This window comes from Pseudomonas sp. fls2-241-TYG-175, from assembly GCF_030209155.1.
Taxonomy (GTDB): domain Bacteria; phylum Pseudomonadota; class Gammaproteobacteria; order Pseudomonadales; family Pseudomonadaceae; genus Aquipseudomonas; species Aquipseudomonas viridiflava.
The window spans coordinates 57,672-115,342 of record NZ_JARVSO010000025.1 but is presented as its reverse complement, the minus strand read 5'-3'; the positions used below and the strand labels follow the sequence as shown (position 1 = coordinate 115,342).

The window sequence follows — 57,671 nt, the reverse complement described above, 5'->3', positions numbered from 1 at the left end:
GTGGGCAACGAAGCGCAGGTCAGCGGTGAGATTTCTTACGAGCACAATGGTGAAACCCATCGGTTGAAGGATGGCGCCGTGGTCATCGCCGCCATCACTTCCTGCACCAACACCTCAAACCCGAGCGTCATGATGGCAGCCGGGCTGGTTGCGAAGAAGGCTGTAGAAAAAGGCCTGCAGCGCAAGCCGTGGGTCAAAAGCTCGCTGGCTCCCGGCTCCAAGGTCGTCACCGACTATTACAAAGCGGCAGGCTTGACCGAATATCTGGATAAGTTGGGGTTCGATCTGGTGGGCTACGGTTGCACCACCTGCATCGGTAACTCAGGCCCGCTGCTGGAACCCATCGAAAAGGCCATTCAACAGTCGGACCTGACCGTTGCGTCAGTGCTGTCGGGCAACCGCAACTTTGAAGGTCGTGTTCACCCATTGGTGAAAACCAACTGGCTGGCCTCCCCGCCGCTGGTGGTGGCCTACGCACTGGCAGGTTCGGTGCGCATCGACATCAGCAGCGAGCCGCTGGGCGAAGGCTCGGATGGCAAGCCGGTCTATCTGCGTGATATCTGGCCGACCCAGAAAGAAATCGCCGAAGCTGTGGAAAGCGTCAACACCAGCATGTTCCACAAGGAATACGCCGAAGTGTTTGCCGGTGACGAGCAGTGGCAGTCTATCGAGGTGCCGCAAGCGGCAACCTATGTCTGGCAGGACGACTCAACCTATATCCAGCATCCGCCGTTCTTCGAAGACATCGGCGGTCCGTTGCCGGTCATCAAGGATGTCGAGAATGCGCGCATCCTCGCGCTGCTGGGCGACTCCGTGACCACTGACCATATCTCCCCTGCGGGCAACATCAAGGCCGACAGCCCCGCCGGTCGTTACCTCAAGGAGAAAGGCGTCGACTATCAGGACTTCAACTCCTATGGCTCGCGTCGTGGCAATCATGAAGTGATGATGCGCGGCACTTTCGCCAATATCCGCATTCGCAACGAAATGCTGGGGGGTGAGGAAGGCGGCAATACCGTGCACGTCCCTTCCGGCGATAAGCTGGCGATCTACGACGCAGCCATGCGTTATCAGCAGGAAGGTACGCCGCTGGTGATCATTGCCGGGCAGGAATACGGCACCGGCTCCAGCCGCGACTGGGCAGCCAAAGGCACCAATCTTCTGGGCGTCAAGGCGGTGATTGCCGAGAGCTTCGAACGTATCCACCGCTCCAATCTGGTCGGTATGGGCGTATTGCCGCTGCAGTTCAAGAACGGGCAGACCCGCAAGAGCCTGAACCTGAGCGGCAAGGAGACGTTGAGCATCACCGGGCTGACCGATGCCGACATCCGTCCGGGTATCGGCCTGCAATTGCACATCACCCGTGAAGATGGCAGTCAGGAGACGGTCGACGTGCTGTGCCGCATCGATACGCTGAATGAAGTCGAGTACTTCAAGTCCGGCGGCATTCTGCATTACGTACTGCGGCAGTTGATCGCGTCCTGATAGCCGCGACGGCACCTGGGATATCCCCGGGTGCCTGCGGAAGCGGTTAGGAACAAATTCCCCGCCCAAAGCGCTGTAGACTCCCCGATTTCATTCATCAGAGTTATTGCTATGGCCTCACGGCACTGGCTGGCTTTAAGTCTTCTGAGCCTCGGGTACGGACTGGCGCTTTTACAGGGCAGCCTTACCCCTTCAGCGATACTGGGCCTGAGCCTGCTGATCATCGCTGGCGCGTGCGTCCAGAACACTCGCCCTCGCTACGTTCGCGTGATCGGTCACGCAATGTTCATTCTGACGGGCCTGGCGCTGGCTTTAAGCGTAATGCCCGGTTTCAACAACGCGATCGTCATGGATGCCGTACGGTTTACGCCCGACGCGGCGGCCTACACGATGGACCTGAACCTGGACAAGCCTCTGATCGGCTTCTGGCTGCTGCTGGCCTGCCCCTGGATTCTGGTCGGCGTCGGCATTGCCCATTCACTCAAAGTCGGCGTTCTCGCACTCGTCGTCACCTCTGCGTTCTGCATGACGACGGCCGTTCTGCTGGGCATCACGGGCTGGGCACCCAAATGGCCTGCGCAAAGCACGATCTGGTGGGTGAACAACCTACTCCTGGTAACCCTGACAGAAGAGCTGTTCTTCCGCGCCTATCTTCAAGGCGGTCTGCAACGATGGTTCGGTTCGGCAAGGTTCGCGACGCCGCTGGCGATCACCCTCACAGCCTGTCTTTTCGGACTTTCACATCTTGGCGCCGGATGGGAATGGGTACTGCTCGCGGGCATGGCGGGTATCGGTTACGGCGTGGCTTTCCGTTTCGGTGGCCTGACGGCTGCGGTGATCAGCCACTTCGGGCTGAATCTGGTGCATTTCGCACTGTTTACCTACCCTATGCTGGACCGGTAGCTGCGTCTAACGAATCAGAAACTGCCAGTAATATTCAATTTTCGAGCTGACCGGTCGATAACACGCGAAAGTATTATTGATCGAAGGACCGAAATCCAATGCGCAATAACCAGCCCATCACTCAACGTGAGCGGACTTTTCCTGCCGAACAACGTCTGATTTCCACCACCGACACCCGCGGCACCATCACGTACTGCAACGAAGCCTTCGTGGACATCAGTGGGTACAGCCATGAAGAACTCGTCGGCGCGCCTCACAACACCGTCCGCCATCCTGACGTGCCGCCTGCCGTTTTCGAACACATGTGGACGACGCTCAAATCCGGTCAACCCTGGATGGGCATCGTCAAGAACCGCTGCAAAAACGGCGATCACTACTGGGTCAATGCCTACGTGACGCCGATGCTGGAAAACCGCCAGGTTGTGGGTTTCGAGTCGGTGCGCATCAAGCCGACCGCCGAGCAGATCCGTCGTGCCGAAGGGCTCTACGCGCGCCTGAACCAGGGCAAGAGCGCAGTGCCAGGGCGCGATAAATGGCTGCCGATGCTGCAGGACTGGCTGCCGTTCATCCTCGTCAGCCAGCTCGGTTTTCTGATCGGTGTATGGCTGAACTCGTCATGGGGCTTTGCCCTGGCCGCCGCGCTCTCGGTGCCGCTGGGCCTGCTGGGGCTGTCGTGGCAACAACGTGGCACCAAGCGCCTGCTGCGCCTGGCCGAACAGACCACCTCCGACCCGCTGATCGCGCAGATGTACACCGACAGTCGCGGTCCGCAGGCGCGTCTGGAGATGTCGATACTCAGCCAGGAGGCGCGCATGAAAACCTGCCTGACGCGCCTGCAGGACACCGCTGAACACCTGAACCATCAGGCACGTCAATCCAACTCGCTGGCCAACGCCAGCTCGACCGGGCTCGAGCGTCAGCGCGTGGAAACCGAACAGGTGGCCGCTGCGATCAATGAAATGGCGGCTACCACACAAGAGGTCGCCAGCCACGTGAACCGCGCCGCCGAGGCCACGCAACAGGCCAACGAACTGACCCGTCGCGGTCGCGATATTGCCGGCGAGACCCGCGAAGCCATTCAGCGTTTGTCGACATCGGTCGGCGAAACCGGCCTGACTGTGACGCAACTCGCCAAGGACAGCGATGAAATCGGCGGTGTGGTCGACGTGATCAAAGGCATCGCCGACCAGACCAACCTGCTGGCCCTCAACGCCGCCATCGAAGCCGCCCGCGCTGGAGAAATGGGCCGTGGGTTTGCCGTGGTCGCCGACGAAGTCCGGCAACTGGCGCAACGCACCGCCGAATCCACCGGACAGATCCATGGCCTGATCGCCAAACTGCAACAGACCGCGAACGACGCCGTCCAGACCATGAACACCGGGCATCGCCAGGCCGAAGAAGGCGTAGCCCGCGTACTGGAAGCCGATCAGGCGCTAGTGGGCATCAGCGAAGCGGTGGCCAACATCACCGACATGACCACCCAGATCGCCACAGCCACCGAAGAACAGAGTTCGGTGGCTGAAGAGATCAACCGCAATATCTCGACCATTGCCGGATTGGCCGACAAGACTTCGGATGAAGCGCATCGCTCTGCAGTATTGAGCGCGGAATTGACGGATACGGCGAATTCGCAATATTCGTTGGTGGAGCGGTTTAATCGGTAAGGGATAGTGTTTGGAAGAGCCTCGGCAGATTTGGGTTTGTCGGGGCTTTTTCTTTTCGGTCGGCACCTTATTAGGACACCTTTCTTACAATATAGTCTTTACACAAAGTAGGATTATTCTTTAATACCCTAACCACCTAAAAATCAAGCAATAGGTCATTGACAACAGAAACACACTCCGATTACGTGAAGACTCAATAAATGATCATTGAGCGTTGTCACTACGAGACCGAAAGCATCGTGTGATATCCCTTTTTTTCAGATCAGCAAAATCAATCACGCCCAAACGGAGCAACTCATGAATTCCATTAATATAAACCATGAATTTTCAGCCCCTATAATTCCTGTCTCCAGCCCGATCGACGGGCTAATCCCCACTGCAGGTCTAAATCAACCCGTCGCTGTAGAAATAGTGCTATGGGATGGCGTACGCGCTGGCTACAGCATCCAACTGAAGCTTAATGGTTTCAACGTTGGTGAAGTCAAAACCGTGTCGGATGTGAATCAACCTGGCGATACACTTCTCATGCACTTTGATGAGCATTACTTAATAGAAGCTGGGCTGTATCACGTAGGCTTTGAGGCAACGAATCCTGTCAATCAAGTCAGCGAGGATTCACCTGTTACTCGGCTGATCGTTGATCGCACTGCCCCCGGCGCAACCCTCCTCGCCCCAATCATCTTCCCGCAGATCAACTTCGGCGAAGTCCTGAAAGGCGCGATCCCTGGCTACGCGGACATGCAGTCCGGCGACCGCATCCAGACCTTGTGCAACGGCATCGAAGGCCCGGTTCACGTCGTTACAGCGCATGACCTGACCGACCGGCCCGTACAGATCGGTTTCGAACGTGATTTCCTGACAAGCCTCGACAGCGAGCATATTACGTTCAGTTACCAGATCACCGACCGGGCGGGCAACGTTTCGATCATGGCGCAACTCGTCGAACTGTCGATGCAGCGTTAAGCTTCAAACGTGCACCCATCCGAATGCATGAAACATAATCGTTCACGCGAACGCGTGAACGATTCTATTGAGAATCTTGAACGAAACATCCTACGCAAGAGTGGGATAAGGATGATTACAGAACTTTTTTATGATTTTCAGAAATGACTGTAGTAAACGTCCTACTTAACCTATGAACACCTGACCGCTCCAAAAAAAGCCAGACTTAGATTCAGCCCTTTAAATGCAGGCCCGAAAGCCTTGAATAAACATTTTAAACAGACACAATCTGTAACATCATAATCAAATACCCATTGCACATCTCGCCAGTGGCGAGTGACTTGATATTGACCGCAGATTGCCTTGTAATATTTTCCGCAATGAAAAACCACCGTTGCGAACACAACACCCCATAACAACTAAATAGATTAGGCAAGGGAACGCGATGAGCGAAGATGATTCGAAAACACCACCCCCGGATGAACGACCGAAAGAAGACGCAGCAGACGTGGTCGAAGAGCCGGCTGCTGCCTATGCAGAGAGTAAGCCTGCGGTTGCAGCGATGCCGCCGTCTGATATTTCAGACACCTTGAAACCGCCTCAACTGCCCCATGTCAATCCTGACGCCATCACTCAGGAACAGGTATTTGCGGGCATCGTTATCTACATACCCGGATGCGTGAAACTGTGCGAAGGCGATGTCATCTTCTTTTACTGGGGCAGGAATGTATCTTCGACGCAGGTCTATCACCGTGTCGGAGCGAACAGCATCGTGCGAGAGATGTGCCTGTCCTACCACTTCATGGCGGAGCCGCAGTACGGGCTTGTCGATCTTTATTATGAAATCCATCGGGAGAACCAACTGATCGGCACTTCACCAGCATTGAGGGTGACCGTCAACTACTCGCCCCCGCTGACACCCAAACAACGACAACGAAAGCGCTGGATCAGCCGCCGCTTCCCCGATAACTGACTGAAAAACCCCCGGTGAGCGATCACCGGGGGCTTTGGACTGGATGAAATCTGCTGCGCTCTAAGCGTTAAAACGCCAGGCGTAGACCCACATTGGCTCCCCAGGGTTGCTCGACATGCTTGCCTTTCATGTAATCGAAGTCCGCATGCACCTGCAGGCGCTCGGACAGCGACACCGACACACCGGCACCCAGTTCTGCCCGCGAGCCGAACAGACTGTTGTCGAACTTCGCGTCATTGACGCTCACGTCGTTGCTGCGCGAGAACTCCTGTGCCAACGCGACACGCACATAGGGCTGAAGCACGCCGCCGTCCTTGAGCGCGATGGTACGACCCGCAGAGGTGCCGACCTTGCCCAGCAGCGAGTGGGTACGGTCGTTCTTTGCCTTCAAGCCGTTGTCCATGCGGTAGTCCTTCCCTTCAACGACAACGCTGGACAACTGAGCGAACGGTTCCAGAAAGTAGTCGTCCTCCAGCTTGATGTGGCGACCGAACTCTACCCAACCACCCACTGCGGTGTTGCTGTAATCACCCTTGGCCTGGCTGGAATCGCTCATCGCCACCTTGGCCTTGTTGCGGAAGCGGTTGAGCTTGAGCACGCCATCCAGGTAGTAGCCATCGTCCGCCAGCCAGGTGCCGTAAGCGCCCGCATAGTAGCTGTCGATCTTGCCCGACGTGCCACGACTCAGGTCCAGATCGGACTTGCTGTAACCGCCCAGCACACCGAACAGCAACTGACCGTTGCTGACCTCGACCGGCGCATCCGCGCCGAGCGAAAGTCCGCTGATCTGCTGGCGATAGTCCACGCCGTCACCGGTCGTGGCATTGAGGCGACTGCCATAGGCGCGCATCCAGCTACCGCCCTGACCCGTGCCACGAATTTCTCCCATGCGCGTTCGCAGCGTCGAAAGCTCACCCATCCACACCGTTGGCGCGGCATTGAACAATGCCAATGCACTCTGAGTGGACGGACTGATCACCTTGTCCTCGCCCACGATGAACCAGTCATTGCCTTGCTGCTTCAACTGATAGGAAAAAGCACCCAGGTCCACTCGGCCGCCGAGCAGACTGAACTGCGCGTCGCCGCCCTCGGTGTGGACCACCTTCAGCGGCTCCATGTCGGAAGAAACGACCTCCAATCCGGTATTACGCACCCGCAACCCGAACTGCCCGCTGGCCTGACCGTTGACATCGATCAGGTCGCCGACGCCTTGGTCCAGATCCACCCGCATGCCAAAGCTGCCCTGCCCCGACAGCTCATTCAGCGACAAGGTATGAAATCCCTCTTCAGCGAAATTCACACTACCGTGATCCAAGGACAGCGACCTGATGGCGTTATCCCCCGCCATCTGCCAGTTGCCTCCGGACTTCACAGCCAGGGTGTTGCCATTGATGATATCGCCGGTGAGGCTCGCGTTGTTTTGCAACGTCACGTTCAGGGTACTGGTGTCATCGGCGAAGAGATTGCCAAGAAGGACGCTATCGTCCACGGTGAAATTGGAAGTACTGCGGTGAAGGCTTTCGAGAAGATTTCCATTGCCGGAAAGCATTACCGAATCATTGTTTATTTCTATATCCGCCAGATGAGTGAGCCCTTGTCGTCCCTCGACTTTAATCGTCGCGCCCTCCCGCGACTCAAGCACGGAGTGATCCACTTCCAGGCGACCCTCAAGAAATGTTCCGCCTCCCAGAGTAAAGGTGTGGGTCATGTACGCTGCGTTCATATCGCCTGTCACGTCGCTGTTATGGACATGGGCATCGCCACCAAAAACTCCAATGCCCCAGCCCGATCCCTTACTTTTCGTCCCGGTCAGTGAAGAGTCTTCTACCGAAACCGTACTGACGATGACACTCAGCCCCATCCCTGCGAGAGCCGTTGTATTTTTGATACTGGCGTCTTCAACCCGATCAAGGATGATTATGTTTTCGGTCCTTGTATCCGCCATCTCCAGCTTACCTTGGTAAAGGCGCAAGAAGTTCTTGATCACCGTTCCCGGCTTTAAAATAATTGTTGAGTTTTCCGCGGTGATTTGCCCCAGCGTTGCCCCTTCCGATACAAGCTTCGAATGGTTTGACACTTCATAATAGCGCTGGGGATCTACTCCTTGGACATAGCTCGTCTGACCAGCATCCACACGAATAACGGTAGGGCCCGTATCTGCATGGCGCTGCCCCTCCGAGGAACCGTCAGCAGAAACCCATTGGGTCATGGCCATCCAAACCAAGCTTGCCGAAATACCAATTCTTGCCAGATCACTTTTCACAATAAACAGCTCCAGACATTAGACACGCTGGAAGATTACAAACAAAAAAACGCCACGAACCTAACGTCAAGATCAAAACGCCGTAGTACATCTCTCAATTTTAATTCGAAACTTCCTACAGAGCCATTTCAAAAAATCAATAAAACCTGTCGATAATAATCTTTTTACAAAAACATAAAAAACACTATTGACCCCGACCGAAAAACCCTATTACGTCAGTAACCAGATAGGAAATCAACTCCGTCTATTGGCGGTACGTTTAACCGTCGCTCACTATTCATAACACGTGTAACGATCACTTAATCGGAGAGTTCCCCATGCATCAATCCACATTACGCTACGTTGCTAAAAGACCCATCAAACAGGAACCGATCGATCTGCTGGCACCTGCTGTACCGGTGGCCGACCCCGTCGATGGCCTTATTAAAACAGACGACCTGATCTCAGACATTGCCGTGGAGTTTCCCATTTGGGACGCGCCGGCGTTGGGAGATAAGTATCACTTGAGACTGAACGGAAAATCAGTTGGCATTGAAGAGACGCTATCCACCCTTCCAACACCCGGCACCACATTGACGCTCGCTATACCGGTTGATGGTGAACTTAAAGCGGATGGCACCTATCAGGTCGAATACGGGTTAACAACCTTCCCAGGTTCAGAATATATCGTCTCACCCGCTGTCATGATCATTGTGGACAGGACGCCGGCAGGTACCCATCAGCTGGGTTACATGGATTTCCCTGACGAGGCCAAAGATGGCCTCACCCTTGAAGAATTGAGTCTGATGGGCGATGCCCTTCCAAGCCGCATTTTTGGGTATTCCGGTTTGAAACGGGGTGACCTTATCAAAACATATTGGGGCGCAGCACCAGGACCCGAAGTTGAATTGAAAGGTGATGAAGACGAAGAGCAACCCATTGAAATACAGTTTTCAAAAGATTTTCTCCTAAGTCTGCCAAACCCTGCTGGTGCTACCTATTACACCGTGACTGACCGGGCAGGCAATGTTTCTGCGGATTCCAGAAAAGTCACTATACCTCTGTTTCTAACGGAAGTCGTTCCCGGTCTCCCGGCTCCAGTCATCGAGAATTTTGACGGACTTGTTGATTATCTGGACGCACAAGCGGGCGTCACCGTTCAAATTCCCGGATCCAGCACCGTTGTCGACGGTGATCAGATACTTCTCTACTGGGGCGCAGAAAAACTGGGGCCTGAGCCTGTGGCGGCAGAAGACGTGGGTGAGCCATTCGTCCTCTTCTTCGACGTGCTGTTACCAACCATCGAATCGGCACAAAATGGCACACGTCAACTCAAGTATGAAGTTATCCGAAATGGGCACGTCGCGGGCGTGTCTGAAAACCTGACAATCGATGTCAATATCGAACGGCCTGTCCCAGGCACCCCGAACAAGCCCACGGTTCGAGGCAGCAGCAGCACGCCCAGCAATGAAGATAACTTTATTGATGAAAACGATTTCGAACTGAACGCCACGATCCTTATTGACTGGAACACCGACTTTAAAGCATCGCAAATCATTACTGTATTCTGGGGTGACCAGGAAGTTCTCGACCAGCCTTATACCATTACCAACACCGATGCAGTGACAGGCCGCCCATTGCTACTGACAGCGCTCAGCAGCAAGTTCAAACCCGTCGGCACCGGTGACGATATCAACGTTTATTACACAGTGACCACCACAGGAAATCCGAACATGTCTATTTCTGCAAACCAACGCATTGTTGTTCGTTCAAAAGACGAACTCCCGGGTGGACCTCAAGGTCCGGACGCGCCCGTATTTACCGCACTTAACTCTAACGGTGCGATCAACGCAACCAATGGCGCCAATGGCGCCCCGGTATATATAAAGCCTTATACCAACATCGCACCTGGCCAGACCATCACTTTTGTTTACGAAGGGTATGACCGTCTCGTCGGAGGCACCAAAGTCACTGACTGGACATTCCTTTCAGCTCCCCTCACCCAATCCGAGGTTGATAACGGCTACCACCTGACGGTGCCCCGCGAAAAGTTGGATGAACACTATTACGGTCACGTCGAGGCGAGCTTTCAAGTCAAAGGCGATAAAGGCCAAGGCAACTCCAAGCGTGGCGGCGCCTTGATTGACATGCGTACTGGCCGACCAGGCTCTTATTGAAACATTCAAAGGCGGAGTTCGCTCCGCCTACTTTTAACCGAGGACATAGAATGAATACTTCCAGCGCTTTCAAATCGCTTCCAGGCCCTCTCGTGCTCAGCCACGACGTTCAAGGTGTAGGTAGTGTTGACGTCGCCGACCCGTCCAGGCCACTTGAAGTTATTGTTGGCCCCATCGAGATGAGCCAACGCGATCGCATCGATCTTTTCTGGGGAGCCAATGACGATATCATCGATAGTTACACTCACTCTCCCGACGCGGCCAACACCAATGGTCTGTTTTCACTTTATGTAAACACCCGCTGGATCAAGTCTGGACTCACCGATGTCAGGTACACCTACACGCGCTTTCCTTCGGAAATTCAGGAACACTCCCCCATCCAAAAGGTGATCGTAAAACTGGACCTGCCCGGCGGCCGTGACCCCGATCCCGCTACGCCGTACGAAAACGAAAAGCTGCAACTTCCAGTAATCAGCCCGACAGGCATCATTACTACGCCGGAGAACGTATCGGTCACCGTTCAGCCTTACGAGAACATGACCGCAGGTGATGTGATTGCCGTCTACTGGCACGGTGTTGAAGTTGAATGCCCACCCTTGACCGACGCTCAGCTCGGCAAACCGGTTGTCGTCGACATGGGTGACGAAGTCATTATTGAAGCAGGCGACTCTGAAAACATCGTCGTGCGCTACGAGATTCGGGATGTCGTCAATAACTGGTCGCGCTTCTCACTGCCGACCTACACAGAGGTAGAAATCGGCCTCTCTAGCCTGCCTGCCCCAATTGCTCCGCAAGCTCCCAACATGGAGCTGGATCTGGACAAACTGGGCGGCGGTGATGTGCAGGCACTGGTGCTTTCCAACGCGAACATCGTCATTGGCGACACCATTGAGTTCATCGTGGAGCGCAGTACTGCAGAAGGCATTGCTCTGGAACCGTATTCCGCTTCCAAAGTGGTGCAGGTACCTGGCAGTTTTGTCGAGTTCCTGATTGCCAACGACCAGTTTCAGCCCATCGCACAGGGCCGTGCCCGCCTCAAGTACAACGTCACCAAGGCATCGGGTGATGTGCTGCGCTCCAAAAGCCTGCCTCTGACGATCCTCGGCGAAGCTCAACAGCTTGAGCCGCCGCGTGTGCCTGCGGCAGTCAATGGATTGCTTGACCCCAAGCAGCGCAACGTCATCGCCGAAGTGCCACCCTATCACTTCATGGCGGACGGTAACGACGTCACGCTCGTGCTGATGGGGCGCACGCCAGGTGGCGAAACCGTAATGCATGACGAGGTCAAAAACCTCAATCAGGATGATGTCGAAAAAACGCTCGAATTTCTGATTCCGGACGACAAGGTCAGTGCATTGGCCGGTGGTTCGCTGGAGGTCTATTACACCGTCAAGACCTACACAAAAGCATTCTTCAAATCGCCTGTGCTGCAACTGTTGGTAGACATCGATAACACCACACCATTGCCAGCACCGGTTGTTGATAAGGTCGACGCCGACGGGTTTCTCGATCCGGCCGATATTGTGCTTGAAGCGTTGCTGCGTGTAATGCCCTATCAGGGAATGGCAGAAGGCGACAAAGTCACCGCGCACTGGGACTCGAGTGCTGTCGGCGGAACGTACAGCACCTATACCGTGATCAATAGCGGCATGATCAATCGCGAGGCTGTCTTCCGGGTTCCCAAACGCTACGTGGACGCCAGCATCGGCAGAACAGTAGAGGCATGGTACGAAGTGCAGCGAGGTACCAGGGTCGCCCTGTCGAACAAGCTGTTGATCAACGTTCGAGAGATGATCGTCCCTGCGACGCCCACCCCCACCGTAAAACAAGCCAACGGCGACACCCTCGACCCAACCAACGCCCCGAATGGTGCAACCGTTGTCATCGACGCCAGCGCAAGCTTCAAGGCCGGTGATCGAGTCACGGTTCAGTGGAAAGGTCCGAAAGGCAGCGACACGAAGGAAAAAACCCTCATCGACAGCGAGGCTGGTCAGCCGCTGGAAACCGTCTTCGCCCCTGCGCTGGTGGTCGCCAATGCCGGCCAGAACGTTGAAGTGGTTTATACCGTCAACCGCGCCAATGGCCTGGTGCAGACGTCCGCGACGCTGACCTTGAAGGTTCTCGCCGGCCTGACGAAGCTTCCCGCACCGCGCATGGACACGGTCGGTCACGATGGCGTGGTCAAGCCGTCGTTGATTCCTGAATCCGGGGCGACGGTGCGGGTGAGTTACCCGGGCATGAGCGGCGAGGACAGTGTGGTGCTCAACTGGCGCGGTCTTTCCAGTCATGACACGCCGGCCAAACCTGCGACGGGCAATGAGCTGCTGTTCAACGTACCCAAGGCATGGATCATCGCTTCGCAAGGTAACTCTGTCAGTGTCACCTATACCGTGACACGTGACAGCGTTTCCAAGGGTTCAGTCCCATTGTGGCTCACGGTGGAAAAGGAGCTGGTGTTCGATACCTCGCCCGTCACGCTGGCGGGCAAGGTTTATCTGATTCCGAGCGTGCCGGATCTGCTGCCTTCGCTTCCCGCTGGCACCAGCGTCAGGCGACAGGCTTCGGGTGGTCAGGCTCCTTACCATTACACGTCGAGCAATCCGCTGGTGGCAAAAGTGGACGGTAATGGTCTGACCACCGTGCGCGGCAACGGCACGGCAACCATTTCGGTCACCGATGCGTCAGGGGCCAGCAAGCGTTATCAAGTGACCGTCACCAAGGTCATTCATTGCCTGGGGCTGGGCAGCGGCAGTCTGTCGCAGATGAGCAGCGCAGCCTCGGCCAAGGGCGGCAGAATTCCGTCGATCAACGAGTTGAAGGAAATCTACGCCACCTACGGCAACCGCTGGCCGCTAGGCAAAGGCAACTACTGGTCGTCGACCGTCGCGGCGGTAAACCTTGTGGGCTGGAAATGGTACTACGTGAAAAATCTGGTCACAGGCGCAGACTTCAAATTGCTGCACCACAATGCCAGTCTTGGCGTCGCCATTCGCTAAGCGATTGCTGAAGCGTTAGCCAGGGCGTTACGTGAACAACGTAGCGCCCTCTTTCATGTATGCACATCAGGCGTACAGCCCTCCCGCTTCAAGAGCCCGACCATGCGCCACACTGCCACGCCCACTCGCCGCTTTGTCCGCCCTCCTTCCAGCGAAGGCACTTTTGACGCCCGCGTCAACCAGAAACCTTTCGTCCTGACCTCACTGCTGGGGCGACTGACGCAGCGCCCGGAACTGTCCCACGCGCCTGATCACTGGATCTGGAAAGTGATTGCCGACGGCAAGGTCGGCAACAAACGCACCAGCATCGGACTTTTCTTCGATCATGACCTGCGTCCCGGAACGCACAACCTGATCGGCCACGACCGAATCAAGGTCATCTATAACGAAACGCCCCATTGGCAGAGCGTGATCTACCACTCGGGGCATTTTCAGGCAGGTGTACTGAAACTGATCGAAGCCAACCCGCGCACGATGCGTTTGAGAGGCGAATTCAGTTTCAGCATGTCGGCTGTGGCATTCGAGGTCACCGAGGGTGCCTTCGAAGTGCTGTGCAAATGACTCATTCGCGAAGAAATACGGCAATGTTCTCTGCCGAATCCATCAGGCATTGATCATGAGTGACGCCTGCAGCCTTCAACGGCTTGAGGTCATGATTGGCCGTCGGCAGCCAGTGCAGGCGTATCGTGCCTGACAGCACGTATTGCTCGACCGCCTCGCGATTACCCAGCGCATCACGCTCGCCCTGCACGATCAGCGTCCGCGTACGCAGATCAGCCAGGTGTGCAGTCCGCGGTTTTTCCGGCTTGCCCACCGCATAGAAGGGATAGCCCAGACACACCAGCGCATCGACGCTCAATTCGTCGGCAATCAGGCTCGCCATCCTGCCCCCCATGGATTTGCCCCCAATCGCCAGCCGTCCCGTGACACAGGGTCGCAGCTGTGCATAAACCTCACGCCAACAGTCGAGCAGTTGGCCTTGCTGATTGGGCGGACGCTTGCTCCCACCCTGGCGTCGCTGGGCCATATACGGGAACTCGAAGCGCATGACATCCACACCTTGCCTGCCAAGAAACCCCGCGATGCTGTTCATGAAATCGCTGTCCATCGGCGCACCGGCACCATGCGCCAGCAACAGCGTGACAGGCTCCTGCCCGGCCTCGCGCTGACCTGCCGTCCATAGCCAGCCGTTATCCTGCGCCAGACGCGTGCACTGATGTTCGACCTGTGTCCCGGTACTCATGGGTACTTCTCTTCTATGAGGTATAAGTCAAAAAACGGACTATACCCGTGACCGATCGGCAACCGCACCTCGATGCCACGCCAGATGAGTGCGTCGGCTTCCCACGTGTGCCTTTCAAAGTTAAGCTTGCCGACCAGAGACCTGTCGCAGACACCTTGTGCCAGAGCGCTTTGCCGATCTCCACTTGCCCCGCCTTTTCGGTGTGTTCCGGCGATGTCGCGCCTCGCCAGAGCCCACTTATGCCTCGCAAAAATCTGAATTCTGGAAGTCTGTAAATGAGCGCAGCAATCAGCCCGACGGCTTACAACTACACCGTGGTTCGCCAGTTCGCCATCATGACCGTGGTCTGGGGCATTGTCGGCATGGCACTGGGTGTTTTCATTGCCTCGCAACTGGTCTGGCCCGAGCTGAACTTCGGTCTGGAGTGGACAACGTTCGGTCGCTTGCGTCCGCTGCACACCAATCTGGTGATCTTTGCCTTCGGCGGCTGCGCGCTGTTCGGCACATCCTATTACGTGGTCCAGCGCACCTGCCAAACCCGGCTGATCTCAGATCGGCTTGCGGCCTTTACCTTCTGGGGCTGGCAGGCCGTTATCGTCAGCGCCATCGTCTCGCTACCGATGGGCTACACCACCACCAAGGAGTACGCAGAACTGGAGTGGCCCATCGCAATCCTGCTGGCCATTGTGTGGATCGCCTATGGTGCGGTGTTCTTCGGCACCATCATGCGACGCAAGACCCGGCATATCTACGTCGCCAACTGGTTCTACGGCGCATTCATCGTGGTGACCGGCATGTTGCACGTGGTCAATCACATTGCCCTGCCGGTCAGCCTGTTCAAATCCTATTCGGCCTACGCGGGCGCTACCGATGCGATGATCCAATGGTGGTACGGGCACAACGCTGTGGGCTTTTTCCTGACCACAGGCTTTCTCGGGATGATGTACTACTTCGTGCCCAAGCAGGCCGAACGCCCGATCTACTCGTATCGCCTGTCCATCGTGCATTTCTGGGCATTGATCACGCTGTACATCTGGGCCGGCCCGCACCACCTGCATTACACCGCCTTGCCCGACTGGGCACAGTCGCTAGGCATGGTCATGTCGATCATCCTGCTGGCGCCGAGCTGGGGCGGCATGATCAACGGCATGATGACCCTGTCCGGGGCCTGGCATAAGTTGCGCACCGATCCGATCCTGCGCTTTCTGGTGGTCTCGCTGGCGTTCTACGGCATGTCGACGTTCGAAGGGCCGATGATGGCGATCAAGACGGTCAACTCGCTGTCGCACTACACCGACTGGACCATCGGCCATGTGCACTCCGGCGCACTGGGCTGGGTGGCAATGATCACCATCGGCGCAACCTACCACATGATCCCCAGGGTGTTCGGCCGCCCGCAGATGCACAGCATCGGCCTGATCAATGCACATTTCTGGCTGGCAACCATCGGCACCGTGTTGTACATCACCTCGATGTGGGTCAACGGCATCACGCAAGGCCTGATGTGGCGCGCAATCAACACCGACGGCACGCTCACCTACTCCTTCGTTGAAGCCATGCAGGCCAGCCATCCCGGCTACGTGGTGCGGTTTATCGGCGGTGCGATTTTCACCAGTGGCATGTTGTTGATGGCGTGGAACGTATGGCGCACGGTGCGCGCTTCCAGCCCTGAAGAAGCAGCGGCAGCGGCCCGTATCACCGTCGTGGGGGCGCACTGATGAAGCATGAAGTGCTGGAAAAGAACATCGGTCTGCTGGCCTTGTTCATGGTCATTGCCGTCAGCATCGGTGGCCTGACGCAGATCGTGCCGCTGTTCTTTCAGGACGTGACCAATCAACCCATCGAGGGCATGAAGCCGCGCACGGCGCTGGAGGTGGAAGGCCGCGACGTCTATATCGCCAACGGCTGTGTGGGTTGCCATTCGCAGATGATTCGCCCTTTCCGGGCTGAAACCGAGCGTTACGGTCATTATTCGGTCGCAGGCGAAAGCGTCTGGGATCACCCGTTCCTGTGGGGCTCGAAACGCACCGGGCCGGATCTGGCAAGAGTCGGCGGTCGCTACTCGGACGACTGGCACCGCGCGCACCTGTACAACCCGCGCGACGTGGTACCTGAATCGAAAATGCCTGCCTACCCGTTTCTGGTCGAAAAGGTCCTCGACGGCAAGGACACCACGAAAAAGCTCGAAGTGCTGCGCACGCTGGGCACGCCTTACACCGATGCCGATATCGCCGGTGCTGCGGCGGCCGTGCAAGGCAAGACCGAGATGGACGCGCTGGTCGCGTACCTGCAAGGCCTCGGCACCCTCATCAAGAGCAAACGGTGAACATGATGGACATCGGAATGATTCGAGGCCTTGGCACGCTGGTGGTGATGGTGGCGTTCATCGGCCTGACGCTGTGGGTGTTCAGCCCGAAGCGCAAGGCCGAGTTCGATGACGCAACCCTGCTGCCGTTCGCCGATGATCCTGAAGCCATCAGCAAGGTCACGCGGCCCACAACGTCCCGGAGCGATGCGCCATGAGTACGTTCTGGAGCCTGTATGTCTCGGTCCTGACGCTGGGCACGCTGGTCGCTCTGGTCTGGCTGCTGATGGCGACCCGCAAGGGCGAGCGCAAGGATCAGACCGACGAAACCATGGGTCACTCCTTTGACGGCATCGAGGAATACGACAACCCTCTGCCCAACTGGTGGTTCAAGCTGTTCATCGGCACCATCGTGTTTGCCGTGGGCTATCTGGTGCTGTATCCGGGCCTGGGCAACTGGCAAGGCCTGCTGCCTGGCTACACCTATCTGAACAAGGACAAACAACTGCAATTTGCCGACGGCAAGCAAGGCTGGACTGGCGTTCACGAATGGGAAAAGGAAGTGGCGCGTGCCGAAGCCCAGTACGGCCCGCTGTTTGCAAAATATGCCGCGATGCCCATCGAGGAAGTCGCCAAGGATCAAAAAGCGCTGGGCATGGGCGCGCGGCTGTTTGCGTCCAATTGCTCGGTCTGCCACGGTTCGGACGCCAAGGGGGCCTATGGTTTTCCGAACCTGACGGACGACAACTGGCGCTGGGGCGGCGACCCGCAGTCGATCAAAACCTCAATCCTGAACGGCCGTCGTGCGGTCATGCCCGCCTGGGGCGAAGTGCTGGGTGAGCAAGGCGTGCGTGACGTTTCGGCTTACGTCATGACGCTCATGGACGGTCGAAACCTGCCCGAAGGCGCGAAGGCCGACCCGGTTGCCGGGCAGAAGATCTACGCAACCAGTTGCATCGCCTGCCACGGTGCCGAAGGCAAAGGTCTGGCGATTCTCGGTGCGCCGGATTTGACTCATCCAGCGGGCTTCATTTACGGATCGGGCTTTGCTCAGCTTCAACAGACGATCCGTTATGGTCGTCAGGGACAGATGCCCGCGCAACAGGCGACTCAGGGTGATGACCGGGTGCATATATTGGCGGCGTACGTGTACAGCCTGTCGCGTCGGGAAAAGCCGGCTCAAGCAGAGTGATCCAGCAGCATGGCCACGCAGCGGCCGTCTATAGACAGTATCGCGGCTCATTCTGAAAAGACCCCAGGCTTGTAGTTACATTTCTACATGGCTAGACTTCGTTTCTTTGCACTGTCTGTTCCAAGGAGGTCGCCCATGACAACTACCCTCTCGAGCCGGGAATTCAATCAGGACACCAGCGGCGCCAAAAAGGCTGCCAAAGAAGGTCCGGTCATCATCACCGACCGGGGCCGCCCAGCCCATGTTCTGCTTTCAATCGAAGATTATCTGAAGCTGACAGGCAGCGCGGTCAGCATTGCCGACCTGCTCGCGATGCCTGGAGACATTGAATTCGAACCACAACGGGCTTCTATCACACCCCGTCCGGTGGACCTCTCCTGATGTTTCTGCTCGACACCAACGTCGTCTCCGAACTCAGAAAACGCAGCCCGGACGCCAACGTGCTCAGATGGTCCCGGTCACACATGGCGTCCAGCCTGTTCATTTCATCCATCACCCTTCTTGAGCTGGAAACAGGCGTCCTGCGTGTCGAACGACGTGATCCGATTCAGGGCGCAGCGCTCAGAACCTGGTTGGAACATCACGTTCTGAAAGCTTTCGCCGGGCGCATTCTGGCGGTCGACACTACCGTTGCCAAACGGTGCGCACACCTTCATATTCCCGCCCCACGCAGCGAATGCGATGCCTTGATTGCGGCCACCGCACTGGTTCACGGCATGACCGTGGTCACGCGCAACACGGCGGATTTCCAGCCCTGCAATGTCGCACTGTTGAATCCGTGGATCAGCCAGTTGAACGAGGAGCCTGCAAGCGACTCGACAGCGGCCCGATGAATACCCTCGCCGCAGGACCGCGCCATGAGTGAGCGGATCCCGCTACACAACATCACACCACCGACCGGGAGCGAAGACGCGTTCGTCGACCTGTACGCCTCGCGGAAAAACATCTATACCCGTGCGTTCAAGGGTGTCTATCGCAACCTGCGCATGACCACCGGCGTGGTGTTGCTGCTGATCTACTTCGGCGCGGTCTGGCTCAATCGCGACGGTCATCAGGCCATCTGGTGGGACCTGCCTGAGCGCCGGTTCTACATTTTCGGCGCAACCTTCTGGCCACAGGATTTCATCCTGCTTTCAGGTCTGTTGATCGTTGCGGCGTTCGGCCTGTTCTTCGTGACGGTTTACGCAGGACGCGTGTGGTGCGGTTATACCTGCCCGCAAAGCGTCTGGACCTGGATCTTCATGTGGTGCGAAAAACTCACCGAAGGCGACCGCAACCAGCGCATCAGACTCGACAGCTCACCGATGTCCATTGGAAAACTGGCGCGCAAGCTGGCCAAACACAGCCTGTGGTTGCTGATCAGTTTTGTTACCGGCCTGACCTTCGTCGGCTATTTTTCACCGATCCGCCAACTGATCACGGACCTGTTCACCGGGCAGGCCGATGGCTGGGCGTATTTCTGGGTCGGGTTCTTCACCCTGGCGACCTACGCCAACGCGGGCTGGCTGCGCGAACAGGTGTGCATTTACATGTGCCCCTACGCGCGATTCCAGAGCGTGATGTTCGACAAAGACACCCTGATCGTCTCCTACGACCCGCAACGCGGTGAACCACGTGGGGCAAGGAAAAAAGAGGCTGATCATCAGGCGCAAGGTCTGGGTGATTGCATCGACTGCACGATGTGCGTGCAGGTCTGCCCGACCGGCATCGACATTCGCGACGGCTTGCAGGTCGAGTGTATCGGCTGCGCAGCCTGTATCGATGCCTGCAACACGGTCATGGACAGAATGGCCTACCCGCGCGGGCTGATCAGCTACACCACCGAGAACAGATTGTCAGGGCACACAACGCGTACACTGCGCCCGCGTCTGATCGGCTATGCGCTGGTGTTGCTGCTGATGATCGGGTTGCTGACCAGCGCCTTCCTGACCCGCTCTCTGGTAGGGCTGGATGTCAGCAAGGACCGCATGCTGTACCGGGAAAACGCTGAGGGGCGGATCGAAAACGTCTACAGCCTCAAGGTCATGAACAAGGATCAGGTCGCCCATACCTATGCATTGGAAGCCCATGGGCTGCCTGATCTGGAATGGCAGGGGCGTCGTGAAATAACGGTCGAAGCAGGCGAGATTCTCAGCACGCCTGTGCAGCTGTCCAGCGCTGCAGAGGCTCTGCCAACGAGCACGCAGGACATCACGTTCATCCTCAGGGATGTGCATGACGACGAGATTCGCCTCGAAACCAGAAGCCGGTTCATCGGCCCGTCCATCCGCTAAGAGCATCGCCATGCCCGCCGCAACCGCTGCAAGCCCTTGGTACAGGCACCTCTGGCCCTGGATCATCATTGCCATGCTGGGTGGCTCGGTCGTGCTCAGCCTGACCATGGCGGGCATCGCCATCAATCACCCGGACAATCTGGTCACCGACAACTATTACGAAGCGGGCAAAGGCATCAATCGCTCAATCAATCGCGAGATGCTCGCCCAGACCCTCAAGCTGCGCGCCAGCTTCCATCTGGACGACGTGACCGGCGAAGCCGAACTGCGCCTGAGCGGCAACAGCAATCCCGAACGGCTTGAATTGAACCTGATATCACCCACTCAGCCGGACAGGGATCGCCGTGTATTTCTGACCCGCAGCCCTTCGCAGGCAGGTCGCTATGTCGGGCAACTTCAGGACCGGGTCGAAGGCCGTCGCTTCGTCGAACTGCTGGGCAGCGAAGGCGGCCAGACCTGGCGTCTGTTCGAGGAGGAATGGCTGGGCCATGACCGCACACTGACGCTGGGCGACGAGCCGCTGCAGGCGGCTCAAGGCCGCAAGGACTGACGTGAACGCGCCCCTGCTCTGCTATCACTGCGCCCTGCCCGTTCCGGCAGGCAGCCGCTTCACCGCCGTCGTGCTCGGTGAAACCCGTGAGCTGTGCTGTCCAGGATGTCAGGCAGTGGTCGAGGCTATCGTCGCGGGCGGTCTGGAACACTATTATGCCCATCGCAGCGAAACCTCCGCCAATCCGGAAAGCCTGCCAACACGTGTGCTCGATGAGTTGGCGCTGTACGACCGCCCGGATGTGCAGGCGCCTTTCGTACGTCATGACGCCGATGTCTCGGAAACCACCCTGCTCATCGAGGGCATCAGTTGTGCGGCCTGTGGCTGGCTGATCGAGCAACGGCTCGGCAAGCTGCCGGGTGTGGTCGAGGCGCGACTGAACCTGTCGAACCATCGACTGCAGGTGCGCTGGATCAGCGATAAGGTTGCGTTCAGCCAGCTGTTGAACACGCTGCGCAACATCGGTTACGTCGCCCATCCCTGGCAGGCCGATCGCGCTGCCGAACGGCTGGCAAGCGAGAACCGGCTTGCACTGCGGCAACTGGGCGTCGCCGGTCTGCTGTGGTTTCAGGCAATGATGGCAACCATGGCGACCTGGCCGGAATTCAATCTGGACCTCAGCCCGTCGATGCATACCATCCTGCGCTGGGTCGCGCTGTTTCTGACCACGCCCATCGTGTTCTACAGCTGCGCGCCGTTCTTTCGCGGCGCATTACGCGATTTGCGCAGCCGCCACCTGACCATGGATGTGTCGGTGTCACTGGCCATTGGTACGGCCTACGTCGCAGGGTTCTGGACCGCCATCAGCGGGACAGGAGAGCTGTACGTCGATGCCGTCGGCATGTTCGCGCTGTTTCTGCTGGCGGGACGCTATCTGGAACGCCGGGCGCGCGAACGCACGGCAGTGGCGACGGCACAACTGGTCAATGTGCTACCTGCCTCGTGCCTGCGCATGAACCCCAGCGGCCAGACCGAACGCATTCTGCTCAGCGAACTGCGCATCGACGATCAGGTGCTGGTGCAGCCCGGCGCAGTGATTCCGGTGGATGGCAGGATTCTCGAAGGTCAATCCAATGTCGATGAGTCATTACTGACCGGCGAATACCTGCCTCGGATGAGAACCGTCGGTGACGGCGTCACGGCGGGCACGCTCAATGTCGAAAACGCCCTGAAGATACAGGTGCTTGCGCTGGGTCATGACACGCAACTGTCCGCCATTGTTCGTCTGCTGGAGCGCGCCCAGGCGGACAAGCCTCGGCTGGCGGGAATGGCGGATCGTGCCGCGCAGACATTTCTGCTGATTTCACTGATTGCCGCTGCGGTGATCGGCATCGTCTGGTGGCAACTCGATCCATCCCGCGCCCTGTGGATCGTTCTGGCGATGCTGGTCGCCACCTGCCCGTGCGCCCTGTCGCTGGCAACGCCCACCGCACTGACCGCTGCGACCGGCACGCTGCATAAACTCGGCCTGTTGGTGACACGTGGTCATGTGCTGGAAGGCCTGAACACAATCGACACCATCATCTTCGACAAGACCGGAACCCTCACCGAGGGTCGCCTGACAGTGCGGGCTGTCCGTCCATTGGCAACGCTGGATGCAGACACGTGCCTGGAGTTGGCTGCCGCGCTGGAAAGCCGGTCCGAACACCCCATCGCCCGCGCATTTGGCCGCGCACCTAAGGAAGCCGGGCAGGTCATGAACACGCCTGGACTCGGCCTGGAAGGCAGTATGGATAATCGTCGCCTGCGCATCGGTCAGCCTGAATTCGTCTGCGCGTTAAGCGATACCCGCGTCCTGCAGATGCCCGACGAAGCCGGCCAATGGCTGCTGCTCGGCGACACCGACGGCCCGCTGGCGTGGTTCGGCCTTGATGACCGGCTGCGCGATGATGCCGTTGAACTGCTCCAGGCCTGCCAGGCTCGCGGCTGGAAAACCCTGCTGTTGTCGGGGGACAGTTCGCCGATGGTGCAGACAGTGGCAGCCACGCTGGGCATCGATGATGCGCGCGGCGGTCTGCGACCTGACGACAAGCTGGCCGTGCTGCAGCAGTTGCAGGCGCAAGGACATACGGTGCTGATGATCGGCGACGGCGTGAATGATGTACCGGCCATGGCCGCAGCCACCATCAGCGTGGCGATGGGCTCGGCCACCGACCTGACCAGGACCGGAGCTGACGCGGTGCTGCTGTCCAACCGCCTGCACAGCCTGATCGACGCCTTTGGGCTGGCGCGACGTACTCGCCGGGTGATTGTCGAAAACCTGCTGTGGGCAGGCTTGTACAATGGCCTGATGCTGCCGTTCGCGGCGCTGGGCTGGATCACACCGGTCTGGGCTGCCATCGGTATGTCTGCAAGTTCATTGATCGTGGTGCTCAACGCCCTGCGCCTGACACGCATGCCGCCGTCAGCACCGCCATTCGTCCCGGAGGTTTCATGCCCGCGCTCTACATCATGATTCCCGCCGCGCTGGTGCTGGTGGCGGTCGCGATCTACATCTTTTTCTGGGCGGTGGACAGTGGTCAGTACGACGACATGGACGGTCCGGCCCACAGCATCCTGTTCGACGATCAGGACCCCGATCATCAGGCCGCGGCGCAACGCAGCACCTCCGATCCCGAAACGCCAAACCGTGCAGGAAAACCTGATGCCTGACGCGCCTCATGCTTGACCTCATTCCGCTGCTGTTTTCCGCGCTCGTGCTGGGGCTGCTGGGCGGCGGCCATTGTCTGGGCATGTGTGGCGGATTGATGGGCGCATTGACCCTGGCCATTCCCCGAGAACAACGTGCACGCCGCATGCAGCTATTGATGGCTTACAATCTGGGCCGCATCGTCAGCTACGCGATTGCCGGTTTCTTCAGCGGACTGGTCGGCTGGGCCGTGGCGAACAGCCCGGGCGCGACGACCCTGCGTGTTGTGGCAGCGCTTCTGCTGATCGCCATGGGCCTGTACCTCGCCGGGTGGTGGAGCGGCCTGACCCGCATCGAGCGCCTGGGCCGAGGCCTCTGGCGCTACCTGCAACCCTTCGCCACGCGCCTGCTGCCGATTTCAAGCATCCCCCGCGCCCTGTTGCTCGGAGCACTGTGGGGCTGGCTGCCCTGCGGACTGGTCTACAGCACCCTGCTCTGGGCTGCCAGTCAGGGCAATGCCATCGACAGCGCCTTGCTGATGCTGGCGTTCGGTCTGGGCACCTGGCCCGTGCTGCTTGCCACCGGCCTGGCCGCCGAACGCACCACCGCACTGCTGCGCAGACGCAGCGTCCGCACCACAGGTGGCGTGCTGGTGATCCTCTTCGGACTCTGGACATTGCCGGGACCTCATCAGCACTGGTTGATGGGCCATTGAGTGATCGAGCCTGCTCGCTGTCAGCCCGGTTGACCCACATCAACACCCGATAAACACGCCCCTCGTATGCTCCGGCGCTCATCACCCCATCCGGGAAACATGCGCATGCTGGACGTCATTCGTTGGGATTCAGACCTGATCCGTCGCTACGACCTCACAGGCCCGCGTTACACCTCGTATCCAACGGCCGTGCAATTCAGAACCGATGTCGGCGCTTTCGACCTGTTGCACGCGCTGCGTGACAGTCGCAAGGCGTTACGGCCGCTGTCGCTGTATGTGCACATCCCGTTCTGCGCCAACGTTTGTTACTACTGCGCCTGCAACAAGGTCATCACCAAGGATCGCGGTCGGTCACAGGCTTATCTGCAACGCCTGATGCATGAAATAGAGATGCTCGCCTGCCATCTCGACCCCGGTCAGATCGTCGAGCAGCTGCATCTGGGCGGTGGGACGCCGACGTTTCTCAGCCATGATCAACTGCGGCAACTCATGGCGCACCTGCGTGCGCACTTCAATCTGTTGCAGGACGACTCGGGAGACTACGGCATCGAGATCGATCCGCGTGAAGCCGACTGGGCGACGATGGGCCTGCTGCGTGAACTGGGCTTCAACCGCATCAGCCTGGGCGTGCAGGACCTGGAACCTGCGGTACAGCGTGCAATCAATCGCCTGCAAAGCCTGGAGGAAACCCGGACACTGGTCGAGGCCGCACGAACGCTGCAGTTTCGCTCGGTCAATATCGACCTGATCTACGGCCTGCCCAAACAGACCCTCGACAGCTTTGCCTGTACGGTTGACGAGGTCATCAGGCTGCAGCCGGATCGCCTGTCAGTGTTCAACTACGCGCATCTGCCCGAGCGTTTCATGCCACAGCGGCGTATCGAAAGCGCCGATCTGCCCTGCCCTGAAACCAGGTTGTCGATGCTGGAGCGCACGGTTTCGCAACTGACTCAGGCGGGTTATCGCTACATCGGCATGGACCACTTCGCCCTGCCTGACGACGACTTGGCTATCGCGCAGGAAGACCGGACGCTGCATCGCAACTTTCAGGGTTACACCACCCACGGGCACTGCGATCTGCTCGGGCTGGGGGTTTCGGCAATCAGCCAGGTGGGCAATCTTTACAGCCAGAACAGCAGCGATCTGAACGACTACCAGACCCTGCTGGCGAGCGATCAACTGGCGACCAGACGGGGGCTGTTCTGCAACGACGATGACCGGATCAGACGCGCAGTGATTCAACAATTGATCTGCCATTTCCACCTGAATTTCGTAAAAACCGGGCAGGCTCTGGCAATCGATTTCAAGCGTTACTTCAGTGATATCTGGCCGCAACTCGACGTCATGGCCGAAGACGGATTGATCGCTCTGGGACGCGACACACTCGACGTGCTGCCTGCGGGACGGCTGCTGGTGCGCGCGGTGTGCAAGGTGTTTGATACGTACCTGTCCCGGCATTTTCAAAGGTGATCTAGGCCAGCCATACGTCTTACATTTTGGCCATGATCAGCATGCCGGCCTTGACCTTGTCGTCATTGCTGGATTTGAGCCTGTTCATCAGCGTGGAAAGGTCATCGCTGGACGTACTGATCTGCGCCTGTAGCATGCTCATCACTGCCTGCAGACCCGCCGCCTTGCTCTTGCGCTCCTCGTCAGTGAGGCTGGGATCCTTGAGCGCCTGCTGGATCTGCAAGGTCAGCTCGGCGATCTGTCGTTGCAGTTCGCGAATGGCTTTCAGCAGCTTCTGAACCGACGCCGGCAAACCACTCTGCTCGATGTCCGCATCCCTGGAAGACGACGAGGCTGCTGCCTTTCCTGCAGCCGACAGGTCGACTTTCACCCCCTCTGACGTAGCAGGCGCGGCGTCGACCTTGACCTCCTGAGGCGAACGGGAAGTCACCGCTGGCGTGGCGACGGCCAGTGTAATGGCGCCTACGGGCGAAGTGGTCAGGGTCATGGTGGCACATCCCGCTGTCATTGAATGAGTACACCGCTATCGGCCGACCGGGACGAACCTTGATACCTGGGAGCACTCGCAGACTGGCCCTACTTGCATTGGGTGAGTTACCCTTACGTCTTATGTGTGTTTTCCCACAAGGAATAAGTGATGTCCGAGCCCGCCAAGTCACGTGCTTCAACCCAGGCTCATTGCAAGGATTGCAGTCTCGCCCCGCTCTGCCTGCCCCTCTCGCTGAACCTCGAAGACATGGAGTCGCTTGACCAGATCGTCAAGCGCGGCCGCCCGTTGAAAAAAGGCGAGTTCCTGTTTCGTCAGGGCGATACCTTCGAGTCGGTCTATGCCGTTCGCTCCGGTGCATTGAAAACCTTCAGCATCAGTGACGCCGGTGAAGAACAGCTCACCGGTTTTCACCTGCCCAGCGAACTGGTCGGCATGTCCGGGATGGACGCCCAGGCGTATCCGGTTTCCGCGCAGGCACTGGAAACCACATCGGTCTGCGAAATCCCGTTCGAGCGTCTGGATGAGCTTTCGGTGCAATTACCACAATTGCGTCGGCAACTGATGCGCGTTATGAGCCGCGAGATCCGAGACGATCAGCAAATGATGCTGCTGCTGTCGAAAAAGACCGCCGACGAGCGCATCGCAACCTTTCTGGTCAATCTGTCGGCCCGCTTCCGGGCACGAGGCTTTTCCGCCAACCAGTTTCGCCTGAGCATGTCGCGCAATGAAATCGGCAATTACCTGGGCCTTGCGGTCGAAACCGTTTCCCGGGTATTCACCCGTTTTCAGCAAAACGAGCTGATCACCGCAGAAGGCAAAGAGGTGCATATCCTCGACCCGATCCAGCTCTGCGCACTGGCTGGCGGCGCCTTCCAAAGCTGATGCGTGCGATCCGGGGCCGGTCGGCTTAAACTGTCGGCCAATCTTGCCCCGGATCACTTTCTGATGATTTTCGATGAATTGAGCTTCAAATCCCTGATACGCCCGGTCGTGGACTTCCCCAAGCCTGGCGTCGTCTTCCGCGACATCACTCCACTCTTCCAGTCGCCCAAGGCCACTCGCCAGGTGATCGACAGCTTCGTGCAGCGCTACATCGAAGCCGACTTCAGCCACATCGGCGTCATGGACGCACGCGGCTTTCTGATCGGATCGGTCGTGGCCTACGAGTTGAACAAGCCTCTGGTGCTGTTTCGCAAACAGGGCAAGCTGCCGGCCGACGTGCTGTCCGAGGGTTACCAGACCGAATACGGCGAAGCGTACCTGGAAGTCCATGCGGACAGCCTGTGCGACGGCGACTCGGTCGTGATGTTCGATGACCTGATCGCCACGGGCGGAACGCTGATCGCGGCGGCCAACCTGATTCGCCGCATGGGTGCTCGGATTCACGAAGCCGCCGCAATCATCGATCTGCCGGAACTGGGCGGTTCGAAACGTCTGCAAGCCATGGCCATCCCCACCTTCTGCCTGACTGAATTCGCGCTGGACGAACAGTAAGGCACTCTGGAGCGGGACCGAGCCGGAAGGAAAGTCAAGGGAAGGAAAAGCCTGGTCACGAATGGACCAGGCTTATCAGCGGTCAGCCCGCCGGATTGCCGTGAAGCTTGGTCATCAGTTGCGCTTCTGCCTGAGTCAGTCCGCAGGACTGGGTCAGCTCGTCAATGCTGGCGCCCATGCCGACCAGACGCGCTGCCTGGGCAAAGGACAGCGTGGAGGGATCGCGCTGTTCCAGTGCCGTGAGCTTGTCGGGCAACGGCGCAACGATGGCGCGCAGTTCGTGCAGAGCCTCACCCATGCGTACCGTGCCGCTCTGGAAGTTGTCCACGCGCCGGGCCAACTCCTTGATACGCTGATCACGCAAGGCAGCCGCCTCGTCACGCTCTGCGTCGAGCTTGCGCTGACGCTTGGTATGGGTCAGGAACATTCCCAGGGTGACTACCCAGAGAATGCCCAGAAAGACGACTGCAACCTCTAGAATCAATCAGATGCTCTCCAGCTCGGACCACTCTTCTTCGGACATCATTTTGTCCAGCTCGACCAGAATCAACAGCTCGCCGTTCTTGTTGCAGACGCCCTGAATGAACTTGGCCGATTCATCGTTACCGACGTTAGGTGCGGTTTCGACTTCGGACTGACGCAAGTAAACCACTTCTGCCACGCTGTCGACCAGAATCCCGACCACTTGCTTGTCGGCTTCGATGATCACGATACGCGTGTTGTCGCTGACTTCAACCGGCGCCAGGCCGAAGCGCTGACGGGTGTCGATCACAGTCACGACATTACCGCGCAGGTTGATGATGCCCAGCACGTAGCTTGGCGCACCCGGTACCGGAGCGATTTCGGTGTAGCGCAGCACTTCCTGGACCTGCATCACGTTGATGCCATAGGACTCATTGTCCAGGCGGAACGTAACCCATTGCAAGATAGGATCTTCGGAACCCTGTGCAGACGACTTATTCATACCCTAACCCCTCACGTGTGTACTCTGCGGGCGACGCGACTGGCGACGACCCATGATTATTTCGACTTGTTCAACTGCTTGACCGCGCCACTGGCTATCAACTCGGCCAACTCTGCAACGTCCAGCAACGCACACATGTGTTCGATCACTGTGCCCGCCAGCCATGGCCGCTGACCACGCTGTGTGCGCCACTTGATTTCGTTCGGATCAAGACGCAAAGAGCGACTGACCTGATGCACCGCCAACCCCCACTCGTACCCTTGAACCGAAATCACATACTGCAAGCCCTGGCGAAAATCGTCGCGGTAGCGATCGGGCATGATCCAGCGCGCGGTATCCAGCACTTTGAGGTTCCCCGCCTGAGAAGGCAGGATCCCGAGAAACCAGTCCGGCTGACCGAACAGAGGCGTCAGCTCCTGCCCTGCCAAAGGATAAATCGACCCCAGGCACACCAACGGCACCGCCAGTGTCAGCCCCGCCACATCGAACAACAGGCATTCGAAGGGCTCGGCAGCCCAGGCCGGACGACCATCGCTGGTCGGTGGCGGCGTGGGCGTACGTTGCGGCGCCATGGTGCTCAGCTCGGCAACCGGCTCGACCAGCTCGACCACCGGAACCTCGACTTCAACCACGGCCTCGGCCACGATCACCGGCGCAACTTCCAGCACCGGCGTCACCACCGGCGCCGCAACGACAACAGGCACCGCTACGGCTGCAGGGGCGGCTACAGCCACTGCGACCGGCTTTACCTGCGACTGCCTGCGCGCATCGAACGCCTGCTCTTCGAGCACCGCCGCCTGAAACTCGTCGATGCTGCTGGCTGGAACCTCCGGTTCTTCGGTCGCGTCCTGAAGCAACGCATCCAGATAGGACTGCAGGGCCAGCTTGGGTCGTGTTGCAACTTCTACAGGGCGGTTCATACCGGGGCCCAACAAAAAATGGAGCGAGTGCAGCCTGATAGAGTTATCGGCCGCATTGAGGCATCACTTGAGCTGACAGCAGAGAAAGAATGTGCGCGCATGTCAGGCCACCTGAGCATTGAGTTGCTCGGCAAGCATATGCTTGAGCAATGCCCGGTACGCAATCACGCCACGGCTCTTGCTGTCGTTCTGCGACGGCGTCAGACCCGCGCGACTGGCATCGCGCAAACGCGTGTCCACCGGCACATAGGCCTGCCAGACATGCTCGGGAAAGCTGTCGCGCAAAAGTTTAAGGGTGCCCATGGAGGCCTGGGTGCGGCGGTCGAACAGCGTCGGCACGATGGTGTAAGGCAACGGCACCTTACGAGAACGGTTGATCATCGTAAGGGTGTTGACCATGCGCTCCAGGCCTTTGACGGCAAGAAATTCGGTCTGCACCGGAATCGCCAGCTGCTGACTGGCGGCCAGCGCGTTGACCATCAACACGCCGAGCAACGGCGGGCTGTCGATCAGTGCATAGTCAAAATCCTGCCACAACTGGGCGAGGCTCTTGGCAATCACCAGCCCCAGGCCACTCTGGCCCGGCGACTGTCGTTCCAGCGTCGCCAATGCCGTACTGGACGGAATCAGCGAGATACGCTGGTCACTGGTCGGCAACAGCAGTTGCCCCGGAAGTCCGTCAGGAACGACGCCCTTGTGCAGAAACAGATCGAAAGCGCTGTGCTCCAGTTCGTCCGGGTTGTGCCCGAAATAACTGGTCATGGAGCCGTGAGGGTCGAGATCGACCACGACGACGCGCTTGCCCGCATCGGCCAGCAGACCGGCCAGGGCAATGGTCGTGGTGGTCTTTCCGACTCCACCTTTCTGGTTGGCTACTGCCCAGACTCTCATTGATGATTTTCCTTCCGTACAGCAACGACCGTACCGATACGATATTAGGGGGCGGGTGACGGAGAATTGACAGTGTTCGCACGTACCGGCGGCTTTGCTGGCACCGGTGCAGTTTGTGTGCCAGCACGCTTCAATGCGGCGTCCGGCTGCGCATTCGCAGTGCCGGTGCTGGTCAGACTGCGCCGCACATCCAGGTTACGGGAGATGACCAGCACCACACGACGGTTCTTGGCGCGCCCGGTAGCGCTGGTGTTGGGGGCAATTGGCTGGAACTCGCCGTATCCGACGGATGCCAGACGCGCCGGATTGACACCGTCGATGGCCAGCATGCGGACGATACTGGCCGAACGTGCCGACGACAGTTCCCAGTTGGTCGGAAACTGCGAAGTGCTGATCGGCTGGTCATCGGTGAAGCCTTCGACATGGATCGGGTTGTCGAAGCGCTTGACGATACCGGCGACCTTTTCAATGATCGTGAACGCCTTGTCGCTGGGCATCGCATCACCGCTGCCGAACAGCAGGCTGGAGTTGAGCTCGATCTCGATCCACAGTTCGTTGCCGCGCACGGTCATCTGGTCGGACTGGATCAGATCGCCAAACGCATCACGTACATCCTGGGCAATGGTCTGCAACGGATCACTGGCCGACGAGGCGATACCGGCGTCGGTTTCTTCACTGTCCTTGAGCAATGGCTCGGACGGTTTGACCGAGACCGGGCGCTGCTCGCCGATGGGGATCGGCTTCATGGTGCGCTCGGTGTCGTTGAACACGCCGACCAGCGCCTGCGACAGAATCTTGTACTTGCCTTCGTTGACCGACGAGATCGAGTACATCACCACGAAGAAGGCAAACAGCAGCGTAATGAAGTCGGCGTAAGACACCAGCCAGCGTTCATGATTTTCGTGTTCTTCGGGCTGACGACGTCGAGCCATGAGGTGTTACTCCATGAAGCCTTGCAGCTTGAGTTCGATGGAGCGCGGGTTCTCACCCTCGGCAATGGACAGCAGACCTTCGAGCAGCATTTCGCGGTAGCGCGCCTGACGATGGGCAATCGCCTTGAGCTTGTTGGCCACCGGCAGCAGGATAAGGTTGGCCGTCGCAACACCGTAGATGGTCGCGACGAACGCCACGGCAATGCCGCTGCCCAACTGACTCGGATCGGCCAGATTGCCCATCACGTGAATCAACCCCATGACCGCACCGATGATGCCCACGGTCGGCGCATAGCCGCCCATGCTCTCGAAGACCTTGGCGGCCTGAATGTCACGGGTTTCCTGGGTGATGAAATCGACTTCCAGGATACTGCGAATCGCTTCCGGCTCGGCACCGTCGACCAGCAATTGCAGGCCTTTGCGGGCATAGCTGTCAGGCTCGGCATCGGCAACCGTTTCCAGGCCCAGCAGGCCTTCCTTGCGGGCGGTCATGCTCCAGCCGATCACGCGGTCGACGCCACCCGGCAGATCGACACGCGGCGGAAACAGCACCCAGCGAATGATTTTCATGGCGCGCATGAAAGCGCTCATGGGCGCCTGCAACAGCGAGGCGCCCAGCGTACCGCCGATCACGATCAGCGCGGCCGGACCATTGAGCAGCGCACTGAGGTGTCCGCCTTCGAGAAAGTTGCCGCCGATGATCGCCACGAACGCCAGAATCAGACCGATCAGACTCAGTACATCCATCAGAGGCACGCCTCGACCAGGTGACGACCGATATCGTCCAGGCTATAGATTGCATCCGCCAGCTCGGCCTTGACGATGGCCATCGGCATGCCATAAATCACGCAGCTCGCCTCGTCCTGCGCCCAGACTGTACTGCCGGCCTGTTTGAGCAGGCGAGCGCCTTCGCGGCCGTCAGCCCCCATGCCGGTCAGCACGACAGAGAGCACCTTGTCGCCATAGGACTTGGCGGCCGAACCGAATGTGATATCCACACACGGCTTGTAGTTGAGGCGTTCATCACCGGGCAGAATCTTCACTGTGCCACGGCTGTCGACCATCATCTGCTTGCCACCAGGTGCCAGCAGGGCGAGGCCCGGACGCAGTACGTCACCGTCCTCGGCCTCCTTGACGCTGATCTTGCACAGCTTGTCCAGGCGCTCGGCAAAGGCCTTGGTGAACGCAGCAGGCATGTGCTGGATGAGCACCAACGGTGCCGGAAAACCGGCAGGCAGTTGCGTCAGCACACGTTGCAATGCCACGGGACCACCGGTCGACGTGCCGATGGCAACCAGCTTGTAGGCCTTGCGCTTCGGCGTGCCCGAGGTGGTCGGATGGGCCGGCGCATGCGTCTGTGGCTGGGCATGGGCTGCATGCGGCGCAGGTGCTGCAGTGCGCGGCGCAATCGTGCGTGCAGGCGTGGTCGATGCAGGTGCCGGCGCAGCGGTACGGGCAGCGGGCGCAGCGGATGAGGAAACCGGAGCAGCAGAAGTGGAACTCGCGCCGCTCAAACGACGGTTACTGCGTGAGATGCTGTTGATCTTCTCGCACAGCAGCTGCTTGACCTTCTGCGGGTTGCGCGAGATGTCTTCAAAATTCTTGGGTAAAAAGTCCACGGCACCGGCGTCCAGCGCATCCAGCGTGACGCGTGCACCTTCGTGCGTCAGCGAGGAAAACATCAGGACCGGGGTCGGGATACGCTGCATGATGTGACGAACTGCCGTTATGCCATCCATCATCGGCATTTCGTAGTCCATGGTGATCACGTCAGGCTTGAGGGCCAGCGCCTGTTCGATCGCTTCCTTGCCGTTGGTTGCCGTGCCGACAACCTGGATGTTGGGGTCCGAAGAAAGAATTTCCGTAACGCGGCGGCGGAAGAAACCGGAATCATCCACCACCAGGACCTTGACTGCCATAAACACTCCAATAGGCGCCGCAGGCAGCCGAAGCTGCCCGCAACCCCAGAATCAAATACGCCGTGCGGCGTAACGCTTGAGCATGCTCGGTACATCGAGAATCAAGGCAATGCGACCGTCACCGGTGATGGTGGCGCCCGACATGCCCGGCGTACCTTGCAGCATCTTGCCCAGCGGTTTGATCACCACTTCTTCCTGACCGACCAGTTGATCGACGACGAAGCCGATGCGCTGGGTGCCGACAGACAGAATCACCACGTGCCCTTCACGCTGCTCTTCATGCGCTGCCGAACTGACCAGCCAGCGCTTGAGGTAGAACAGTGGCAAGGCCTTGTCACGCACGATCACCACTTCCTGACCATCGACGACGTTGGTGGTCGACAGGTCCAGGTGGAAGATTTCGTTGACGTTGACCAGCGGGAAGGCAAAGGCCTGATTGCCCAGCATGACCATCAGGGTCGGCATGATCGCAAGCGTCAGCGGAACCTTGATGACAATCTTCGAACCCTGACCCTTGGTCGAGTAGATGTTGATCGAGCCGTTGAGCTGGGAAATCTTGGTTTTCACCACGTCCATGCCCACACCACGACCCGACACGTCGGAAATCTCGGTCTTGGTCGAGAAGCCGGGTGCAAAGATCAGGTTGTAGCAGTCGGTGTCGCTGAGACGGTCCGCAGCATCCTTATCCATGACACCGCGCTTGACGGCGATGGAGCGCAGCACGTTGGGGTCCATACCCTTGCCGTCATCGGAGATGGACAACAGGATATGGTCGCCTTCCTGCTCGGCCGCCAGAATCACCTTGCCGCCGCGGGACTTGCCGGTGGCTTCGCGTTCTTCCGGGGTTTCGATACCGTGGTCGACCGCGTTGCGCACCAAGTGGACCAGCGGGTCGGCCAGCGCCTCGACAAGGTTCTTGTCCAGGTCGGTCTCTTCACCCACCAGTTCCAGGATGATTTCTTTCTTGAGCTGGCGAGCCAGGTCACGAACCAGACGCGGGAAGCGGCCGAAGACTTTCTTGATCGGCTGCATGCGGGTTTTCATCACCGCGGTCTGCAGGTCGGCGGTTACCACGTCCAGGTTGGAAACAGCCTTGGACATGGCTTCGTCGCCACTGTTCAGACCCAGGCGAACCAGTCGGTTACGCACCAGCACCAGTTCGCCGACCATGTTCATGATCTCGTCCAGGCGCGCAGTATCGACGCGCACCGTGGTTTCGGCTTCTGTCGCGACCGGCTTTTCGCCCGTTGGCGCAGGAGCACGGGCGGGAGCAGGTGCAGCAGCCTTGGCTGGCGCAGCCTCGGCCTTCGCAGCAGGTGCAGGCGCCGCAGCGGGCTTGGCAGCAGGAGCCGGGGCAGCGGCCGCAGCAGGTGCGGGCGCCTTGGCCGCGATGGCCTCAGGCTCGAACTTGCCCTTGCCGTGCAACTCGTCCAGCAGGCTTTCGAATTCGTGATCGGTGATCTCATCCGAAGCTGCAGCCTTGGCCGTCACTGGAGCCTTGGCCACAACGGCCTCGGCAGCAACCGGCGCGACGACAGCAGCGTCGAACGACCCTTTGCCATGCAACTGATCCAGCAATGCTTCGAACTCGTCGTCAGTGATCTCGTCACTGGCCGGTGCGCTGCCGCCAGCCTTGGCCGCAGGGGCCGGCGCTGGAGCAGCATCGACAGCAAACTTGCCCTTGCCGTGCAACTGATCGAGCAGGGATTCGAATTCCTGATCGGTAATCTCGTCGCTCGACGAGGCCTGAGCGGCCGGGGCTGCAGCAGGTGCTGAAATCGGCTTGGAGCCGTGCAGCGAGTCGAGCAACTGTTCGAATTCGTGGTCGGTGATGTCGTCACCGCCAGCAGCCTCGGCAACCGGAGCAGCCACTTCGGCCACCTCAGCTACAGGCTCGGCAACCGCATCATTGGACTGTGGTTCAGCCAGACGCGACAGCGCCGCCAGCAGTTCCGGCGTCGCAGGCGTCAGGTCAGTACGTTCGCGCACCTGGCCGAACATGCTGTTGACGGTGTCCAGTGCTTCCAGGACCACGTCCATGAGCTCGGAATCAACGCGCCGCTCACCCTTGCGAAGGATGTCGAACACGTTTTCGGCGATATGGCAGCACTCCACCAGCTCATGGAGCTGGAGGAAGCCGGCGCCCCCTTTTACAGTGTGAAAACCGCGAAAAATTGCATTGAGCAGATCAGCATCATCCGGTCGGCTTTCCAGCTCGACCAATTGCTCTGACAACTGCTCCAGAATTTCGCCGGCCTCTACCAGAAAATCCTGAAGGATTTCTTCATCGGCGCCGAAGCTCATGGGGGTGCTCCCTAAAATTAACCGTCAACAGACCTAGAAGCCGAGGCTCGATAGCAGATCGTCTACATCATCCTGTCCGGATACGACGTCTTCACGTTTATCGGCATGAATCTGCGGACCTTCACCCTTGGCGAGATGTTTTTTAGGATCTTTTTCTGCAAGGATGGATTCTTCGTCATGTTCGATGCCTGCGAAGCGATCGACATGGCTGGCCATGAGCACCAGTTTGAGCAAATTGCCTTCCACTTCAGTGACCAACTGCGTGACACGCTTGATCACCTGACCGGTGAGGTCCTGGTAATCCTGGGCGAGCAGAATGTCATTGAGGTGCGCGGAAACCTCGTGAGTTTCCTTCTCGGTACGCGTCAGAAAACCATCGACCCGCTTGGCGAGATCGCGAAATTCCTCGGCACCGATTTCGCGGCGCATGAAGCGCCCCCAGTCTTCACTCAACGCCTTCGCGTCGGCGCTCAGACCGTTCATGACCGGCGTGCTTTCCTCGACCAGATCCATGGTGCGGTTGGCCGCATTTTCGGTCAGCCGCACGACGTAACCCAGACGCTCGGTGGCATCCGTGATCTGCGATACCTCCTCGGCCTGAGGCATGTGCGGATCGATCTGGAAGTTGACGATTGCACTGTGCAGCTCACGAGTCAGCTTGCCCACTTCCTGATAAAGGCCGCGGTCGCGTGTCTGGTTGAGCTCATGGATCAGTTGCACAGCTTCGCCGAAACGACCTTTTTCAAGGCTGGTGACGAGTTCCTGCGCGTGTCTTTTCAGGGTCGACTCAAAGTCGGCCATCGAATCATTGTTATCCATAGCGCCCTCGCGGCATGCATCAGCTATTGACGCGTTCAAAGATCTTTTCGATCTTCTCTTTCAGCGCTTGAGCCGTGAATGGCTTGACCACGTAACCGTTCACCCCGGCCTGTGCAGCTTCGATGATCTGCTCACGCTTGGCTTCAGCGGTGACCATCAGCACGGGAAGGCTCTTGAGGCGCTCGTCCTGACGGACCTGGCGCAACAGATCGATACCGGACATGCCAGGCATGTTCCAGTCCGTCACCAGAAAGTCAAAGGCGCCGCTCTGCAGCATCGGCAGCGCGGTCAGACCGTCGTCCGCTTCCGATGTGTTGGTGAACCCCAGATCACGCAACAGGTTCTTGATGATCCGCCTCATCGTTGAGAAGTCATCAACGATGAGGATTTTCATGTTCTTGTCCAATTCGACCTCCAAGCAGTCTTTAACGCGTTCAGCACCTGAACACGCTGTTCACTCAATACTGGCACAGCACACCCCCGGCTGTACGAAACGACGACGGGCTTGGCAAAACGACAGGTACAGACCTGAACGAACAGCCCATCGAGGCACCGCCCGACAGGCTCCTGCCTTGTCTATCCTGTTACCACGTAACGCTCTGCACAGCCGGCTTGAAGCCAATGTGCGGACCAGGCCGCACCTTGACTGTCAACGCGCTCGCCACTCCCCCAAACGCCCTCGCAAACGAGCTGCGCACTGGCTGTGTAACTGACTGACCCGCGATTCGCTGACCCCCAGGACCTCTCCGATTTCCTTGAGGTTCAGCTCTTCGTCGTAGTACAGCGCCAAGACCAGACGCTCACGCTCCGGCAAATTGGCAATCGCATCGGCCAGGGCTGCCTGGAAGCGCTCGTCTTCCAGGTCCCGTGACGGTTCAAGCGAACCGCTGGCACCGTCCTCGTGCAGCCCTTCATGGTCGCCGTCCTGAAGCAGGTCGTCGAAACTGAAGAGGCGGCTGCCCAAGGTGTCATTCAAAATCCCGTAATAATCATCGAGACTCAACTGGAGTTCGGCAGCAACCTCGTGATCTTTAGCGTCACGTCCGGTTTTCGCTTCAATTGCGCGAATTGCGTCGCTCACCATGCGCGTATTGCGGTGGACCGAGCGAGGCGCCCAGTCACCCTTGCGCACTTCGTCGAGCATGGCGCCACGAATACGGATACCCGCATAGGTCTCGAAACTCGCACCCTTGGTGGAATCGTATTTGGTCGAGACTTCGAGCAGACCGATCATGCCGGCCTGAATCAGGTCCTCGACCTGCACACTGGCTGGCAGGCGAGCCAGCAGGTGATAGGCGATACGTTTGACCAGAGGCGCATAACGCTCGATCAGCTCGTACTGCGAATTCCGGGAAGCCTTGCTGTACATCTGATAGCCGCTCGCTGTCATTGGACAGGCCCCGCACTGGTCTGGTGAACGAGTCGTTCGACGAAGAATTCAAGGTGACCCCGTGGGTTGGCCGGCAACGGCCAGGTGTCGACCTTCTGGGCAATGGCCTTGAATGCCAGCGCGCATTTGGAGCGCGGGAAGGCTTCGTAGACGGCACGCTGTTTCTGAACGGCCTTGCGCACGCATTCGTCGTAGGGCACAGCCCCGACATACTGCAGCGCAACATCCAGAAAGCGGTCCGTGACCTTGGTCAGCTTGGCGAACAGATTGCGGCCTTCCTGAGGGCTCTGGGCCATGTTGGCCAGCACCCTGAAACGATTCATGCCGTAGTCGCGGTTGAGCAACTTGATCAGTGCGTAGGCATCGGTGATGGACGTCGGCTCGTCGCAGACCACCAGCAGGACTTCCTGCGCGGCGCGTACGAAGCTGACCACCGATTCACCAATGCCGGCTGCCGTGTCGATCACCAGCACATCGAGGTTGTCGCCAATCTCGCTGAACGCCTGGATCAGACCGGCATGCTGGGCAGGCGACAGATGAACCATGCTCTGGGTGCCGGAAGCGGCAGGCACGATGCGCACGCCGCCCGGCCCCTGGAGAAGCACGTCGCGCAACTCGCAACGGCCTTCTATGACATCGGCGAGCGTGCGTTTGGGTGTCAGCCCCAGCAGGACATCGACATTTGCCAGACCCAGATCGGCGTCAAGAAGCATGACGCGTCGACCGAGCTCAGCCAGGGCCAGTGAGAGGTTCACTGACACGTTAGTCTTACCGACGCCACCTTTGCCGCCAGTCACCGCAATAACCTGTACGGGATGCATGCTGCCCATGTTATTTCTTTACCTTGTCTTGCGTAGACCGAAGCCACATTGGGGGCTGCACGTTCGCGAACGAACAATGCCTGGCAGACCATCGATGCAGGGACATTCCAATAGTCTCCATCACTTAACCTACCCTTTTGCCAGGTGAGTGATAGAGGTCGGCAAACATATCAGCCATCGCTTCTTCGCTAGGCTCGTCCTGCATTTGCACGCTGACCGCGCGACTCACCAACTGGTGGCGACGCGGGATGTGCAAATCGTCAGGAATCCGTGGTCCGTCCGTGAGGTAGGCCACCGGCAATTCGTGACTGATTGCCAGGCTCAGAACTTCACCCAGGCTGGCGGTTTCATCCAGCTTGGTCAAAATGCATCCGGCCAGGCCACAACGCTTGTAACTGTGATAAGCCGCCGTCAGTACCTGCTTCTGGCTGGTTGTGGCCAGGACCAGGTAGTTACGCGACTTGATGCCACGACCCGCCAGGCTTTCCAGTTGCATGCGCAACGCAGGATCACTGGCTTGCAGCCCGGCGGTATCAATGAGGACCACACGCTTGCGCAGCAGAGGCTCAAGGGCCTGTGCCAGCGACTGACCGGGATCGACGTGAGTCACCGGCACGTTGAGGATGCGGCCCAGTGTCTTGAGCTGCTCCTGGGCACCGATGCGGAAACTGTCCATGCTGACCAGCGCAATGTTCTGCGCGCCGTATTTCAGTACATAACGGGCGGCCAGCTTGGCCAGCGTGGTGGTCTTGCCCATGCCGGCAGGACCGACCATGGCAATCACACCGCCCTCTTCCAGTGGCTCGACATCCGGCACGGCAATCATGCGCGCCAGATGGGCCAACAGCATGCGCCAGGCCTGACGAGGCTCGTCAATGTCCGGAATCATCGACAGCAGGTCACGCGACAGCGGGCCGGACAGGCCGACGCGTTGCAGGCGACGCCACAGGTTGGCCTGTTGCGGACGGCTGCCCTGCAACTGGGTCCAGGCCAGGGAGCCGAGTTGGACTTCCAGAAGCTCGCGCAGGCCGTTCAATTCGGACCGCATCGATTCGAAAGCACGTTGACCGCCTGCAGGCTCGGCTGCGGGAGCCGGTGCGTAGGCAAACGGACGTGGCGGCTCTTCGAGTGTCGGTTCGATGTGGGTGTCGGTCGCGCTGATCGACTTGCCGGAAAACAACTGAAGATTGACCGAGGCATCGCTGTCGCTGCGGTTGTTCAGTTCAGCCTGGGCGGAGACGATGCGCGACTGGGTCTTGCGCAGCTCGTCTTCGAGTTCCATGTTGGGAACGCGTGGCGCCAGCGCAGACAGCTTGTAATCCAGAGCGGCGGTCAACTCGACGCCACCGGCGATGCGGCGGTTGCCAATGATGGCCGCCTCAGCGCCCAGCTCATCGCGAACCAGCTTCATGGCTTGACGCATATCGGCGGCGAAAAATCGCTTAACTTGCATGACTCACTACCTCAGCCGTTGGGCCCGACAGTCGCTACGATGGTTACTTGCTTGTTGTCAGGAATTTCCTGATACGCCAGAACATGCATACTCGGTACAGCCAATCGTCCAAATCGTGACAGCATGGCCCGGATCGGACCCGCTACCAGAAGGATTACCGGCAACCCTTGCATTTCCTGACGCTGGGCCGCCTCGATCAACGAACGCTGGAGCTTTTCAGCCATGCTCGGTTCAAGCAGAACGCCTTCTTCCTGACCCTGACCAGCCTTCTGCAAACTATTGAGCAATATCTGTTCCAACCTTGGTTCCAGAGTGATAACAGGCAGCTCCGGCTCAACGCCTACAATGCTTTGCACGATTGCGCGGCTCAGACCGACGCGGACAGCCGCCACCAGCGCGGCGGTATCTTGACTCTTCCCGGCGTTGTTGGCGATGGCTTCTGCGATGCTGCGGATGTCGCGTACCGGTACGTGCTCGGCCAGGAGCGCCTGCAGCACGTTGAGCAACGACGACAGCGAAAGGACACCCGGAACCAGTTCCTCAGCCAGCTTCGGCGAGCTTTTGGCCAGCAATTGCATTAGTTGCTGGACCTCTTCATGGCCGATCAGTTCATGCGAATGCTTGTACAGGATCTGGTTGAGGTGAGTGGCCACTACCGTGCTGGCGTCCACTACCGTGTAGCCGAGAGACTGAGCCTGACTGCGCTGGCTGATTTCGATCCACACCGCTTCCAGGCCGAATGCCGGATCTCTGGCGGTGATGCCGTTCAGCGTGCCGAACACCTGACCGGGGTTGATCGCCAGTTCGCGATCGGGATAGATCTCGGCCTCGGCCAGAATCACGCCCATCAGCGTCAGACGATAGGCGCTGGGCGCCAGATCGAGGTTGTCGCGGATGTGGACGGTCGGCATCAGGAAGCCAAGCTCCTGAGAGAGCTTCTTGCGCACGCCCTTGATACGCGCCAGCAACTGACCACCCTGATTGCGATCCACCAGCGGAATCAGGCGATAGCCCACTTCCAGACCGATGATGTCGATAGGCGTCACGTCGTCCCAGCCCAGTTCCTTGGAATCCTGAACGCGGGTCGGTGATGGCAACAGATCCTGTTGACGCTGAACTTCGGCCAGCGCCTCGAACTTCACCTGATTCTCTTTCTTCCACAGCAGGTAGGCACCACCGGCTGCCACAAGGCCAAGGCCGATGAAGGCGAAGTGCGGCATGCCCGGCACCAGCCCCATGACGATCATGATGCCGGCCGATACACCCAGCGCCTTGTAGGAAGAGAACATCTGACGATTGATCAGCTTGCCCATCTCTTCCGAACCGGAAGCACGGGTCACCATGATCGCGGCAGCGGTGGACAGCAGCAGTGATGGCAATTGCGCCACCAAACCGTCACCGATGGTCAACAAGGTGTATACGCGACCTGCGTCAGCGAAGGACATGTTGTGCTGAAAGATACCCACCAGCATGCCGCCGATGAGGTTGATGAACAGAATCAGCAGGCCGGCAATGGCGTCACCGCGCACGAACTTGCTGGCACCGTCCATGGATCCGTAGAACTCGGCTTCCCCGGCGACTTCAGCACGACGGCGCTTGGCTTCAGGCTGGTCGATGAGGCCGGCGTTGAGGTCGGCGTCGATCGCCATCTGTTTGCCTGGCATCGCGTCGAGGGTGAAACGTGCGCTCACTTCGGAGATACGCCCGGCACCCTTGGTGATCACCACGAAGTTGATGATCATCAGAATCGCGAACACCACGATACCGACCACGTAGTTGCCGCCAATCACCACCTCACCGAAGGCCTGGATCACCTTACCTGCGGCGGCGTGTCCGTCCTGGCCGTGCAGCATCACCACACGGGTCGAAGCCACGTTCAGGGCCAGACGCAGCAGCGTGGCGACCAGCAGAATGGTCGGGAAAACCGAGAAGTCCAGCGGCCGCAATGCGTAAACGCACACCAGCAGCACGACGATGGACAGCGCAATGTTGAACGTGAACAGCACGTCCAGCAAAAACGGCGGAATAGGCAACATCATCATTGCCAGCATGATCAGCAACAACAGCGGCACGCCCAACTGGCCACGGCCGAGGCCTGCAAGGTTGCTGCGTGCGCTACTGAGTATCTGAGAGCGTTCCACCGATTCTTTACCTGCGCACTGGATCAAAACTTTGACGCCGACAGCGTCCTTGAACAGACCTATTGCAAGAAGCTGTCCAACTTTTCAAAAGCCAGTGAATGCGGGGGTGAAACGGCAGATAAGTAGCAATAACGAGGAAAAACTGAAAGTGGCTTGCTGGCGATGCATTCGACGCAGTGGATCAGGCAAACCGCATTGTCAGGAATCGCGCTGCAGGTCCGGCGGAATCGGCACGTCGCCCAGCGGATCCGGGCGCTTGCCCTGTCCTGCGTGGTACTGACGGATCTGGTAGACGTAGGCCAGCACCTGAGCCACGGCCAGGTAAAGCCCTGCCGGAATCTCCTGTTCCAGCTCGGTGCTGTAATAGATGGAGCGCGCCAGGCCGGGCGACTCCAGAATGAGAATCTGATTGTGCGCGGCGATCTCGCGAATTTTCAGCGCAACCAGATCCGTACCCTTGGCCAGCAGCATTGGCGCGCCACCCTTCTCGGGATCGTATTTGAGCGCCACGGCGAAGTGAGTCGGGTTGGTGATGATCACGTCGGCTTCGGGGATCGAGGCCATCATCCGGCGCTGTGACATCTCACGCTGCAATTGACGGATCCGCTGCTTGATCTCCGGACTGCCTTCGCTGTTCTTGTGCTCGTCGCGCACTTCCTGCTTGGTCATCAGCAGCTTCTTGTGCGCCTCCCACAATACGAACGGAACGTCGGCGGCAGCGACGAACATCAAACCGCAGGCCATCCAGAAGCTGCTCCAGCCCACCACCTGAAGACTGTGGATAATGGCCTGCTCCAGAGGCTCGTGCGCGATGGCGACAAGATCGTTGCGCTCCTTGCTCAGCACCACCAGCGCTACCGCCAGAATGATCAGGAATTTGGCGAGCGACTTGAGCAGCTCAACCAGCGCGTGAGGCGAGAACATGCGCTTGAGACCCGCAGCCGGGTTCATGCGGCTGAACTTGGGAGCCAGCGATTTGGTCGCGAACAACCAGCCACCAAGCATGATCGGCCCTACCAACGCTGCCATAAGCATGGCAATCAGAAACGGCAGCACCACCACCAGGGCATGCAGGCCGGAACTGAGCAGTGCCTTGCCCATGTAATCCTGGTCCATCAGCGTTTCACGGGTAATGGTGAAATTGTCGCGCATCAACTCGAACATCATCTGTGCGATGCCACCACCAAACACCAGCGCCCCGCCCGACCCCATCAGCATCACCACCAGGGTGGTCAGCTCCTTGGAGCGGGCAATCTGACCATCGGCCCTGGAGTCACGGACCTTTTTCTCCGTGGGCTCTTCTGTCTTGTCCTGGCCATTTTCGTTCTCAGCCATTTCAACGAGCCCTCACCATGTCGCGCAGTGCCTGCAGAGCCTGACTGGCAAGCGGCTGATATTGATTGAGAATATCGCCCATGGTCATCCACAGAATGACCATGCCCAGCACAAGCGTCAGCGGAAAACCGATGGAAAAGATATTGAGCTGAGGTGCCGCACGTGTCATCACGCCAAATGCGATGTTGATGACCAGCAGCGCGGTAATCGCCGGCAGCACCAGCCTGAGAGCCGAACCCATGACCCAGCCAAGCCCGGTCGCCAGCTCCCAGAAATTATTGACCAGCAGGCCGCTGCCCACCGGCATGGTCGTGAAGCTTTCAACGAGAATTTCCAGCACCACCAGATGACCGTTCATGGCCAGAAACAGCAGTGTCACCAGCATGGTGAAAAACTGCCCGATGGTGGCCGACGAAACGCCGTTGGTAGGGTCGACCATCGAAGCGAAACCCATGCCCATCTGCGTCGAGATGATCTGCCCCGCCACCACGAAAATATGGAAAAACAGCTGTAAGGCGAGCCCCATCCCTGCGCCGATGATGATCTGCTCGCCAATCAACAGCAGCGCACTGAGATCGAGGGCCTGCACTGTGGGCATCGCAGGCAACACGGGCGCAACTGCAACGGTCATGGCAACCGCCAGATACAGGCGCACACGCCGGGGAACCAGCGTCGTACCAATGATCGGCATCGTCATCAACACCGCGATGATGCGAAAAAGCGGCAACATGAAGCTGGCGACCCAGGTGCTGATCTGGGCGTCGGTCAGCGCGAGCATCGGCTGCATGCAGCGTCAGCCGATCACGGTCGGAATGCTGGTATACAGCGACAGCATGTATTCCATGAAGACTTTCAACAGCCAGGGACCGATCGCGATCAGTGTGATCAACATGACGATCAGACGCGGCAGAAAGCTGAGCGTCTGTTCGTTGATTTGGGTGGCAGCCTGAAACATCGCCACCAGCAGACCACAGATCAGACTCGGCACCACCAGAATCGCAACCAGCATGGTGGTCAGCCACAGCGCTTCACGAAACAGATCGACGGCTACTTCCGGCGTCATCGGGCAGACTCCTCAGCGAAACGACTCATACACCACCAAAACTGCCGGCCAGCGTGCCGACGATCAGCGCCCAGCCATCCACCAGCACGAACAGCATGATCTTGAACGGCAGGGAAATGATCAGCGGCGACAGCATCATCATACCCATCGCCATCAGCACACTGGCCACGACCAGATCGATGATCAAAAACGGAATGAAGATCATGAAGCCGATCTGAAATGCAGTCTTGAGCTCGGAGATCACGAAAGCCGGCACCAGAATGTTCAGCGGTGCCGCGTCCGGCGTCGGAATATCGGTACGCTTGGACAAACGCATGAACAGCTCAAGGTCACTGGTGCGCGTCTGCGCCAGCATGAAATCCTTGATCGGCACCTGCGCCTTGGCGACCGCATCCTGCGCCGTAAGCTGCTCGGCCAGATACGGCTGCAAGGCGTCCTGATTCACCTTGTCGAACACAGGCGCCATGATGAACATGGTCAGAAACAGCGCCATGCCGGTCAGGATCTGGTTCGACGGCGTCTGCTGCAGACCCAGGGCCTGGCGCAAAATCGAGAAGACGATGATGATCCGCGTGAAGCTGGTCATCAGCATCACGAATGCCGGGATGAAGCTCAGCGCGGTCATGATCAGCAGGATCTGCAGACTGACCGAATACTCCTGCTGACCGTCAGCCCCGTTGGACAGGGTGATGGCCGGAATCGACAACGGATCGGCAGCCAACGCGACCGGCGCAATCATTACCAGCAACAGCAGTACCAGGAAACGCAAGGCGCCCATTACTTCTTGTCCTTATCCTTGCCCATCAAATCCAGCAGACGCTGAGCGAACTCGGGCGTCGCCTGCTCCCGGACCGGAACCTGCACAGGCTCCTTGAGCACATGCAGGGTGGTGATATTGCCTGGCGTGATGCCCAGCAGGACCTGTTCATTGCCCACCTGGACCAGCACCAGACGATCACGCGGCCCGATGGCCCGCGTGCTGACCAGTTCGATAATCTGACTATTGTTGGGTCCAACCCGCTGGACCCGCCGCATGACCCAGGCCAGCGCGAAAATCAGGCCGACCACCAGCAGCAGCCCGAACAACAACTGCATCACTTGACCACCCATGCCACTGGATACGGTATTGGCCACGGCGGGCGCTGCCTGCGCAGCGGGCTCGGCGGCCAGCGCCAGCGAGGGCAGCATCAGCAGAACACTCAGCAAGCGCTTCACTTAACGCAACTTCTTGATGCGTTCACTCGGGCTGATCACGTCAGTCAGGCGAATGCCGAACTTTTCGTTGACCACCACCACTTCGCCATGCGCAATCAACGTACCGTTGACCAGCACGTCCAGCGGCTCGCCTGCCAGACGATCCAGCTCGATGACCGACCCCTGGTTGAGTTGCAGCAGGTTGCGAATGTTGATGTCGGTGCTGCCCACTTCCATGGAGATCGACACCGGAATATCCAGAATCACGTCCAGGTTCGGGCCGTCCAGGGTGACCGGCGCATTGTTTTTCGGCACGCTGCCGAACTCTTCCATGGTCATGCGATTGGTCGCATTGCCCGCGTCCGCGGCCAGCAGCGCGTCGATATCGTCCTGACCACCTTCGCCCGCCTCGCCCAGTGCAGCAGCCCATTCATCGGCCAGCGCCTGATCTTCAGCAGACGTCATATCGTTTTCATCAGCCATCGGTAGTCCTCTGCAAGCAGTGATTCAATTACGCAACAATGTTCCGACGTCGACCTGACAGGTCAACGTCGCGCTATGGGTTCAATTACCTGCAGGGCCATCTTGCCCTTGTGCGAGCCCAGCTTGACCTTGAACGAAGGCACGCCGTTGGCCCGCAGAACCAGCGACTCGGCCAGCTCGATCGGGATCACATCACCGGGACGCATATGCAGGATGTCGCGCAGCGGCAACTGACGCTGGGCGATGGTGGTACTGAGCGGCACGTTGACGTCGAGCACGTCTTCCTTGAGCGCGTTGACCCAGCGCTCGTCCTGATCGTCCAGGTCCGACTGGAAACCGGCGTCGAGCATTTCCCGGATCGGCTCGATCATGGAGTACGGCATGGTCACGTGCAGATCACCGCCACCGCCATCGAGTTCGATGTGGAACGTGGAGATGACCACCGCTTCGCTCGGCCCGACGATGTTGGCCATAGCCGGGTTCACTTCCGAGTTGATGTACTCGAAGTTCACTTCCATGATCGCCTGCCAGGCTTCCTTCAGGTCGATGAACGCCTGATCCAGCACCATCCGCACCACACGCAGCTCGGTCGGCGTGAACTCACGCCCTTCGATCTTCGCGTGACGGCCGTCACCACCGAAAAAATTGTCTACCAGCTTGAACACCAGCTTGGCGTCGAGAATGAACAGCGCGGTGCCGCGCAGCGGCTTGATCTTGGCCAGGTTCAGGCTGGTCGGTACGTACAGCGAATGCACGTACTCACCGAACTTCATCACCTGAACACCGCCCACCGCTACGTCCGCAGAGCGGCGCAGCAGGTTGAACATACTGATGCGGGTGTAGCGGGCGAATCGTTCGTTGATCATTTCCAGAGTCGGCATACGACCCCGGACGATCCGGTCCTGACTGGTCAGGTCATAACTTTTGACGCTTCCGGGCTCGCCGGGGCTTTCGGTCTGGACCATACCATCGTCAACGCCATGCAGCAGCGCGTCGATTTCATCCTGGGACAGCAGGTCTTGCACAGCCATGTCGAGGTCCTACTGCAATACGAAATTAGTGAACAGCAGCTGTTCGATCACAGTCTTGCCAAGTTCTTTCTGCGCCACTTCCTGAATGCTGGCGGTTGCCTTCTGACGCAGCATTTCCTGGCCGATTGGCGAGGCCAGCGACTCGAAAGGGATGGCCGCGAACAGCATGACCAGATTGTTGCGAATCACCGGCATGTGCACTTTCAGGGCTTCCATGTCTGCAGCATTGCGGCCCAGCATGGTGATGCTGACCTGCATGTAGCGCTGACGGCCATTGGCGTTGAAGTTGACGACGAACGCAGGCGTCAGCGGTTCGAAAACCGCCACCGGCTTGGCGTTGGCCGCAGCCGCAGCAACTGCCGGGTCGGGCGCGCTTTCGCCCTTGTGCATGATGAACCAGGTCGCACCCACTGACAGACCGACAGCGAGCAGCAAGGCCACAACCGCTACGATAATGAGCTTGAGTTTGCCTTTGGAAGCGGGGTCTTTAACTTCTTCGCTCTTCGCCATGCCAATAATCCGTCACTATTCAAGGGGTCTTCAATACGTGACAGGGGCAGAGCAAGTGTTATGCCAGAGTTGCGAGAAAGGAGGCGGATCGGGCTTAAACGGTTTTTTAAGCAAAGGCAGCACGCCCTCTCGAAAAGCATGCTGCCCGCTGAACAACGCGATTTTGCACAAGGCTCACGGCGTCTTCGATACAGAAAACAAACTGTGGGAGGCGGCTTGCCGGCGATCTGCCGGGAACCGACAGCAAACCTGCGCATGCGGTGTATCAGACTTGGTCAAGGGCCGCTGCGCAGCCCATCTCTGCCGTCGCAACCTCCGAGAGCTGCTACGCCCTCCGGGCAGAGGCAGATGCCAGTGCATCTTTGAAGACTGGGTTTGCTGCAGGCCAACACCCCGCCCCGCAGCTCACCCCAATCAGGCGTAGTAATCGATCTCGCTGGTACCGATCACCCGCGCCGCAGGCTGGCTGACGGGAACAGCGGCATCGGCGATGGACACGTCGTCAGCACTGTCACCCGACCCCGTCCCACCACTGCGACCGCCGCGCTGAGCCCGGCTGGCCTGCTCCTGAGCCTGTTGCTGGGCCTGCTGTTGCGACTGGTCCGAGACGTTCACGTCCACTTGACCCAAGCCCTGCTGGCTAAATGAGTCACGCAGGCGGGACATCTGGCTTTCGAGCGCTTCACGCACGCCCACGTGGGCGCTCATGAACGTCACTTGGGTCTGCTGATCCGGCGCCATATTGACGCGGATATCGAGACGGCCTAGTTCCGCCGGTTCCAGCTTGATTTCGGCCGACTTCAGGTTCTGGCTCGACAGGTACATGACCCGGTCCACCACACCTTCGGTCCAGCCACTCTGATGCATCGCCAGAGGCTGACTCATCAGAGGCGCTGCAGTTGGCGTTGCCGCGACCCTGGCGGGCTGTGCAGCCTGACTCAATGCTGCGAGACGGTCGGCAAAGTTATCGACCCGCGTGTCACCTGCGGCGCTTTTCACATCCTTCAGGCCTTCACCGATCAACCCGCTGAACGACTTGTCGCTGCTTTCGGTGCTGCTGTCGTCAGTGGGCAACTGCTCGCTCAGTTGCGACAGGTTATTGGCGATATTCTGTGTGGGGTCCGCTTCGGCATTGGAAGGCGTCGCCTTACTGGCGGCGCGAGCGTTCTGCGTCGCGAGTTGCGTTTTGGCGCTGGCGTTTTCCAATGCCAGCTGCACTGCTTCAAGGCCATCGAGCGGATCCGCATCAGGATCGAAAGCGGCCTCAGCCACTGCAGGAGGCGGCGCCTTGATCCCGGCAGCGATCTCGACCGCAGGCGCAGCCTTGGTATCGGTAACCGCAGGCCTGGCAATCGCGGGCGCAACAGGAGCCTGTGCGGTCATGGCCTGCAATGCGGGGTCCAGCGCCGGATCAAGTGCCGGATCGGTAACCGGCACAGCGTTGCCATCGGCCAACGCATCGGTCAGCACCTGATCTGCTGCGGCCTGGTCGGCTGCGACCTGATCTTCATCGGCGGTAGCGGTCGTCACGCTGGCAGGCAAACCGTTGCCGCTATCGGCAACGGTCGACGGATTCGTGGCAGCGTTCTGATCGGCGGAAGGCTTGTCCTTGCCGCTCGCAACCTTGTCGGAACCGGACGAAGTCTTGTCCCTGGCCGACTTGACAGGCACATCATCGCGCGCTGAAGCGACGTCCTTTGCCTGCTTGGCATAGACATTGGAGAAGCTGGAAGCCTCGTCTTTGCTGCCGTCGGCAGGCTTGGCGGCATTGGTTGCCGCGCCGGACCGGGCGGTCGCAGGGGCATTGGCCTGTAAAAGCGCGTTGGTGGCGAGGGGCATTTCGGTCTCCGCATGAGCAGCTGGTTACCGAAATATTAGCAAGATGCAGGCCAACCCTAAAAAGGCGGCCTGAAGGTGATCCATGAACGCTTAACTGACGAAGAACTGGCGTTCCGCATCGAACAATCGGCGGATGGTCGCGTACTCGCTGGCGATCCTGCCGATCAGCTCTTCCAGACCCGCGCTCTGCTGTTGACGGGCGCGATCCTCAAGCTCGCGGCACAGCTCCGAGAGCCGTAGCGCTCCCATGTTACTGCTGCTGCCTTTGAAGCTGTGGGCATTCAGGCTCAATGTTTCCAGATCAGGCCCGTGAGGCTCGAGCGCCAGACGCATCTGGGACAGGCGCTGCTCGGAGTCCTTGAAGAACACATCCAGCAACGTGGGATATTCGTCTTCCATGACTTCCTGCAGGGTACTCAAAACGCTGTAATCCAGATGAACAGACACTTGCTCACTCCTTGATCAAGACTCCAGGGCGCGATTATGCCACTCACTCCCAGGAAAATTCCACGCAGGCGATCCTGCCATCCGTGGACCATCGAGCCTGCCGACTCAGTTCACATACCAGCCTGATGCCGCGCCCATATAAACCATCAATCACAGGTGCATGGTCGATCACCTGCTGCGCGTCGAAACCGCTGCCACTGTCTTCGACGGTCAAGGTAAGACGACCGCCCTGCCCAACAGGTTCAATTCGCAGCGTCATACAGATAAATCCGTCCCGAAGATTATCGAGACGCTCGGCGCGCTGCTCATAGTAGCGGGCGAAACCGACAGCATCATGCTTGAGCGTCGAATCGAGCCCCAGTACACCGTGCTCAAGCGCGTTGCTGTACAACTCGCCCATCACCGCATGCAGCGCACCGCTCTGGTTGCGCAGCCCATGCACTTCGAGCAGCGACTGCAACACATAGGGCACGGGATTGAAGCGTTTGAGGGTGGAGCCGCGAAATTCGAAACTGGCCGACCAGTCGAGGGGGCTTGAGGCACCACTGTCGGAATACGTCGGCAGCGGCAACGAATCGAGCGGTTCGTCAATCACCGTGATTTCCAACAGGCTGACGTCATCACGCGCCTTGCCGCCAAAGTCGTTGAGCGCCTGAAGGATTTCCTGGATCAGAAACGCAGGCTGTTCATTAGCGGCCAGTACGTCACGCAGTCGCTGCACACCGAAGAGCTGATCATCGCTGTCGCTGGTATCGAGCACACCGTCGGACAGCAGAAAGATGCGGTCGCCCAGCGCCAGCGGATAGACGTCAGTCCTGACCTCGAACGCATCAACGCTCAACACGCCCAATGGCAGATGCCGGGAGACCAGCGTGACCGGATCACCCCCGTCAGCACGCAACAGATAACCATCCGGCAGCCCGCCGTTCCAGACCTCGACCTGCCGCTGCTTGTGATTGACGCACAGCAGCGTGGCGCAGCAGAACATATCCACCGGCAGAATGCGCTTCAGCTTGGCGTTCATTTCACGCAGGATTTCAACCAGACCAAACCCCTTGGCCGTCATGCCGTAAAACACTTCCGCCAGCGGCATGGCCCCTACGGCAGCCGGCAGACCGTGCCCGGTGAAATCGCCCAGCAGCACATGCATGTGCCCGGCCGGGGTGTAGGCCGCCAGCATCAGGTCACCGTTGAACAGCGCATAAGGTGACTGCAGGTAACGAATATTTGCCGCGCCCAGGCAGCCGGAATGCGCGACCTGATCGAAGACGGCCTTGGCGACGCGTTGCTCGTTGAGCAGGTATTCATGGTGGGTACTGATCAGGTCCCGCTGCTGCAGAACCGTTTCCTGCAACAGCCGCAGGCGGTTCATGGCATTGATCTTGGCCGCCAGCACCTGGGTGTTATAGGGCTTGGAGACGAAGTCATCACCGCCAGCATCCAGGCACCGCGCCAACGCCTCGCCTTCGGTGAGCGACGTCAGAAAGATGATCGGCACCAGCGACTCGCCAGCCATGAGCTTGATCCGCCGCGCCGCCTCGAAGCCGTCCATCAGCGGCATCATCGCATCCATGAGAATCAGGTGCGGGCGCTCGGTACTGAAGATCGCCACGGCCTCCAGGCCGTTGGCCGCGCTGACAACCCGGTGCCCCTGGCGGGCGATGATGGTCGCGAGCAGAAGACGGTCGCTGGCGCTGTCGTCGGCGATCAGGATGCACAGGCCTTTCGAGAGCGCCTGCACTGATCAGCTCAACTGGAACAGCTTCGAGAAATTGGAGATCGCGAGGATCTTGAACACATCGGCCGAGCAGTTGATCAGTCGCACCTGTGCCCGGTCACCACCGGCGTGGTCGCGCAGCAGCAACAGCATGCCCAGCGCGGAGCTGTCCAGATAATGGGTGTCGCGCAGGTCCACGACATAACTCAGGTCCCCCGGCTGCCCCTCATAGGCACCCCGAAAGGCCTGATGCGTGGCGAAATCGAAACGCCCTGCGATGTAGAGCGTCAGTTGGCGCCGGTCCGGGGAAAGCTCGGAAGTGACTGTCATAGGAATTCCTGAAGTGTTGCAACACCGAGACACTGTGAGCGTAGACCAGAGTTTGCGATCAACTCGTCAAAAATAGGTGTTAGTACTGTTCGTGACGAGGCAGGCGCTGGGACAACTCATCCAGCAGCTTCTGCTCGCGCTTGTCTTCAAGCTTGCGGGCCTCGTCCATGTAGCGCTGGACCAGTTTGCGCAGCCCCTCGACACGCGCATAGGCTTCCTGCCAGGCACCGCGTGCCTTGTCGAGATTGACCTTGTGCCACTCCAGGCTCTTGTACTGCTGGGCAACGGCAACGTCGAGCTGACTCAGAAAACGCTGATAACCCAGCAACCACTGACCGGATACACCCGAACTGCCGCGCTGCAGCCACTGCTGCTGATAGTCGTGGCGAAACTGGTCCAGCTCCTGCAACTTGTTGTTGGCCAGATTGACCTGCCCCTGAAAATGCCCGAGGCGCTGAGCCGCCGAACGCTCGGCCGCCTCCGCCATCTCGACCACAGGCGCCAGACGCGCCGCTCGACTCTGGGCCATGGTCTATCAGCCGCCCGGCGCCGGACCGAATACCGAAGCCAACGCTTCGCCACTGGCCTGCATGCTTTCGTTGTCGCGCAAGCCCTGACGCTGGTAGCGCACCAGCACCGGATGCAGCGCGATGGCCATGTCGGTTTCCCGATCGCCACCGGCCACGTACGCACCCACGCTGATCAGGTCGCGGGTCTGCTGATAGCGCGACCACAACTGCTTGAAATGCTGGGCTCGGGCCATGTGTTCAGGCGTCACCACCGATGGCATGACCCGGCTGATCGAGGCCTCAATATCGATGGCCGGGTAATGCCCTTCTTCAGCCAGTCGGCGCGAGAGCACGATGTGCCCGTCGAGCACACCCCGCGCAGAGTCGGCAATCGGGTCCTGCTGGTCATCGCCTTCGGACAGTACGGTATAGAACGCGGTGATCGAACCGCCGCCCGCTTCGGCGTTACCGGCACGCTCGACCAGCTTGGGCAAACGGGCAAATACTGAAGGCGGATAACCCTTGGTCGCAGGCGGTTCGCCAATGGCCAGCGCAATTTCCCGCTGGGCCTGGGCGAAACGGGTCAGGGAATCCATCAGCAACAGGACGTTCTTGCCCTTATCACGGAAATATTCGGCAATGCGCGTGCAGTACATCGCAGCGCGCAGACGCATCAAGGGCGCATCGTCGGCAGGCGAAGCCACCACCACCGAGCGTTTAAGACCTTCTTCACCCAAAATGTGCTCGATGAATTCCTTTACCTCGCGGCCCCGCTCACCGATCAGGCCGACGACGATGATGTCCGCTTCGGTGAAGCGCGTCATCATGCCGAGCAGCACACTCTTGCCCACGCCGGTACCGGCAAACAGCCCGAGACGCTGACCGCGGCCGACCGTCAACAAACCGTTGATGCAGCGGATGCCGACGTCCAGCGGCTGACTGATGGGGTCACGCTTGAGCGGGTTGATGGCCGGGCCGTCCATCGGCACCCAGTCTTCGGCCTTGATTGGCGGACGTCCGTCCAGCGGGCGACCTGCGCCGTCCAGCACCCGACCCAGCATGGTCATGCCCATCGGCAGGCGACCGGCATCGGCCAACGGCACCACACGGGCACCGGGCGCAATACCTGCAACGCTGCCGACCGGCATCAGAAACACCTTGCCGCCGGAAAAGCCCATCACCTCGGCCTCGACTTCGACCGGGTGGTGACTGTCATCGTTGATCACCACGCAACGACTGCCCATGGCGGCACGCAAGCCTTCGGCTTCCAGCGTCAGCCCGACCATGCGCAGCAGGCGGCCTTCGACCACCGGCTGAGCAGGCAGACTGATGGAGCCTGCGTAAGCTCCCAGGCGCTTGCCGAAACTGGTGCGATCAAGGCGCATCAAGCGGGTCCATGTCGGGTGCGACGGTTTTCGACGCATGAACAGGGGCTGCATCCAGCTCGACGCTGACATCGGCCGGTGCGGGGTGCGTCACTTGTTCGTGCAATTGATCGTGCATTTTCGAAATCGCCAGAGCTATCCGTGTTTCGATGCTGGCATCGATGCGGCTGTGCTCGGTTTCAATCCGGCAACCGCCCGGCAGTAACGTGTCGTCTTCGAGAATTTTCCACGCCTCTTCATGACGCTCGCGCATGGCTTTGACCAATGCGAAGTCCTGAGGATTGATGAAGATACGCAGATTGTTGGCACCCATCGGCAGCAGCTTCAACGCGTCACGCAACACGCTGGCGATCTGCCCGGAATCGGTTGCCAGCTCGCGCTGAATCACCTGTCGGGCAATGTGCTCGACCAGATGGATAACGGCTTTTTCGATCTGCGTGTCCTGCTCTGCAATCGGATTCAACAGGCTGGCCATCAGCATTTCGAGGCTGGCAATCTTGCCAGCCAGCGCCACTTCCGCCTCCTGCCGAACCTTGAGCTGAGTGCTGTGAAAGCCTTCCTTTTCGCCGGTGGCGAAGCCTTCGTTCCAGGCTTCCTGGCGAATGCTTTCCAGCTCTTCCAGGGTCAGCGGCTGGACTTCTTCCAGCGGCACTTCTTCCATCTCGGCCGGTTCATCGACCGGATCGGGCTCGGGTTCCGGCTCAGGCTCTACATGCGGGTCGAAACTGGGCAATGCCCAGAGATCGAGACCGCTGACGTCCTTGGCACGAATGAGGTCGCTGGCCGATTCTTTATTGGAACTGGACATGAGTCGGCTGAATCCTTAGATCATTTCCTCGCCACCCTTGCCACCGAGCACGATCTCGCCGGCTTCGGCCATGCGACGCGCAATGGTGAGGATTTCTTTCTGGGCAGTTTCCACATCGCTGACGCGTACCGGACCCTTGGCTTCCAGGTCGTCGCGCAGCAGTTCTGCGGCTCGCTTGGACATGTTCTTGAAGATTTTTTCCTTGATCGCCTCGTCCGAACCCTTGAGCGCCAGCACCAGCACGTCCGAAGACACTTCGCGCAACAGCGCCTGGATACCGCGGTCGTCCACGTCGGAGAGGTTGTTGAAGACGAACATGAGGTCTTCGATCTGCACGGAAAGGTCTTCGTCGACCTCGCGGATCGAATCCATGAGCGCGCCTTCGATGGAGCTGTCGAGGAAGTTCATGATGTCGGCCGCACGCTTGATACCACCCAATGTGGTACGCGACGTGTTGGCGTTGCCGGAGAACTGCTTCTCGAGAATCTGATTGAGCTCTTTAAGTGCCGCCGGTTGTACGGTGTTCAGGGACGAGACGCGCAGGATAATGTCCAGACGCACCTTATGGTCGAAATGCCCGAGCACTTCACCGGCCTGGTCGGCATCCAGATACGCCACCACAATGGCCTGGATCTGCGGGTGCTCGAAGCGGATAACGTCGGCAACCGCGCGCGGTTCCATCCACTTGAGGCTGTCCAGACCGCTGGTGTTGCCACCGAGCAGGATGCGGTCGATCAGGCCGTTGGCCTTGTCTTCGCCCAGCGCCTGGGTCAGCATCTTGCGAATGTAGCCATCGGAACCGACGCCAAGACTGGTCTGGTCACCGACGATGTCGACGAACTCGCTCATCACTTCTTCGACCTGCTCGCGATGCACATTGCGCATCTGAGCCATGGCCACGCCCACTTTCTGCACTTCCTTGGGGCCCATGTGACGCAATACCTGCGCCGCATCGGTTTCACCCAGAGAAAGCAGCAGCACGGCAGCCTTCTCGACTTTGCTCAGTTTGGCTACGAGGGCTCGATCATTCATCAGTGTTAATCCACTCTTTCACGACCTGGGCCACGCGACCCGGATCTTCAGCCACCAGACTTTTGATTGCATTGAGCTGTGCGTCATAACCCTCGGTCGGGCTAGGCAGCAGAATGCTCTGCGGACCGCCCAGGCTAACGCGGTCGTTGGACAGCTCGCCATCCAGGCCGCCCATGCCACCCAGTTCGGCATCGCCACCGAAACCGGCCAGTTCGCGGCTCTTGCCAGTGGTGATGTTGTTCAACACCGGACGCAGCACACCGAACACCAGAATCAGGATGAAGATAACGCCCACTGCCTGCTTGACGATGTCCCAGAACCACGGCTGCGAGTAGAACGAAGCCTCGGGCAGCACTTCGGCGCGCTCGCTGGAGAACGGTACGTTGATCACGCTGACGCTGTCGCCACGGCTGGCATCGAAGCCGACGGCATCCTGTACCAGACGCGTGAAGCGGGCCAGATCTGCGGCACTCCACGGTGCACGGGTCACTTCGCCATTGGCGGCATTGGTCTTGACCATATCATCGACCACCACGGCAACCGACAGGCGCGTCAGACGACCCTGCTGTTGTTTGGTATGGCTGATGGAACGGTCCAGCTCGAAGTTTTTGGTGGACTGCACACGCTTGTCGGCCGGGTACGGCGCCAGCGCAGGCTGACCGGTGGCCGGATCCATGATCTGTTGACCGTTGGCATCGAGCAGCGGCTGACCCGGAGCGATAGCGGCTGCAGCAGCGCCAGCACCACCAGCGGTCTGAGGCGCGGTCGCAGGGCCTGGAGGCTGGTTGCTCAACGCACCCGGAACGCCTTGCGAACCCGAGCTGCTGGAACGCTGTTCGTTGACCGACTGCTCGCTGCGCAAGGCAGGCTGATCCGGGTTGAAGCTTTCGGCGGTCGACTCGACGGCGCTGAAATCGACCACCGCCGACACTTCGGCCTTGTAGCGATCAGAACCCAGAATCGGTTGCAGGATGTTTTGCACGCGTTGCGTCAGCATGCCTTCCATACGACGGCTGTAATCGAACTGCTTGCCCGCCATGGTCAGTTCCGAGTTTTCGGCCTGATCGGACAGCAGGGTGCCTTTCTGGTCGACAACCGTGATCTGCGACTTGGTGAGTTCAGGAACACTGGTGGCGACCAGATTGATGATCGCCATGACCTGGCCCGGCTCAAGCGAGCGGCCTGCATACAGCTCGACCAGTACCGAGGCACTTGGCTTGCGGTCGTCACGGACGAAAACCGAACTCTTCGGAATGGCCAGGTGCACGCGGGCACCCTTGACGTTGTTCAACGCCGAAATGGTACGCGCCAGTTCGCCTTCCAGACCACGGCGATAGCGCGTGGCTTCCATGAACTGGCTGGTGCCCAGGCCCTGATCCTTGTCCAGAATCTCGAAACCGATGTTGGCATCGTTCTGCACCACGCCTGCTTGAGCCAGCTGGATGCGCGCACGCTGCACGTCATCAGCCTTGACCAGCAAAGCGCCGGAGTTCGGCTCGACGGTGTAATTGATGTTCGCAGCAGTCAGGGTGTCCATGATCTGCTTGCTGTCCATACCGGCAAGGCTGCCGTACAACGGACGATAGTCAGGCTGCTGCGACCACAGCACCACGGCAAAACCAATGGCCACGCTCGCGGCCAGACCGACCATAAGGCCGATCTGACGCAGCATGGTCATTTCGGAAAGGTTT

Annotated in this window: 55 protein-coding genes and 1 pseudogene (2 of these 56 cut by a window edge); 22 read left to right on the top strand and 34 right to left on the bottom strand. The window is 59.1% G+C overall.

Annotation, left to right across the window (positions count from 1 at the left end; genetic code table 11):
- The 5 genes from acnA to QRN20_RS18360 form a co-directional block, all read left to right on the top strand.
- Positions 1–1,485 carry the 3' portion of an aconitate hydratase AcnA gene (gene acnA / locus QRN20_RS18380; protein ID WP_285360937.1) on the top strand. The gene continues 1,260 nt to the left of window position 1, outside the view, so 1,485 of the gene's 2,745 nt are visible here — the last part of the coding sequence; its start codon lies off the left edge, out of view; its stop codon occupies positions 1,483–1,485.
- Positions 1,486–1,596: 111 nt separating this feature from the next.
- Positions 1,597–2,388 carry a CPBP family intramembrane glutamic endopeptidase gene (locus QRN20_RS18375; protein ID WP_122429106.1) on the top strand — a complete coding sequence of 264 codons (792 nt, stop codon included), beginning with the start codon at positions 1,597–1,599 and terminating at the stop codon, positions 2,386–2,388.
- Between the two features lie 98 nt (positions 2,389–2,486).
- Positions 2,487–4,052 (top strand): methyl-accepting chemotaxis protein, encoded by a 1,566-nt coding sequence (locus QRN20_RS18370; protein WP_004880845.1) that lies wholly within the window; start codon positions 2,487–2,489, stop codon positions 4,050–4,052.
- A 297-nt stretch (positions 4,053–4,349) separates the two neighbouring features.
- Positions 4,350–5,015, top strand: a complete 666-nt coding sequence (locus QRN20_RS18365; protein ID WP_043306624.1) for a hypothetical protein — start codon at positions 4,350–4,352, stop codon at positions 5,013–5,015.
- A 424-nt stretch (positions 5,016–5,439) separates the two neighbouring features.
- The gene (locus QRN20_RS18360; protein ID WP_058430796.1) at positions 5,440–5,967 is read left to right on the top strand and encodes a hypothetical protein; all 528 of its coding nucleotides are present in this window, start codon (positions 5,440–5,442) and stop codon (positions 5,965–5,967) included.
- 67 nt (positions 5,968–6,034) lie between these two features.
- Here QRN20_RS18360 and QRN20_RS18355 read toward each other — a convergent pair.
- A pseudogene (locus QRN20_RS18355) lies at positions 6,035–7,591 on the bottom strand (autotransporter outer membrane beta-barrel domain-containing protein); the annotation flags it as partial.
- A 956-nt stretch (positions 7,592–8,547) separates the two neighbouring features.
- Here QRN20_RS18355 and QRN20_RS18350 point away from each other — a divergent pair.
- The 3 genes from QRN20_RS18350 to QRN20_RS18340 all read left to right on the top strand — a co-directional run bounded on the left by QRN20_RS18350 (position 8,548) and on the right by QRN20_RS18340 (position 13,943).
- Positions 8,548–10,386, top strand: a complete 1,839-nt coding sequence (locus QRN20_RS18350) for a hypothetical protein (protein ID WP_285360933.1) — start codon at positions 8,548–8,550, stop codon at positions 10,384–10,386.
- Positions 10,387–10,436: 50 nt separating this feature from the next.
- Positions 10,437–13,382, top strand: coding sequence for an immunoglobulin-like domain-containing protein (locus tag QRN20_RS18345; RefSeq protein WP_413817797.1), 2,946 nt, complete (start codon positions 10,437–10,439; stop codon positions 13,380–13,382).
- Between the two features lie 102 nt (positions 13,383–13,484).
- Positions 13,485–13,943: a hypothetical protein gene (locus QRN20_RS18340; protein ID WP_004880834.1), complete on the top strand. Its 459-nt coding sequence runs from the start codon at positions 13,485–13,487 to the stop codon at positions 13,941–13,943.
- A 1-nt stretch (position 13,944) separates the two neighbouring features.
- Here the strand turns inward: QRN20_RS18340 and QRN20_RS18335 are convergent, their stop codons facing one another.
- On the bottom strand, positions 13,945–14,625 hold the full coding sequence (locus tag QRN20_RS18335; RefSeq protein ID WP_058430794.1) for an alpha/beta family hydrolase: 681 nt from the start codon (positions 14,623–14,625) through the stop codon (positions 13,945–13,947).
- Positions 14,626–14,900: 275 nt separating this feature from the next.
- Here QRN20_RS18335 and ccoN point away from each other — a divergent pair, with 275 nt between their 5' ends.
- From ccoN to hemN, 12 genes are all read left to right on the top strand, one after another.
- Entirely contained in the window at positions 14,901–16,343 is a 1,443-nt protein-coding gene (ccoN, locus tag QRN20_RS18330; protein WP_285360929.1) for a cytochrome-c oxidase, cbb3-type subunit I, read from the top strand.
- Positions 16,343–16,951 carry a cytochrome-c oxidase, cbb3-type subunit II gene (gene ccoO / locus QRN20_RS18325; protein ID WP_257118745.1) on the top strand — a complete coding sequence of 203 codons (609 nt, stop codon included), beginning with the start codon at positions 16,343–16,345 and terminating at the stop codon, positions 16,949–16,951. Before ccoN ends, ccoO begins: the two co-directional genes overlap by 1 nt.
- 5 nt (positions 16,952–16,956) lie before the next feature.
- The gene (locus QRN20_RS18320) at positions 16,957–17,148 is read left to right on the top strand and encodes a cbb3-type cytochrome oxidase subunit 3 (RefSeq protein ID WP_122407849.1); all 192 of its coding nucleotides are present in this window, start codon (positions 16,957–16,959) and stop codon (positions 17,146–17,148) included.
- Positions 17,145–18,122 (top strand): cytochrome-c oxidase, cbb3-type subunit III, encoded by a 978-nt coding sequence (gene ccoP / locus QRN20_RS18315; RefSeq protein WP_058430792.1) that lies wholly within the window; start codon positions 17,145–17,147, stop codon positions 18,120–18,122. The genes QRN20_RS18320 and ccoP overlap by 4 nt, the downstream gene beginning before the upstream one ends.
- Before the next feature lie 135 nt (positions 18,123–18,257).
- Positions 18,258–18,503, top strand: a complete 246-nt coding sequence (locus QRN20_RS18310) for a type II toxin-antitoxin system Phd/YefM family antitoxin (protein ID WP_122425567.1) — start codon at positions 18,258–18,260, stop codon at positions 18,501–18,503.
- A complete protein-coding gene (locus QRN20_RS18305; protein ID WP_285360925.1) occupies positions 18,503–18,955 on the top strand; it encodes a type II toxin-antitoxin system VapC family toxin in 453 nt (150 codons plus the stop codon). Before QRN20_RS18310 ends, QRN20_RS18305 begins: the two co-directional genes overlap by 1 nt.
- Before the next feature lie 24 nt (positions 18,956–18,979).
- A complete protein-coding gene (gene ccoG / locus QRN20_RS18300) occupies positions 18,980–20,395 on the top strand; it encodes a cytochrome c oxidase accessory protein CcoG (protein ID WP_285360923.1) in 1,416 nt (471 codons plus the stop codon).
- Between the two features lie 10 nt (positions 20,396–20,405).
- On the top strand, positions 20,406–20,945 hold the full coding sequence (locus tag QRN20_RS18295; protein WP_096766725.1) for a FixH family protein: 540 nt from the start codon (positions 20,406–20,408) through the stop codon (positions 20,943–20,945).
- Between the two features lies 1 nt (position 20,946).
- The gene (locus tag QRN20_RS18290; protein ID WP_285360921.1) at positions 20,947–23,400 is read left to right on the top strand and encodes a heavy metal translocating P-type ATPase; all 2,454 of its coding nucleotides are present in this window, start codon (positions 20,947–20,949) and stop codon (positions 23,398–23,400) included.
- Positions 23,379–23,597, top strand: a complete 219-nt coding sequence (gene ccoS, locus QRN20_RS18285) for a cbb3-type cytochrome oxidase assembly protein CcoS (protein WP_096766723.1) — start codon at positions 23,379–23,381, stop codon at positions 23,595–23,597. The genes QRN20_RS18290 and ccoS overlap by 22 nt, the downstream gene beginning before the upstream one ends.
- A gap of 8 nt (positions 23,598–23,605) precedes the next feature.
- Positions 23,606–24,289 carry a sulfite exporter TauE/SafE family protein gene (locus tag QRN20_RS18280; protein ID WP_096766722.1) on the top strand — a complete coding sequence of 228 codons (684 nt, stop codon included), beginning with the start codon at positions 23,606–23,608 and terminating at the stop codon, positions 24,287–24,289.
- 105 nt (positions 24,290–24,394) lie between these two features.
- Positions 24,395–25,759, top strand: coding sequence for an oxygen-independent coproporphyrinogen III oxidase (gene hemN, locus QRN20_RS18275; RefSeq protein WP_096766721.1), 1,365 nt, complete (start codon positions 24,395–24,397; stop codon positions 25,757–25,759).
- Positions 25,760–25,778: 19 nt separating this feature from the next.
- Here hemN and QRN20_RS18270 read toward each other — a convergent pair whose 3' ends face one another.
- Positions 25,779–26,246, bottom strand: a complete 468-nt coding sequence (locus QRN20_RS18270) for a FlxA-like family protein (RefSeq protein WP_029242808.1) — start codon at positions 26,244–26,246, stop codon at positions 25,779–25,781.
- Positions 26,247–26,396: 150 nt separating this feature from the next.
- Between QRN20_RS18270 and fnr the strand changes: the two genes are divergently transcribed.
- Both fnr and QRN20_RS18260 read left to right on the top strand, forming a co-directional pair.
- On the top strand, positions 26,397–27,131 hold the full coding sequence (gene fnr, locus QRN20_RS18265; RefSeq protein ID WP_004880807.1) for a fumarate/nitrate reduction transcriptional regulator Fnr: 735 nt from the start codon (positions 26,397–26,399) through the stop codon (positions 27,129–27,131).
- 63 nt (positions 27,132–27,194) lie between these two features.
- Positions 27,195–27,743 (top strand): adenine phosphoribosyltransferase, encoded by a 549-nt coding sequence (locus tag QRN20_RS18260; protein ID WP_004880806.1) that lies wholly within the window; start codon positions 27,195–27,197, stop codon positions 27,741–27,743.
- An 82-nt stretch (positions 27,744–27,825) separates the two neighbouring features.
- Here QRN20_RS18260 and QRN20_RS18255 read toward each other — a convergent pair whose 3' ends face one another.
- The 31 genes from QRN20_RS18255 to fliF all read right to left on the bottom strand — a co-directional run.
- Complete coding sequence (locus QRN20_RS18255) at positions 27,826–28,227, bottom strand: DUF2802 domain-containing protein (RefSeq protein ID WP_004880805.1); 402 nt, start codon at positions 28,225–28,227, stop codon at positions 27,826–27,828.
- Positions 28,228–28,707, bottom strand: a complete 480-nt coding sequence (locus QRN20_RS18250) for a chemotaxis protein CheW (RefSeq protein WP_002554262.1) — start codon at positions 28,705–28,707, stop codon at positions 28,228–28,230.
- A gap of 56 nt (positions 28,708–28,763) precedes the next feature.
- Positions 28,764–29,627, bottom strand: a complete 864-nt coding sequence (locus QRN20_RS18245; RefSeq protein ID WP_029242807.1) for a CheW domain-containing protein — start codon at positions 29,625–29,627, stop codon at positions 28,764–28,766.
- 102 nt (positions 29,628–29,729) lie between these two features.
- Positions 29,730–30,518 carry a ParA family protein gene (locus tag QRN20_RS18240; RefSeq protein ID WP_004880799.1) on the bottom strand — a complete coding sequence of 263 codons (789 nt, stop codon included), beginning with the start codon at positions 30,516–30,518 and terminating at the stop codon, positions 29,730–29,732.
- 44 nt (positions 30,519–30,562) lie between these two features.
- Complete coding sequence (gene motD, locus QRN20_RS18235; RefSeq protein WP_122425575.1) at positions 30,563–31,450, bottom strand: flagellar motor protein MotD; 888 nt, start codon at positions 31,448–31,450, stop codon at positions 30,563–30,565.
- 6 nt (positions 31,451–31,456) lie between these two features.
- Positions 31,457–32,197 carry a flagellar motor protein gene (locus QRN20_RS18230; protein WP_004880794.1) on the bottom strand — a complete coding sequence of 247 codons (741 nt, stop codon included), beginning with the start codon at positions 32,195–32,197 and terminating at the stop codon, positions 31,457–31,459.
- Entirely contained in the window at positions 32,197–33,369 is a 1,173-nt protein-coding gene (locus QRN20_RS18225) for a protein-glutamate methylesterase/protein-glutamine glutaminase (protein ID WP_043306607.1), read from the bottom strand. The genes QRN20_RS18230 and QRN20_RS18225 overlap by 1 nt, the downstream gene beginning before the upstream one ends.
- A gap of 51 nt (positions 33,370–33,420) precedes the next feature.
- Positions 33,421–35,673 (bottom strand): chemotaxis protein CheA, encoded by a 2,253-nt coding sequence (locus QRN20_RS18220; protein WP_122429102.1) that lies wholly within the window; start codon positions 35,671–35,673, stop codon positions 33,421–33,423.
- 33 nt (positions 35,674–35,706) lie between these two features.
- Positions 35,707–36,492: a protein phosphatase CheZ gene (locus tag QRN20_RS18215; protein ID WP_029242803.1), complete on the bottom strand. Its 786-nt coding sequence runs from the start codon at positions 36,490–36,492 to the stop codon at positions 35,707–35,709.
- Between the two features lie 19 nt (positions 36,493–36,511).
- Positions 36,512–36,886 (bottom strand): chemotaxis response regulator CheY, encoded by a 375-nt coding sequence (locus tag QRN20_RS18210; RefSeq protein ID WP_161627625.1) that lies wholly within the window; start codon positions 36,884–36,886, stop codon positions 36,512–36,514.
- 255 nt (positions 36,887–37,141) lie between these two features.
- Positions 37,142–37,882: an RNA polymerase sigma factor FliA gene (gene fliA / locus QRN20_RS18205; RefSeq protein ID WP_002554271.1), complete on the bottom strand. Its 741-nt coding sequence runs from the start codon at positions 37,880–37,882 to the stop codon at positions 37,142–37,144.
- Positions 37,879–38,712 (bottom strand): flagellar synthesis regulator FleN, encoded by an 834-nt coding sequence (gene fleN / locus QRN20_RS18200; RefSeq protein WP_003412391.1) that lies wholly within the window; start codon positions 38,710–38,712, stop codon positions 37,879–37,881. Before fleN ends, fliA begins: the two co-directional genes overlap by 4 nt.
- Positions 38,713–38,827: 115 nt before the next feature.
- Complete coding sequence (gene flhF, locus QRN20_RS18195; protein WP_004880785.1) at positions 38,828–40,156, bottom strand: flagellar biosynthesis GTPase FlhF; 1,329 nt, start codon at positions 40,154–40,156, stop codon at positions 38,828–38,830.
- Between the two features lie 11 nt (positions 40,157–40,167).
- Positions 40,168–42,297, bottom strand: coding sequence for a flagellar biosynthesis protein FlhA (flhA, locus tag QRN20_RS18190; protein WP_004880782.1), 2,130 nt, complete (start codon positions 42,295–42,297; stop codon positions 40,168–40,170).
- A gap of 198 nt (positions 42,298–42,495) precedes the next feature.
- Positions 42,496–43,632 carry a flagellar biosynthesis protein FlhB gene (gene flhB, locus QRN20_RS18185; protein ID WP_004880779.1) on the bottom strand — a complete coding sequence of 379 codons (1,137 nt, stop codon included), beginning with the start codon at positions 43,630–43,632 and terminating at the stop codon, positions 42,496–42,498.
- Position 43,633: 1 nt separating this feature from the next.
- Positions 43,634–44,419: a flagellar biosynthetic protein FliR gene (fliR, locus tag QRN20_RS18180; protein WP_032650615.1), complete on the bottom strand. Its 786-nt coding sequence runs from the start codon at positions 44,417–44,419 to the stop codon at positions 43,634–43,636.
- 6 nt (positions 44,420–44,425) lie between these two features.
- Entirely contained in the window at positions 44,426–44,695 is a 270-nt protein-coding gene (gene fliQ, locus QRN20_RS18175) for a flagellar biosynthesis protein FliQ (protein ID WP_004880775.1), read from the bottom strand.
- A gap of 25 nt (positions 44,696–44,720) precedes the next feature.
- Positions 44,721–45,473, bottom strand: coding sequence for a flagellar type III secretion system pore protein FliP (gene fliP, locus QRN20_RS18170; RefSeq protein WP_004880774.1), 753 nt, complete (start codon positions 45,471–45,473; stop codon positions 44,721–44,723).
- Positions 45,473–45,910, bottom strand: coding sequence for a flagellar biosynthetic protein FliO (fliO, locus tag QRN20_RS18165; RefSeq protein ID WP_004880772.1), 438 nt, complete (start codon positions 45,908–45,910; stop codon positions 45,473–45,475). The genes fliP and fliO overlap by 1 nt, the downstream gene beginning before the upstream one ends.
- A complete protein-coding gene (gene fliN / locus QRN20_RS18160) occupies positions 45,911–46,372 on the bottom strand; it encodes a flagellar motor switch protein FliN (protein WP_004880770.1) in 462 nt (153 codons plus the stop codon). It abuts the gene before it with no gap.
- A 62-nt stretch (positions 46,373–46,434) separates the two neighbouring features.
- A complete protein-coding gene (gene fliM / locus QRN20_RS18155) occupies positions 46,435–47,403 on the bottom strand; it encodes a flagellar motor switch protein FliM (protein WP_004880767.1) in 969 nt (322 codons plus the stop codon).
- 9 nt (positions 47,404–47,412) lie between these two features.
- Positions 47,413–47,913: a flagellar basal body-associated protein FliL gene (gene fliL, locus QRN20_RS18150; RefSeq protein ID WP_004880765.1), complete on the bottom strand. Its 501-nt coding sequence runs from the start codon at positions 47,911–47,913 to the stop codon at positions 47,413–47,415.
- A 414-nt stretch (positions 47,914–48,327) separates the two neighbouring features.
- Positions 48,328–49,752 carry a flagellar hook-length control protein FliK gene (locus QRN20_RS18145; protein ID WP_122468233.1) on the bottom strand — a complete coding sequence of 475 codons (1,425 nt, stop codon included), beginning with the start codon at positions 49,750–49,752 and terminating at the stop codon, positions 48,328–48,330.
- 90 nt (positions 49,753–49,842) lie between these two features.
- Positions 49,843–50,199 carry an Hpt domain-containing protein gene (locus QRN20_RS18140; RefSeq protein ID WP_004880762.1) on the bottom strand — a complete coding sequence of 119 codons (357 nt, stop codon included), beginning with the start codon at positions 50,197–50,199 and terminating at the stop codon, positions 49,843–49,845.
- Between the two features lie 43 nt (positions 50,200–50,242).
- Complete coding sequence (locus QRN20_RS18135; RefSeq protein ID WP_122468236.1) at positions 50,243–51,940, bottom strand: SpoIIE family protein phosphatase; 1,698 nt, start codon at positions 51,938–51,940, stop codon at positions 50,243–50,245.
- Positions 51,941–51,943: 3 nt separating this feature from the next.
- Positions 51,944–52,246 carry an STAS domain-containing protein gene (locus tag QRN20_RS18130; RefSeq protein ID WP_004880759.1) on the bottom strand — a complete coding sequence of 101 codons (303 nt, stop codon included), beginning with the start codon at positions 52,244–52,246 and terminating at the stop codon, positions 51,944–51,946.
- 79 nt (positions 52,247–52,325) lie between these two features.
- Positions 52,326–52,775 (bottom strand): flagellar export protein FliJ, encoded by a 450-nt coding sequence (fliJ, locus tag QRN20_RS18125; RefSeq protein ID WP_004880757.1) that lies wholly within the window; start codon positions 52,773–52,775, stop codon positions 52,326–52,328.
- A 6-nt stretch (positions 52,776–52,781) separates the two neighbouring features.
- Positions 52,782–54,140 (bottom strand): flagellar protein export ATPase FliI, encoded by a 1,359-nt coding sequence (gene fliI, locus QRN20_RS18120; protein ID WP_029242800.1) that lies wholly within the window; start codon positions 54,138–54,140, stop codon positions 52,782–52,784.
- Positions 54,130–54,948, bottom strand: a complete 819-nt coding sequence (gene fliH / locus QRN20_RS18115; protein WP_029242799.1) for a flagellar assembly protein FliH — start codon at positions 54,946–54,948, stop codon at positions 54,130–54,132. The genes fliI and fliH overlap by 11 nt, the downstream gene beginning before the upstream one ends.
- Before the next feature lie 15 nt (positions 54,949–54,963).
- Positions 54,964–55,980, bottom strand: coding sequence for a flagellar motor switch protein FliG (gene fliG / locus QRN20_RS18110; RefSeq protein ID WP_004880752.1), 1,017 nt, complete (start codon positions 55,978–55,980; stop codon positions 54,964–54,966).
- Positions 55,973–57,671 carry the 3' portion of a flagellar basal-body MS-ring/collar protein FliF gene (gene fliF, locus QRN20_RS18105; protein ID WP_029242798.1) on the bottom strand. Its footprint extends 83 nt past the window's final position, so only the last 1,699 of its 1,782 coding nucleotides appear in the window; the start codon falls outside the window, past its right edge; the stop codon is at positions 55,973–55,975. Before fliF ends, fliG begins: the two co-directional genes overlap by 8 nt.

Excerpts from the sequence above, each read along its gene's own strand:
- QRN20_RS18210 (WP_161627625.1), bottom strand. The coding sequence starts at position 36,886 with ATGAAAATCCTCATCGTTGATGACTTCTCAACGATGAGGCGGATCATC.
- QRN20_RS18250 (WP_002554262.1), bottom strand. The coding sequence starts at position 28,707 with ATGAATAAGTCGTCTGCACAGGGTTCCGAAGATCCTATCTTGCAATGG.
- QRN20_RS18270 (WP_029242808.1), bottom strand. The coding sequence starts at position 26,246 with ATGACCCTGACCACTTCGCCCGTAGGCGCCATTACACTGGCCGTCGCC.
- QRN20_RS18305 (WP_285360925.1), top strand. The coding sequence starts at position 18,503 with ATGTTTCTGCTCGACACCAACGTCGTCTCCGAACTCAGAAAACGCAGC.
- QRN20_RS18245 (WP_029242807.1), bottom strand. The coding sequence starts at position 29,627 with ATGAACCGCCCTGTAGAAGTTGCAACACGACCCAAGCTGGCCCTGCAG.
- QRN20_RS18145 (WP_122468233.1), bottom strand. The coding sequence starts at position 49,752 with ATGCCCCTCGCCACCAACGCGCTTTTACAGGCCAATGCCCCTGCGACC.
- fliJ (WP_004880757.1), bottom strand. The coding sequence starts at position 52,775 with ATGGCCCAGAGTCGAGCGGCGCGTCTGGCGCCTGTGGTCGAGATGGCG.
- fliR (WP_032650615.1), bottom strand. The coding sequence starts at position 44,419 with ATGCAGCCGATGCTCGCGCTGACCGACGCCCAGATCAGCACCTGGGTC.
- QRN20_RS18260 (WP_004880806.1), top strand. The coding sequence starts at position 27,195 with ATGATTTTCGATGAATTGAGCTTCAAATCCCTGATACGCCCGGTCGTG.
- fliI (WP_029242800.1), bottom strand. The coding sequence starts at position 54,140 with ATGCGCCTTGATCGCACCAGTTTCGGCAAGCGCCTGGGAGCTTACGCA.
- ccoG (WP_285360923.1), top strand. The coding sequence starts at position 18,980 with ATGAGTGAGCGGATCCCGCTACACAACATCACACCACCGACCGGGAGC.
- QRN20_RS18345 (WP_413817797.1), top strand. The coding sequence starts at position 10,437 with ATGAATACTTCCAGCGCTTTCAAATCGCTTCCAGGCCCTCTCGTGCTC.
- QRN20_RS18280 (WP_096766722.1), top strand. The coding sequence starts at position 23,606 with ATGCTTGACCTCATTCCGCTGCTGTTTTCCGCGCTCGTGCTGGGGCTG.
- QRN20_RS18365 (WP_043306624.1), top strand. The coding sequence starts at position 4,350 with ATGAATTCCATTAATATAAACCATGAATTTTCAGCCCCTATAATTCCT.
- flhF (WP_004880785.1), bottom strand. The coding sequence starts at position 40,156 with ATGCAAGTTAAGCGATTTTTCGCCGCCGATATGCGTCAAGCCATGAAG.
- QRN20_RS18130 (WP_004880759.1), bottom strand. The coding sequence starts at position 52,246 with ATGACAGTCACTTCCGAGCTTTCCCCGGACCGGCGCCAACTGACGCTC.
- fliA (WP_002554271.1), bottom strand. The coding sequence starts at position 37,882 with ATGACAGCGAGCGGCTATCAGATGTACAGCAAGGCTTCCCGGAATTCG.
- QRN20_RS18335 (WP_058430794.1), bottom strand. The coding sequence starts at position 14,625 with ATGAGTACCGGGACACAGGTCGAACATCAGTGCACGCGTCTGGCGCAG.
- fnr (WP_004880807.1), top strand. The coding sequence starts at position 26,397 with ATGTCCGAGCCCGCCAAGTCACGTGCTTCAACCCAGGCTCATTGCAAG.
- ccoO (WP_257118745.1), top strand. The coding sequence starts at position 16,343 with ATGAAGCATGAAGTGCTGGAAAAGAACATCGGTCTGCTGGCCTTGTTC.
- QRN20_RS18225 (WP_043306607.1), bottom strand. The coding sequence starts at position 33,369 with ATGGCAGTCAAGGTCCTGGTGGTGGATGATTCCGGTTTCTTCCGCCGC.
- QRN20_RS18295 (WP_096766725.1), top strand. The coding sequence starts at position 20,406 with ATGCCCGCCGCAACCGCTGCAAGCCCTTGGTACAGGCACCTCTGGCCC.
- QRN20_RS18215 (WP_029242803.1), bottom strand. The coding sequence starts at position 36,492 with ATGGATAACAATGATTCGATGGCCGACTTTGAGTCGACCCTGAAAAGA.
- QRN20_RS18220 (WP_122429102.1), bottom strand. The coding sequence starts at position 35,673 with ATGAGCTTCGGCGCCGATGAAGAAATCCTTCAGGATTTTCTGGTAGAG.
- ccoP (WP_058430792.1), top strand. The coding sequence starts at position 17,145 with ATGAGTACGTTCTGGAGCCTGTATGTCTCGGTCCTGACGCTGGGCACG.
- fleN (WP_003412391.1), bottom strand. The coding sequence starts at position 38,712 with ATGGGCAGCATGCATCCCGTACAGGTTATTGCGGTGACTGGCGGCAAA.
- fliP (WP_004880774.1), bottom strand. The coding sequence starts at position 45,473 with ATGGGCGCCTTGCGTTTCCTGGTACTGCTGTTGCTGGTAATGATTGCG.
- ccoS (WP_096766723.1), top strand. The coding sequence starts at position 23,379 with ATGCCCGCGCTCTACATCATGATTCCCGCCGCGCTGGTGCTGGTGGCG.
- QRN20_RS18310 (WP_122425567.1), top strand. The coding sequence starts at position 18,258 with ATGACAACTACCCTCTCGAGCCGGGAATTCAATCAGGACACCAGCGGC.
- fliQ (WP_004880775.1), bottom strand. The coding sequence starts at position 44,695 with ATGACGCCGGAAGTAGCCGTCGATCTGTTTCGTGAAGCGCTGTGGCTG.
- fliG (WP_004880752.1), bottom strand. The coding sequence starts at position 55,980 with ATGAATGATCGAGCCCTCGTAGCCAAACTGAGCAAAGTCGAGAAGGCT.
- QRN20_RS18375 (WP_122429106.1), top strand. The coding sequence starts at position 1,597 with ATGGCCTCACGGCACTGGCTGGCTTTAAGTCTTCTGAGCCTCGGGTAC.
- flhB (WP_004880779.1), bottom strand. The coding sequence starts at position 43,632 with ATGGCTGAGAACGAAAATGGCCAGGACAAGACAGAAGAGCCCACGGAG.
- QRN20_RS18240 (WP_004880799.1), bottom strand. The coding sequence starts at position 30,518 with ATGAGAGTCTGGGCAGTAGCCAACCAGAAAGGTGGAGTCGGAAAGACC.
- QRN20_RS18350 (WP_285360933.1), top strand. The coding sequence starts at position 8,548 with ATGCATCAATCCACATTACGCTACGTTGCTAAAAGACCCATCAAACAG.
- QRN20_RS18360 (WP_058430796.1), top strand. The coding sequence starts at position 5,440 with ATGAGCGAAGATGATTCGAAAACACCACCCCCGGATGAACGACCGAAA.
- fliN (WP_004880770.1), bottom strand. The coding sequence starts at position 46,372 with ATGGCTGATGAAAACGATATGACGTCTGCTGAAGATCAGGCGCTGGCC.
- motD (WP_122425575.1), bottom strand. The coding sequence starts at position 31,450 with ATGGCTCGACGTCGTCAGCCCGAAGAACACGAAAATCATGAACGCTGG.
- QRN20_RS18230 (WP_004880794.1), bottom strand. The coding sequence starts at position 32,197 with ATGGATGTACTGAGTCTGATCGGTCTGATTCTGGCGTTCGTGGCGATC.
- fliM (WP_004880767.1), bottom strand. The coding sequence starts at position 47,403 with ATGGCTGTGCAAGACCTGCTGTCCCAGGATGAAATCGACGCGCTGCTG.
- fliL (WP_004880765.1), bottom strand. The coding sequence starts at position 47,913 with ATGGCGAAGAGCGAAGAAGTTAAAGACCCCGCTTCCAAAGGCAAACTC.
- fliH (WP_029242799.1), bottom strand. The coding sequence starts at position 54,948 with ATGTCCAGTTCCAATAAAGAATCGGCCAGCGACCTCATTCGTGCCAAG.
- QRN20_RS18370 (WP_004880845.1), top strand. The coding sequence starts at position 2,487 with ATGCGCAATAACCAGCCCATCACTCAACGTGAGCGGACTTTTCCTGCC.
- ccoN (WP_285360929.1), top strand. The coding sequence starts at position 14,901 with ATGAGCGCAGCAATCAGCCCGACGGCTTACAACTACACCGTGGTTCGC.
- QRN20_RS18340 (WP_004880834.1), top strand. The coding sequence starts at position 13,485 with ATGCGCCACACTGCCACGCCCACTCGCCGCTTTGTCCGCCCTCCTTCC.
- QRN20_RS18320 (WP_122407849.1), top strand. The coding sequence starts at position 16,957 with ATGGACATCGGAATGATTCGAGGCCTTGGCACGCTGGTGGTGATGGTG.
- hemN (WP_096766721.1), top strand. The coding sequence starts at position 24,395 with ATGCTGGACGTCATTCGTTGGGATTCAGACCTGATCCGTCGCTACGAC.